53 protein-coding genes (2 of these 53 running past the window's edge) are annotated in these 57,508 nt (G+C 55.6%); 33 read left to right on the forward strand and 20 right to left on the reverse strand.

Annotated elements, in window-relative coordinates:
• Positions 1-854 carry the 5' portion of a trypsin-like peptidase domain-containing protein gene (locus tag RIB44_10635; GenBank protein MEQ8617039.1) on the reverse strand. 94 nt of this gene lie to the left of the window's left edge, so only the first 854 of its 948 coding nucleotides appear in the window; the start codon lies at positions 852-854; the stop codon falls past the left edge of the window.
• Between the two features lie 475 nt (positions 855-1,329).
• On the opposite strand from RIB44_10635, the gene lexA reads away from it, so the two are divergent.
• On the forward strand, positions 1,330-1,932 hold the full coding sequence (gene lexA, locus RIB44_10640; GenBank protein ID MEQ8617040.1) for a transcriptional repressor LexA: 603 nt from the start codon (positions 1,330-1,332) through the stop codon (positions 1,930-1,932).
• 121 nt (positions 1,933-2,053) lie between these two features.
• On the opposite strand, the gene RIB44_10645 is transcribed toward lexA, so the two are convergent.
• From RIB44_10645 to RIB44_10660, 4 genes are all read right to left on the reverse strand, one after another.
• A complete protein-coding gene (locus RIB44_10645) occupies positions 2,054-3,409 on the reverse strand; it encodes a sigma-54 dependent transcriptional regulator (GenBank protein MEQ8617041.1) in 1,356 nt (451 codons plus the stop codon).
• Between the two features lie 22 nt (positions 3,410-3,431).
• On the reverse strand, positions 3,432-5,126 hold the full coding sequence (locus RIB44_10650) for an ATP-binding protein (GenBank protein ID MEQ8617042.1): 1,695 nt from the start codon (positions 5,124-5,126) through the stop codon (positions 3,432-3,434).
• A 200-nt stretch (positions 5,127-5,326) separates the two neighbouring features.
• On the reverse strand, positions 5,327-6,511 hold the full coding sequence (locus RIB44_10655; GenBank protein ID MEQ8617043.1) for an LptF/LptG family permease: 1,185 nt from the start codon (positions 6,509-6,511) through the stop codon (positions 5,327-5,329).
• 38 nt (positions 6,512-6,549) lie between these two features.
• Entirely contained in the window at positions 6,550-7,875 is a 1,326-nt protein-coding gene (locus RIB44_10660; protein MEQ8617044.1) for a protein phosphatase 2C domain-containing protein, read from the reverse strand.
• A gap of 200 nt (positions 7,876-8,075) precedes the next feature.
• On the opposite strand from RIB44_10660, the gene RIB44_10665 reads away from it, so the two are divergent.
• Positions 8,076-8,684, forward strand: a complete 609-nt coding sequence (locus RIB44_10665) for a PEGA domain-containing protein (GenBank protein ID MEQ8617045.1) — start codon at positions 8,076-8,078, stop codon at positions 8,682-8,684.
• Positions 8,685-8,722: 38 nt separating this feature from the next.
• On the opposite strand, the gene RIB44_10670 is transcribed toward RIB44_10665, so the two are convergent.
• The 4 genes from RIB44_10670 to RIB44_10685 form a co-directional block, all read right to left on the reverse strand.
• Positions 8,723-9,892: an MlaD family protein gene (locus RIB44_10670; protein MEQ8617046.1), complete on the reverse strand. Its 1,170-nt coding sequence runs from the start codon at positions 9,890-9,892 to the stop codon at positions 8,723-8,725.
• Positions 9,889-10,734: an ATP-binding cassette domain-containing protein gene (locus RIB44_10675; GenBank protein ID MEQ8617047.1), complete on the reverse strand. Its 846-nt coding sequence runs from the start codon at positions 10,732-10,734 to the stop codon at positions 9,889-9,891. The genes RIB44_10670 and RIB44_10675 overlap by 4 nt, the downstream gene beginning before the upstream one ends.
• A gap of 287 nt (positions 10,735-11,021) precedes the next feature.
• Positions 11,022-11,894, reverse strand: coding sequence for an ABC transporter permease (locus RIB44_10680; GenBank protein ID MEQ8617048.1), 873 nt, complete (start codon positions 11,892-11,894; stop codon positions 11,022-11,024).
• A gap of 576 nt (positions 11,895-12,470) precedes the next feature.
• Complete coding sequence (locus RIB44_10685) at positions 12,471-12,914, reverse strand: hypothetical protein (GenBank protein ID MEQ8617049.1); 444 nt, start codon at positions 12,912-12,914, stop codon at positions 12,471-12,473.
• A 278-nt stretch (positions 12,915-13,192) separates the two neighbouring features.
• Between RIB44_10685 and RIB44_10690 the strand changes: the two genes are divergently transcribed.
• The 4 genes from RIB44_10690 (at position 13,193) to RIB44_10705 (ending at position 15,211) form a co-directional block, all read left to right on the forward strand.
• On the forward strand, positions 13,193-14,107 hold the full coding sequence (locus RIB44_10690) for a tetratricopeptide repeat protein (GenBank protein ID MEQ8617050.1): 915 nt from the start codon (positions 13,193-13,195) through the stop codon (positions 14,105-14,107).
• Between the two features lie 170 nt (positions 14,108-14,277).
• Positions 14,278-14,520 (forward strand): hypothetical protein, encoded by a 243-nt coding sequence (locus tag RIB44_10695; GenBank protein MEQ8617051.1) that lies wholly within the window; start codon positions 14,278-14,280, stop codon positions 14,518-14,520.
• Positions 14,521-14,756: 236 nt separating this feature from the next.
• On the forward strand, positions 14,757-15,011 hold the full coding sequence (locus tag RIB44_10700) for a transposase (protein MEQ8617052.1): 255 nt from the start codon (positions 14,757-14,759) through the stop codon (positions 15,009-15,011).
• 29 nt (positions 15,012-15,040) lie between these two features.
• Positions 15,041-15,211: a hypothetical protein gene (locus tag RIB44_10705; protein MEQ8617053.1), complete on the forward strand. Its 171-nt coding sequence runs from the start codon at positions 15,041-15,043 to the stop codon at positions 15,209-15,211.
• Positions 15,212-15,753: 542 nt separating this feature from the next.
• Here the strand turns inward: RIB44_10705 and RIB44_10710 are convergent.
• The 3 genes from RIB44_10710 to RIB44_10720 form a co-directional block, all read right to left on the reverse strand.
• The gene (locus tag RIB44_10710; GenBank protein ID MEQ8617054.1) at positions 15,754-16,728 is read right to left on the reverse strand and encodes a CNNM domain-containing protein; all 975 of its coding nucleotides are present in this window, start codon (positions 16,726-16,728) and stop codon (positions 15,754-15,756) included.
• Positions 16,725-17,990: a CNNM domain-containing protein gene (locus RIB44_10715; GenBank protein ID MEQ8617055.1), complete on the reverse strand. Its 1,266-nt coding sequence runs from the start codon at positions 17,988-17,990 to the stop codon at positions 16,725-16,727. The genes RIB44_10710 and RIB44_10715 overlap by 4 nt, the downstream gene beginning before the upstream one ends.
• Positions 17,991-18,206: 216 nt before the next feature.
• Entirely contained in the window at positions 18,207-19,982 is a 1,776-nt protein-coding gene (locus tag RIB44_10720; protein ID MEQ8617056.1) for a hypothetical protein, read from the reverse strand.
• A gap of 382 nt (positions 19,983-20,364) precedes the next feature.
• Here RIB44_10720 and RIB44_10725 point away from each other — a divergent pair, with 382 nt between their 5' ends.
• Positions 20,365-21,741, forward strand: coding sequence for a tetratricopeptide repeat protein (locus RIB44_10725; protein ID MEQ8617057.1), 1,377 nt, complete (start codon positions 20,365-20,367; stop codon positions 21,739-21,741).
• Positions 21,742-22,335: 594 nt separating this feature from the next.
• Here RIB44_10725 and RIB44_10730 read toward each other — a convergent pair.
• Positions 22,336-23,160: a hypothetical protein gene (locus RIB44_10730; GenBank protein ID MEQ8617058.1), complete on the reverse strand. Its 825-nt coding sequence runs from the start codon at positions 23,158-23,160 to the stop codon at positions 22,336-22,338.
• A gap of 247 nt (positions 23,161-23,407) precedes the next feature.
• Here RIB44_10730 and RIB44_10735 point away from each other — a divergent pair, with 247 nt between their 5' ends.
• Positions 23,408-24,352, forward strand: coding sequence for a hypothetical protein (locus tag RIB44_10735; protein ID MEQ8617059.1), 945 nt, complete (start codon positions 23,408-23,410; stop codon positions 24,350-24,352).
• Between the two features lie 47 nt (positions 24,353-24,399).
• Here RIB44_10735 and RIB44_10740 read toward each other — a convergent pair whose 3' ends face one another.
• Together RIB44_10740 and RIB44_10745 are read right to left on the reverse strand one after the other, a co-directional pair.
• Complete coding sequence (locus RIB44_10740) at positions 24,400-26,136, reverse strand: DEAD/DEAH box helicase (GenBank protein ID MEQ8617060.1); 1,737 nt, start codon at positions 26,134-26,136, stop codon at positions 24,400-24,402.
• Positions 26,137-26,142: 6 nt separating this feature from the next.
• The gene (locus tag RIB44_10745; GenBank protein ID MEQ8617061.1) at positions 26,143-26,760 is read right to left on the reverse strand and encodes a hypothetical protein; all 618 of its coding nucleotides are present in this window, start codon (positions 26,758-26,760) and stop codon (positions 26,143-26,145) included.
• Between the two features lie 366 nt (positions 26,761-27,126).
• Between RIB44_10745 and RIB44_10750 the strand changes: the two genes are divergently transcribed.
• From RIB44_10750 to RIB44_10830, 17 genes are all read left to right on the forward strand, one after another.
• Entirely contained in the window at positions 27,127-27,582 is a 456-nt protein-coding gene (locus RIB44_10750) for a hypothetical protein (GenBank protein MEQ8617062.1), read from the forward strand.
• Positions 27,583-27,739: 157 nt separating this feature from the next.
• Complete coding sequence (locus tag RIB44_10755; GenBank protein ID MEQ8617063.1) at positions 27,740-28,855, forward strand: hypothetical protein; 1,116 nt, start codon at positions 27,740-27,742, stop codon at positions 28,853-28,855.
• Positions 28,856-28,876: 21 nt separating this feature from the next.
• Complete coding sequence (locus RIB44_10760; GenBank protein MEQ8617064.1) at positions 28,877-30,295, forward strand: aldehyde dehydrogenase family protein; 1,419 nt, start codon at positions 28,877-28,879, stop codon at positions 30,293-30,295.
• 102 nt (positions 30,296-30,397) lie between these two features.
• Positions 30,398-31,540 (forward strand): iron-containing alcohol dehydrogenase, encoded by a 1,143-nt coding sequence (locus RIB44_10765; GenBank protein ID MEQ8617065.1) that lies wholly within the window; start codon positions 30,398-30,400, stop codon positions 31,538-31,540.
• The gene (locus RIB44_10770; protein ID MEQ8617066.1) at positions 31,524-32,657 is read left to right on the forward strand and encodes a PQQ-binding-like beta-propeller repeat protein; all 1,134 of its coding nucleotides are present in this window, start codon (positions 31,524-31,526) and stop codon (positions 32,655-32,657) included. Before RIB44_10765 ends, RIB44_10770 begins: the two co-directional genes overlap by 17 nt.
• Positions 32,647-33,033 carry a GxxExxY protein gene (locus RIB44_10775; protein ID MEQ8617067.1) on the forward strand — a complete coding sequence of 129 codons (387 nt, stop codon included), beginning with the start codon at positions 32,647-32,649 and terminating at the stop codon, positions 33,031-33,033. The genes RIB44_10770 and RIB44_10775 overlap by 11 nt, the downstream gene beginning before the upstream one ends.
• 53 nt (positions 33,034-33,086) lie before the next feature.
• Positions 33,087-34,388, forward strand: coding sequence for a coproporphyrinogen-III oxidase family protein (locus RIB44_10780; GenBank protein ID MEQ8617068.1), 1,302 nt, complete (start codon positions 33,087-33,089; stop codon positions 34,386-34,388).
• A gap of 47 nt (positions 34,389-34,435) precedes the next feature.
• Positions 34,436-34,792, forward strand: a complete 357-nt coding sequence (locus tag RIB44_10785) for a four helix bundle protein (GenBank protein ID MEQ8617069.1) — start codon at positions 34,436-34,438, stop codon at positions 34,790-34,792.
• A gap of 6 nt (positions 34,793-34,798) precedes the next feature.
• Positions 34,799-35,278: a glycine cleavage system protein H gene (locus RIB44_10790; protein MEQ8617070.1), complete on the forward strand. Its 480-nt coding sequence runs from the start codon at positions 34,799-34,801 to the stop codon at positions 35,276-35,278.
• 106 nt (positions 35,279-35,384) lie between these two features.
• Positions 35,385-36,455: a ferredoxin family protein gene (locus RIB44_10795; GenBank protein MEQ8617071.1), complete on the forward strand. Its 1,071-nt coding sequence runs from the start codon at positions 35,385-35,387 to the stop codon at positions 36,453-36,455.
• A gap of 53 nt (positions 36,456-36,508) precedes the next feature.
• Positions 36,509-38,329: an ATP-binding protein gene (locus RIB44_10800; GenBank protein ID MEQ8617072.1), complete on the forward strand. Its 1,821-nt coding sequence runs from the start codon at positions 36,509-36,511 to the stop codon at positions 38,327-38,329.
• 126 nt (positions 38,330-38,455) lie between these two features.
• Entirely contained in the window at positions 38,456-39,415 is a 960-nt protein-coding gene (locus RIB44_10805; GenBank protein MEQ8617073.1) for a PstS family phosphate ABC transporter substrate-binding protein, read from the forward strand.
• Positions 39,416-39,507: 92 nt separating this feature from the next.
• Complete coding sequence (pstC, locus tag RIB44_10810; protein MEQ8617074.1) at positions 39,508-40,461, forward strand: phosphate ABC transporter permease subunit PstC; 954 nt, start codon at positions 39,508-39,510, stop codon at positions 40,459-40,461.
• Positions 40,458-41,363 carry a phosphate ABC transporter permease PstA gene (pstA, locus tag RIB44_10815; protein ID MEQ8617075.1) on the forward strand — a complete coding sequence of 302 codons (906 nt, stop codon included), beginning with the start codon at positions 40,458-40,460 and terminating at the stop codon, positions 41,361-41,363. The genes pstC and pstA overlap by 4 nt, the downstream gene beginning before the upstream one ends.
• Positions 41,364-41,402: 39 nt before the next feature.
• Entirely contained in the window at positions 41,403-42,254 is an 852-nt protein-coding gene (gene pstB / locus RIB44_10820; protein MEQ8617076.1) for a phosphate ABC transporter ATP-binding protein PstB, read from the forward strand.
• Between the two features lie 67 nt (positions 42,255-42,321).
• On the forward strand, positions 42,322-42,987 hold the full coding sequence (phoU, locus tag RIB44_10825) for a phosphate signaling complex protein PhoU (protein MEQ8617077.1): 666 nt from the start codon (positions 42,322-42,324) through the stop codon (positions 42,985-42,987).
• A gap of 35 nt (positions 42,988-43,022) precedes the next feature.
• Positions 43,023-43,727: a response regulator gene (locus RIB44_10830; GenBank protein MEQ8617078.1), complete on the forward strand. Its 705-nt coding sequence runs from the start codon at positions 43,023-43,025 to the stop codon at positions 43,725-43,727.
• Here RIB44_10830 and RIB44_10835 read toward each other — a convergent pair.
• Positions 43,688-44,620 carry a hypothetical protein gene (locus RIB44_10835; protein ID MEQ8617079.1) on the reverse strand — a complete coding sequence of 311 codons (933 nt, stop codon included), beginning with the start codon at positions 44,618-44,620 and terminating at the stop codon, positions 43,688-43,690. The genes RIB44_10830 and RIB44_10835 overlap by 40 nt on opposite strands.
• Before the next feature lie 126 nt (positions 44,621-44,746).
• On the opposite strand from RIB44_10835, the gene RIB44_10840 reads away from it, so the two are divergent.
• Positions 44,747-45,520, forward strand: coding sequence for a DUF2461 domain-containing protein (locus tag RIB44_10840; protein ID MEQ8617080.1), 774 nt, complete (start codon positions 44,747-44,749; stop codon positions 45,518-45,520).
• Between the two features lie 19 nt (positions 45,521-45,539).
• Here RIB44_10840 and RIB44_10845 read toward each other — a convergent pair whose 3' ends face one another.
• Together RIB44_10845 and RIB44_10850 are read right to left on the reverse strand one after the other, a co-directional pair.
• Complete coding sequence (locus RIB44_10845) at positions 45,540-46,439, reverse strand: peptidylprolyl isomerase (GenBank protein ID MEQ8617081.1); 900 nt, start codon at positions 46,437-46,439, stop codon at positions 45,540-45,542.
• Between the two features lie 343 nt (positions 46,440-46,782).
• The gene (locus tag RIB44_10850) at positions 46,783-47,655 is read right to left on the reverse strand and encodes a peptidylprolyl isomerase (protein ID MEQ8617082.1); all 873 of its coding nucleotides are present in this window, start codon (positions 47,653-47,655) and stop codon (positions 46,783-46,785) included.
• Between the two features lie 311 nt (positions 47,656-47,966).
• Between RIB44_10850 and xylA the strand changes: the two genes are divergently transcribed.
• A complete protein-coding gene (xylA, locus tag RIB44_10855; protein ID MEQ8617083.1) occupies positions 47,967-49,277 on the forward strand; it encodes a xylose isomerase in 1,311 nt (436 codons plus the stop codon).
• Positions 49,278-49,391: 114 nt separating this feature from the next.
• Positions 49,392-50,444: a hypothetical protein gene (locus tag RIB44_10860; GenBank protein MEQ8617084.1), complete on the forward strand. Its 1,053-nt coding sequence runs from the start codon at positions 49,392-49,394 to the stop codon at positions 50,442-50,444.
• Position 50,445: 1 nt separating this feature from the next.
• On the opposite strand, the gene RIB44_10865 is transcribed toward RIB44_10860, so the two are convergent.
• On the reverse strand, positions 50,446-51,534 hold the full coding sequence (locus RIB44_10865; GenBank protein ID MEQ8617085.1) for a glycosyltransferase family 9 protein: 1,089 nt from the start codon (positions 51,532-51,534) through the stop codon (positions 50,446-50,448).
• 250 nt (positions 51,535-51,784) lie between these two features.
• Between RIB44_10865 and RIB44_10870 the strand changes: the two genes are divergently transcribed.
• The 3 genes from RIB44_10870 (at position 51,785) to RIB44_10880 (ending at position 54,816) form a co-directional block, all read left to right on the forward strand.
• Positions 51,785-52,933 carry a C45 family peptidase gene (locus tag RIB44_10870; GenBank protein ID MEQ8617086.1) on the forward strand — a complete coding sequence of 383 codons (1,149 nt, stop codon included), beginning with the start codon at positions 51,785-51,787 and terminating at the stop codon, positions 52,931-52,933.
• Between the two features lie 228 nt (positions 52,934-53,161).
• Positions 53,162-53,935 carry a hypothetical protein gene (locus RIB44_10875; GenBank protein MEQ8617087.1) on the forward strand — a complete coding sequence of 258 codons (774 nt, stop codon included), beginning with the start codon at positions 53,162-53,164 and terminating at the stop codon, positions 53,933-53,935.
• A gap of 98 nt (positions 53,936-54,033) precedes the next feature.
• Positions 54,034-54,816 carry a DUF2071 domain-containing protein gene (locus tag RIB44_10880; protein ID MEQ8617088.1) on the forward strand — a complete coding sequence of 261 codons (783 nt, stop codon included), beginning with the start codon at positions 54,034-54,036 and terminating at the stop codon, positions 54,814-54,816.
• 68 nt (positions 54,817-54,884) lie between these two features.
• Here RIB44_10880 and RIB44_10885 read toward each other — a convergent pair whose 3' ends face one another.
• Entirely contained in the window at positions 54,885-55,856 is a 972-nt protein-coding gene (locus tag RIB44_10885) for a methyltransferase domain-containing protein (protein ID MEQ8617089.1), read from the reverse strand.
• 327 nt (positions 55,857-56,183) lie between these two features.
• On the opposite strand from RIB44_10885, the gene RIB44_10890 reads away from it, so the two are divergent.
• Together RIB44_10890 and RIB44_10895 are read left to right on the forward strand one after the other, a co-directional pair.
• Entirely contained in the window at positions 56,184-56,684 is a 501-nt protein-coding gene (locus RIB44_10890; protein ID MEQ8617090.1) for an N-acetyltransferase family protein, read from the forward strand.
• Positions 56,685-56,754: 70 nt separating this feature from the next.
• Positions 56,755-57,508 carry the 5' portion of a DMT family transporter gene (locus RIB44_10895; GenBank protein ID MEQ8617091.1) on the forward strand. 191 nt of this gene lie beyond the right edge of the window, so 754 of the gene's 945 nt are visible here — the first part of the coding sequence; its start codon is at positions 56,755-56,757; its stop codon lies beyond the right edge, outside the window.

Here is a 57,508-nt window from a genome sequence, read left to right on the forward strand (position 1 = left end):
GGCTCTTGAAAGAAAATGGTTCGCGATAATTCCTCGAACGAATCGATCGGTCGACCGTCAATGGCCACGATCACGTCCCCATTCTTCACACCCGCGTTGGCTGCCGGCAGACCGGCAATCGCTCTCGTAATGACACAGCGTCCGTCGATCGTTCTTCCAGAAACGCCAATCACTGGACGATCAGCGACCATTTCTTCGTTGATCTGTCCGCCCCAGACTTCACCGGCAAGTAGTCGATCCCAGGAGCTTTCAAATCCGGTGGTTGCTACATGAAAGTTATGTGTCACCCGTGGGCCAATGCTACTATGAATACCAACTAACTCGCCACGCATGTTGAACAGCGGTCCACCCGAGTCGCCTCCAACCAGCGTGCAGTCGGTGCAAACGACTTCCTCTTCGCGGAAGAGAACACGACCTAGGCGAACCGGAGGCGCCCGGCCTTCTACAAGTCCGCCCGGCTGACCTGTTGTCACAACCCATTCTCCCGGAACCAGTTTCGTACCCTTGGCGATCGGCGTGTAAGGAAGATCACTCGGTGGGTTGTCCATCTGCACCATGCCTGCGTCGATGTCGTGATTCGCTCCGAGACTCTTGCCGGTAAAACGGCGACCATCGGGAAGAATAATGTTCACTTTGCGACTGGAGTCTCCGATGACATGCCCGGCAGTCAGGATGAGACCTTCAGGATTGACAATCACGCCGCTGCCCGCAGAACGCCCCAACTGCAGGGCGACGGTGGCAGGAAGGCTGTGCTTGACGACCCGTTGTAGCTGTCCCTCGATCCGGCGGAGGTCTGCCACGTTACGAGGATAACGCGACTTGAGAGTCTTCTCGGTTTCCGTTGATACGTCCAACGCTGCATCGGAAAACTGAGCCTGGGAGCTTGCAGCGGCCAGCAGAACTGTCAGTAGAGATGCAGTGGCAATCAGTTGTGGGTAGCTAGTGTTTCTAATACCTGAACTCCTAAAACCTGTTCCTCGCGATGCCACTATTTTCGCATTATCACCCCACAACGGCAACAAAAGAGTTTGGCCACCCCCGTTTGTAGTTCCGCCTTTAGGCGGCTTTCTACGGATTATGAGAGACCATCCAAGCTTCTAAACCGCCCAAAGGCGGAATTACGAACATCGGTGAAATCCGTGTCATCCGTGGCCAAAAACTCTGGATTGCACTCCCTAGCGGCCTAGAATTCTGCTTTACTGTACAAACGCTATTGACGATGTACGCCCGTATATTACGATATTGACAGTGAAAGCACCACAATTTGTGGCCTTTCGGTTCTCCGCAGTATGATTCAACCCGTCCCCTTATCCCAAAGCAAGGACCGCGATGAGCCTCGATCAACTAACCAAACGCCAACGCGAAGTTTACGAGTTCGTTCGCACCAAGATCCAAGGCCGCGGCTACGGGCCCACCGTGCGGGAGATCGGCGAGCAGTTCGGCATCAACTCACCCAACGGCGTGATGTGCCATCTCAAAGCGCTGGAAAAGAAGGGACTCATCACGCGCGAGCCAAACATGTCACGGGCGATTCAACTCACCGACGCGGGGCTCGCGGATCAAGGTATCCCGCTGGTCGGTTCAATTGCCGCGGGCAGTTTGACCGAAGCCATCGAAGACGCCGACCTGCTCGACTTCGAGGCGATGTTCCCCGCTAAGAAAAATCACTTTGCCTTACGCGTGAAAGGCGACTCAATGATCGAAGCGGCCATCGCCGACGGCGACATCGTTATCTGCAAAAAAGCACGCACCGCCCACAAGCACGACATTGTGGTCGCAATGACCGACGAAGGCGAAGCGACGCTCAAGTATTGGATCCCCGAAGGTAACCGGATTCGTTTGCAGCCGGCGAACAGCTCGATGGAGCCGATCTACGTGCGTGACGTGCAGGTGTTGGGGATTGTGACCGGGGTGGTGCGGAAGGTGGGGTAATGTAGCCATATCGCTCCGCGATATGAATTGCGGCGATTGCGTAACATTAACCATCGCATAGCAACTACAACGATCTGACTGGTTTCATTGATCGCTTTCATCTCGCGGAGCGAGATGGCTACTACGCCGACTTCTCTAAACTCGTCGCTTGGTTGAGCTTATTGTAGAGCGTCTTCAAGCTCACGCCCAACTGTTCGGCGGCTTTCGGTTTGCTGCCGTCGTTGCGTTCGAGCGCCTCGTGGATGGCGAGCATTTCCAACTCGCGGAGGGTCATCACGCCGGGGCTTAGTTTTGCAGCGCCGGTTAGTTGGCGACTGTCGAAGCGTTGGGGGAGGTGTTCGGCGCGGATGGGGCCAGAGTCGCACAAGATCGTGGCGTGTTCGACGACGTTGGCCAATTCCCTGACGTTACCGGGCCAGACGTGACCAAGTAAGGCCTGAATCGCATCGTCGGCAATCTCACCGTCACTGCCCTGCCCCGCACCTCGATGTCTCGCGAGCAAATGCTTTGCTAAAGCCGGAACATCTTCCAGACGCTCTCGCAATGGCGGCAGATGAATCTCAAACGAATTGATGCGGTACATCAAGTCCTCGCGGAAGTCACCCGCTTCGACCATCTCGGGCAAGTTGCGATGGGTTGCACAAACAACGCGAACGTCAACGGTGATCGGTTTGTTCTCACCAACACGGCGAATTTCACGGCTTTCCAAGACGCGTAGTAGCTTTGCCTGCATGCTTTTGGGCAGCTCGCCGATTTCATCGAGGAATATCGTTCCGCCAGCGGCGACTTCAAACAGGCCGGTGCGATGATCGTCAGCTCCAGTAAAGGCGCCTTTGCGGTGACCGAAAAGCTCGCTTTCGATGAGCGTTTCAGGCAAAGCACCGCAATTGATGGCAACGAATGGTGCCTCGGCGCGCGGGCTTTGGTTGTGAACAGCGCGGGCGACAAGTTCTTTGCCGGTACCCGTCTCGCCGAGAACGAGAACAGTGGCGTCGCTGGGCGCAACTTTCTCGATAAGGATCTGAACCTTCATCATCGCTGGCGTCTTGCCGATGAGTGTCGAGGAGCCTTCGAGTCGTTTCACTTCGTGCTGTAACGCACGACATTTCTTATCGAGCGCGAGCTTTTCGCTAACGCGATCAAGCAACGCTTTGATTTCAACCAAACGACACGGCTTTGTTAGATAGTCGAACGCACCGTGGCGCAACGCGGCGATGGCGCTTTCGAGGGTACTCTTGCCGGTGAGGATCACCGCTTCGGTTTCTGGTGAGTTCTCTTTGCACTTGGCGATCACCCCGATGCCGTCGAGTCCTGGCATGTCGAGATCGACAATGATGCAGTCGTAGGTGTTCTTCTCCAGCGCAGCAACCGCGGTCGTGCCGTCAGGGCAGACGGTAACTGTGTGGCCCAAGCGTGGCAGCTCTTGCTTCATGAGCTCTTGCAGCGACTGCTCGTCGTCCGCGAAGAGTAAGCTCAAACCTTGCCCGTTGTTTTTATTGTTAGGCTGCTTGGCGGCCATGGCCGTTCTCCTTGCTCGATTGATGAGCCGGTAAAGTCACTACGAAACGTGACCCGCGATCGGGTCCTTCACTGGCGGCTTCGATGGTGCCGCCGTGTTCTTCAACGATGCGATAAGTAATTGAGAGGCCGAGGCCGGTGCCCTGCCCTGTTCTTCTCCGCGTGAAGAATGGTTCGAACAGATGCTTACGGACTTCCTCGGTCATGCCGCAGCCGTTGTCTTCGACAATGATCTGTGTACCAGATCCCTTGCGTTGCACCATCACGCGGACGGTTCCGCCTGCGTCGACACTTTCGAGCGCGTTGGTGACAAGGTTGAGCGCGACTTGCTTGATTTCTTGCGCATTGATTTCCGCGATGACCGGCGGACCGTCAACGAGCTCAAGGTTTTTATCCTGATACTTGCCTAGGTGCTGCACCATTTCGATCACGCTGGCAGTCAGTTCGCGAAGGTCCGCGCCGTGATACTGCGAGTCACCCATGCGGGCGAAGTCGAGAAGTTTTTCGGTGATTTGTTTACAGCGGAACGCTTCCCGCTGGATCATCTGCAAGTAGTTACGGGCGACTTGAACGTCTTCTGAGTGGGACTCATCAACACTCTCAAGCAAGTCATCTAGTCGGCCTTCGAGCGATTCGCTACAGAGGGCAATCGAAGCCAAAGGGTTGTTGATCTCGTGCGAAACCCCGGCGGCCAAGAAGCCAACGCTGGCGAGCTGTTCACTGCGGACGACTTGGTTAGTGCGTTGGCGAACCTGATCATCAAGGTCTTCTTTGATCTCGCGGAAACGCGAAGTCATGTGATTCATCGAGGCGGCAAGCTCACCCATCTCGTCTTCGGTAGTGAGCTGGATCGTGTGATCGAACTGACCTGCTGCGACCTTGCGAGATCCGCTGACGAGTTGTCCGAAAGGCTTGGCAAACGACTGATAGAAGACTCGGAAGAATAATCCGAGTAGCCCAATCGCCAACACCGCGTTCACCCAGGCAATCACGATTGCCGTGCGATAGCGGGCTCGCACGTCGTTCACTAGGACGGCGAAACGGCGATGCAAGTGGCTGGGGAGTTCAACAACGAGCGAAGAAAGTTGATCCACCTCGTCGCGAAGTTTACCGATTTGTAGCTCGTCGAGCAGCCAGTCTTCCTTGAGTTCCTCGTCAAGATCGTTACCACTGAGGCGCTGAATCACTTCGTCGATACGTGCCAATGTTTCGCGTTCGTGACGATCGTCACCGAGGCGCGTTTCCGTGAATTGGCTATTACGATCGAGTTGGCGGCGATAGCGAGCTAACGATTCGGTCAACAATTCAAACTGATTGCGATACTGCTCACGCAGCCACTGGGCGTCCCAGGGGCAGTCGATGGCGTCTTTGATTTGTTCGGCGAGAACTTCGGCTTCTTCTTCATCAGGCAGAGAATACTCGTCGAGCAACGTGGCCACACCGCCCGGGAGTTCAAGCCGTTCCTTCGCTTGGCTAAGCGTAATGCGCAAATCACCAACGTGTTGGCGGACTTGGCTGGCCAGCGGCAACTCAGCCGAACGGGCGCGAATACTCCGCACCAGACCGCGGTAGGAGTACAGTCCGTAATACGCGCTGCCGAACAACGAGAGCACAGTCACGAGCAAGAGCGCGAGACCGAGTTTCAGCTTCGTGCGAATGGGCCAATGCGAGGGCACTTGCGACCTCCGTGTCGCTTGGTGAATCGTCGCTTGCTAGGAATTTACGGGGCGGGGAGTGTAGCAAGCGGTTTGAAAATATTGCAAGGACAGTTTTCGAATCGCTGAGGACACCGCTCATAACCCGAAGCGTAAGCGAGGGAGGGTCGTGACGAGTACTCTCCCTCGCTTACGCTTCGGGTTACGCAAGAAAGCGAAGCCTAGAATCGTATCACACGACGGATCAGCCAGACGCCCCACAATGCTAGCACGACGTTTCCGACCCAGACGACAACCGGCGGGACGTCACCCGATTTTGCTTCGCCAACGCTCCACATTAGCATCGGGTAGTAGATGAGCAGGATCGGCAAGAAGCAGGCGAAGAAGCTCCCCCAGAATTCACCGTGGCGACGGCGAATGGCCATGGGAGCACCGATCAGTGCGAAGCAAAGGCAACTAAATCCCGTTGACCAACGGCGATAGGGTTCCAAGTTGAAACGGTTCAGCCGCCGCTCGGCATCCGCGACGCGATGCTTATTGCGACCCGTTTGACGTGCGGTGAGATTCTCGAAGTTGCCCGACAGCAAGGCGTAGCTGGTGACCGCCGCAAACTCTTCTTGAAACTGCTCGATTTGCACGACCTGGTGATCTTTGGCGGGTCCGATTTCGCTCAGTGCATGGTCTGAGGGGCTCTTGCTGGCACGATCGACGCCCGTGAATTGGCTAATCGGAAACGATTGCGTGAACCTTCCGGGGAGATCGACTTGCCAGTCATCACCAAACTCACCTTCGACGTTCCAGCCGGTAAAGCTAACGGTATCGTTTTCGATATCGACACTGAATTCACCCTCGTCGGCCATTGTCGTTTTCGTTGGACCATTGGATTGATGGATTTGTATCGTAGGGCCTATGAGTCGTTTTCCATCCACGAGTCGGACGTTGATCTCAAAGTTATCGCGGCGGAACTGCCGCGTTGTGCGGAGACGACCGTAGGCGATTTCTTCCAGTGATTCGATCACCACCCGACTGGTTCCTTCTCGCCCCCAAGAGACCGCAAGGTCAATCGTTTTCACTGCCGCAAAGCTAGCAACCACGGCCATGCAGAGAACGGGCCAGATGAACTTCAGCGGTGAGATACCTAGCGCTTTCGCGGCGATGAGCTCGTTTGATCCGGCTACGCGTCCGTAGACGCTGGTGGCCGCCATGAGCATCGAACCGGGAATCGTGTACTGCATCGCTTGAGGCAGCATGTACGGGAGAATGCGAAGGATGGGTGCTAGCCCGAGCCCCTCTTCGACCGCTTGCTTAACGATCAGCACTAAGAAAATAAACAGCGTCATGCTCACAAAAGTGACCATGAACACTTTAAGAAGTTCTTGCAGAAGGTACCGCGTAATCAGCCGCATGGGGCGGACTTTAGCAAGGTGCGGGCGAGAGGGCTACTTTAATCCACCCCAAGATTGATGCTCGAATCGCTGGGCGGTTCGGGACCGCTATCACGGACTGCTTGCATCAGCCGGCGGACAGCACGAGAGTACGCAACGACCGCCCCTCGTGGGTTCCCTTGGGCGATTGCTTGATGGGCCTCGCCGCGGTCGGCATGGATGTCGGTCCAATCAAACTCCCAGTCACGCTGAGATTCCAAGTCTTCAAGCTGGCGAACGATATCGGTGAGCGGCTCAATCCCTTCGGCACTCGGCGAGGCTTCATAGCGACGATAAGGAGCCTTGCCTTGCGGCCCAGGAAGCTTCGCAGAGGCGGTAGGCACCGGCTTCGGAAGGAACGCCAACAAGCTAGCGGCAACTACTGCGACGCCTGCGGTAAGCGTTCCAAACAAATGCTTGCCGGCGATCATCAGTCCCCCTGCTGCCAGAGCGCCGACGAGCCCCACAGTGATGGCCATGCTTTTTCGCTTGGCAGAGGGAACGCCGCTTGTCGTGGGCGGGTTACACTCGGGACCTTCGGAAGAGGCTTCGCCGAGTTGCGAGACGTTTTTTACCTCCGCAACGATGACCGTAATGTTGTCGGGACCACCGAGCAAGTTGGCGAGATCGACGAGCGTCTGCGCTGCTTCTTCTGCTGGGAGCGATCCAAGAATCAAGCCGATTAACTGAGAATTCAACGGGCCGGTCAGACCATCACTACACAAGAGAAAACGGTCGCCAGACTCCAGCGGAAAAGGACCTTCGAGATCAACTTTCACTTCGGAGTTTGGGCCAAGCGATCGTGTAATAACATTCTTAGGCACGTAAGCCGGGACTTCCTCTTCGGTGGCTTGTCCGGCAGCAGCCATTTCCCAGACCAAGCTGTGGTCGAAAGTGAGTTGCTCGAAGTACTCACCTCGTAGACGGTAGACGCGGCTATCCCCCACGTGGGCGGCGATTGCTCCGCCGGGAAGGATTGCCAGCGAGCTGCACGTGGTGCCCATCCCCTGAAAGTCGACGCTGTTCTGACCCTTGGTGTTGATCCGTGTGTTGGCGTCTCGTACGGCTTCGACAAGTGACTCGCACGGGGATAGGTCTCGCCGCTTTTGATAGGTCAAAGGGATGCTATCGGTGGCGATCTGGCTGGCGAGTTCGCCAGCAGCGTGGGCACCCATGCCGTCGGCGACAACAAAGAGGTGTCCGCGGCTCGCCCAAAGCTCAGCATCTTCAGCGACGGCAACTGCTAGCGAATCTTGATTGTTCGCACGCCGCATTCCCACATCACTCACGGCAGCACAGTGAAGTCCCCCGACCGACTTCACGATCTTCGTCTGAGCTTGGGACACGCGGGGGCCTTGGTTCGGGTGACGTCAACTGCGGCAAAGCAAGCATCATAACTGGTGATAGCAGCGAATCGAAGGGGAAAGGGGGAAATGACCAATGCCGATACCCGAATGACAAGTCGCAGGGAAACTCGATCTGGTCACATTTCACGGCAGTTCCTACACTCCCTCGCGATTCTCGCCCTGACATCGGCCCGAAGTTCATGACTGCAGACAGTTGGAAAGCCCGAATCTTCCTAGCAGCATCACTGCTCTCGTTGGTGGTCCTGCCTGGTTGTGTGCGCCGTCGGTTGCTTGTGAAAAGCAATCCGCCGGGTGCGACGGTTTATGTGGACAACCAACCGATTGGGCAGACCCCGTGTGCGACCAACTTCATCTATTACGGCACGCGTGAGATACGACTGGTGAAGCCGGGTTACGAAACGCTGACGATCAATCAACCGATTCCGGCACCTTGGTACGAGATTCCGCCGTTGGATTTTATTAGCGAGAACTTGGTTCCGCGTGAGATTCAAGATTACCGCACGCTCTCCTACAACTTGCAACCACAGGTCGTCGTGCCGACCGATCAACTGTTGGGTCGCGCGCAACAACTTCGTGCGAGTACGCAGATTGGTTCGGTGGCACCAGCGGGGGCATTGGTTCCTGGAGCGACGCCAGGGCTGACGCCTCTGGGCTCGCCAGTACTTCAACCAACGCTTGCGCCAGAGCTTGGTGTTCCACAGCCTGGAGTCTTGGGAACTCCGATTCCGCAAGGTGGCGTGTTGCCTCCTGGCGGACGTACTGTTGAGCCTTTGCCGCCGGCGCGGTAGCCATAGTCGCGACTCGCGTAGCGAATCACGACGATTCTTTATTGCAGCAGTGTTGGCCGATTTGCAATCGGCGTCTCTCGATCAATCACGCCACGCAGAACTCTCGCTGGGTCGCGGGCAAGCTTATTCGTGAAGACGTGGATCTCGTCGATGATCTGACGGATACGGATGTTGATGGTCCGATCGTTGATCAGCGAACGCACGTCGCTCACGGCCCCGTTGCCGTTGTCGATCGTTGCGCTGAGTTTCACCATCACGTTACGCAACTCCTTGACGGCAGCTTCCGCATCGTCGGAGAGCGTACGGTCTTTGAGCAAGCGTCCTAGCGAGCCTTCGCTGTTATTGATGTTGGCGGCCAACTCCGCGGCGTTGGCGAGCAACTCTTCCAGGTTGCCCGCGCTATCTTCGAGGATTCCGACAATCTTCTCGCCGCGTTCGCCCAGCGGTCCAGTGAAACCTTGCAGGTTGTCGAGATTCTCCTCAGCCGAGGTTGCTACGCCTTCCAAGGCAGTGAGGATTGCTCGCGCGTCGGCGACGACGGTGGGTAGTTGAGCGATGCCTTTGCGCAGGTCTTCTTTGACGGTTTCGTCACCGATCACGTCGTCGACGTCGTCCATTACGCGACCGAAGCGCTGCATCGCGATCTCCATGGAATCGACGAGCCGCGTAATCCTTTCCATGTCGTTGCCGCCCATGACGTTGTTGAGCCGTTCGGCGAGCATGGCAACTTCATCGCCTGCACGGCCAAGTGACTGCACCGTTTCGCGTAGATCGCCCTGCATCGTGGCGAGCATATCGACAGGGTTCGGGTTGTAACCTCCTTGGACGATTGCGCCTGGAGCGATGGCTTGGGCTCCTTCCGAGGAACGGACCGGTACGAATTCGATAATGGCGTCACCCATAATCGAAGACTGGATGCGCGGTTTTTCGTTGGTTTTAACGACCTTTCCTTCGTTGATGTCGATCGTGATGAGCGCCCCTTCGTCGGTCGCCTCAACATCTGCCACGCGGCCGATCAGCAGCCCCCGCCGACGCACGGGCGTTTGTGGAGCGACGCCCGGCGCTTGGTCAACAAGCATTTGCAGTTGATACTTGTCGCCGAAGGGGAGCGCTGAGAAGTCGCTGTTCCACAGGATGAGAATGCTCGCCACGAAGAACGTGGCAATGCCGAGGACGCCCAATTGAAACGCGCGTTTGCGATCGTTCATTCTGAATCTCCGCCTTCAAACGGTTCGTCAAAAAAATCTCCCTCAGCTCCAACAGCGGCATGCATCTCTTCGAGCCGGTCTCCCGCTTCGCCACGGACGAACTGCCGCACTCGCTTGTCAGACGAGTGATCGATTTCTTCGGGCGAGCCGTCGTAGAGGATCTGGGATTCGCCCGCCCGCAGACGTGATTGCGGGTAAAGCATCACGATGCGGTCAGCTACCTTACGAGCAGAAGTCATATCGTGCGTGACGATGATGCTGGTGACGCCGTAAGCTTCGCGCGACCGGATCATCAATTCGTTAATCACGTCGCTCATGATGGGGTCGAGCCCCGTGGTCGGCTCGTCATAGAGTAGGACTTCCGGCTTCATCACCAGTGCACGGGCCAAGCCGACTCGCTTACGCATGCCACCCGAAAGCTCAGCAGGGAATTTCGTTAGGACGTTTTCTGGCAAGCCAACTTCGCTGAGCAGTTGCAACATCAGTTCACGGCTACCGCGCTCGCGAGGGCGATGTTGCTTGAGCGGGAAGAGGATGTTGTCGGCGATGGTCATGCTGTCAAATAGTGCCGCGTTCTGAAAAACGAATCCGAACCGCGTTCGTTCTTTTGCAAGAGCGCGGTCATCCAACTCAACAAGTGACTGACCATCGAACTCCACGCGACCGCGGGTCGGTTCAATCAGGCCGATGATGGTCTTCAACAGCACGGTCTTGCCGCAACCGCTTTCCCCAATGATGGCCAGCGATTGGCCCCGCGGGACTTCTAACGAAATATCGCGCAGCACCGTCTGGCGTCCGAAGCGGACGGTTAGTTGGTCGACGGTGATGAGGGCTTCGGACATTGGGCTTTTCTATGCTTCTATTTATTGACCACAGAGAACACGGAGATCACGGAGTGTTTCTATCCAAGTAATGGAACGCGGATAAACGCTGATTAAGCGGATTAGCGCAGATTTAGGAAGTCGATACTGTGATGTATTCCATTTTTTCAAGGCAGACATATCACTTTATTTTTAAGGCTTCGTCTTCGTTTTTGAATCCGCGGCCATCTGCTTAATTAGCGTTTATCCGCGTCCTATTTTCTTCCTCCGTGTTCTCCGTGCCCTGTGTGGTAAAAAGGTCTTCGTTCTTAGGCTCCGAATAAAGTTGGCGCTGCGGGCCAAATCGACAGGTAAATTTGGTCGAGCACGATGCTCACCAGCAAGTCGAGCACGATGATCATCATGAAGGAATAAACAAACGCCGTTGTCGCGGCACGACCGACACCTTCGGCACCGGGCTCGCAATGGAAGCCACGGTAACAACTGATAATGCCGATGGTTGCTCCGAAGCACATGCTCTTGATGATGCCGTAGAACAGATCCCAGTTTTCGACGAACTTCTTCGCGTTAGCAGAGTAATGGTGGTAATCGATGCCTAAGAACGAAATGCAATAGAGCGCGCCCCCCACGACTCCCATGAAGATGGCCATGATCGTGAGTGAAGGGATCAAGAGAATGCAACTAAGGAATCGTGGAACCACGAGGTAATGAACAGGATTAGCGCCCATGCTGCTGAGCGCGTCGATCTGTTCAGTGACACGCATTGTGCCGAGTTCCGCCGCCATCGAACTTCCCACTCGACCGGCAAGCATCACTGCGGCAAGCACGGGGCCAAGTTCGCGAAACATGCTCTTGTTAATCACGCTACCAAGTTGCGTTTCCAGGCCGAAGGTGCGGAATTGCGTGTACGATTGGACGGCCAGAACCATTCCGGTGAAGCCGCCGATCATCATCACCACCGGCAGGCTTTGCACGCCGATGCGATACATATTTTCGAACATCGTGTCGCGTCGCGGCAAACGGGTGAGCAGCCACGTCATCGTCCGCCAAGCGAAGAGCATCAGGTCGCCGACCGATTCAATGATGCCTACGCCGGTTTCGCCGACGTCCGCCACTGATTCTGCCAGCCCAGCAATGAGCCCACGACGCGGCGGACCTGTTGTCACGCTATCGGTAGACATTTCGATATGCCGAGAGATGAGTTGATGAGAAAAGACGCAGCCTCCGCGCATGACGGCGGCTTATCTTTCATCGGCACATCAAAGCCAGATAGTGAACCGAACCATGGATCAAATCTGGACGGTCTCCATCAAGAAAAAAGGGCCCGGTTGGCCCTGCGAGGGATGCCAACCGGGCCCTTACGAAAAGGAGGAAACGGAGGTTCGGCTCGCAACTGCCCGTGGTGGGATTCGTGAACGCCATACGCCGGCGTGCTGTGCGAGCGTGAAGGCACGCCTGGGTCTCTCAGCCAGGGGTCGCTCAGTTAAAGAGCGACTAGCGCGGGGGCGAAAAGTGCGTCTGGCGTGAGTAGCGTACCACTCGGTCGGAATGAGTTAACGCACGCGGCGTGCCAAAACTAAGTTGTTCACGTTTCAGGCACGAATAGAAGGTAACAACGCCGAAAGTTACGTGGCGGCTCGTTGCTAGCTTGGAAAGAATGGGCGTGGCCGGTTTGTAGAAGTTACAAAATCAGATAATGACCGATGACCAAATCCAAATGCCCAAAAAGACTTGATGGGTCGCTTGCGATTGGTCATTTAGGCTTGGTCATTGGTCACTCTGTTTCGAAACAGACTCGTCAGCATCGCCTGAAACACCGGCTCGGTCCGTGCCATCTCGCGATCTTCTGCCTGACAGATCAACAAGTAAACGGCTTCAGGCGTTTGGAAGCCTCGTAGGCGGCAGGTGTTGGTGAAGTCGAGGCAGTAGAAGTTCACTTCGTAGCCGGTAAGGGTGATGCCGTCAAAGGTTTCCGGTTCTGCCGGGTGGGCTTCGATTTCCTTGTATTCTGCCCTAAGGGCCGCCATTGCCTCGTCAAACAGCGATTCCAATTCGGTGCCAGACGGGTGGCGAGAGATCTGCCAGAAGGCGGTCTCCGGGCTGGCGACGACGGCGATCGAGTCCCCCTCAGCAGGCTCATCGAATTGCCAGTTGTCTGGGTAGTCGAAGGTAAGGCCAAGAGTTTCGCAGGTGGCAGGCATGGATTTGTAGTGGGCAGTTGTGACGGGTAATTGTTCAACTGCTCAGTGTATCACAGTGCTTTGTGATGTTGATAGCACCGATGTTTAACTGCGTGTGCTTGCACGGCGCTGGCAGGGGGCGTCGCAAACAATCGCGGTGCAAGCACACGCGGCGAAACGGAGGTGCGAGCTTCTTGCTAGCACCAACAATGCTACTGCTCGAACCGCAGGAGATTGCTACTGTTCCAACGCTTCTCTCGACGCCCAAGTCTTGATGACTCCGTGCCGAAGTATCTTTCATGGCTTTTACTTCCCACAAGACGAACCGCCTGCTGATAGCAAGCTTACTGCTAGTCGTTTGTGCGACCAGCGGTTGTGCTTCGTTGCGGAAGTACAAGGTGGTGCCGGATTCGGTCGCGAAGTGCCGTCGGTTGTCGCGTGAAGGGGTGACGGCGATGGAGCGTGGCCAGTGTGAGCAAGCCCGTACCTTGCTCGACAAAGCCGTTGAGGTAAGCCCGACCGACATTGACGCACGGCGTCAGTTGGCCGAAGTGTTGTGGAACGAAGGCGCTTATCGTGAAGCCGCCGACCAAATGGAAGCCGCGGTGCGACTCGACCCAGAACACGGCCCGACGCTTGTTCGCGCCGGGGAAATGCTCCTGGCCGCCGGTTCGCCTGGTCGCGCTTTGGAACGTGCGACGGAAGCGATTTCGTTGGATCCGACATTGGCCGGCGCGTGGGCGTTACGCGGACGCGTTCATCGACGCTTGGAAAACCCCAAGCAGGCACTCGCTGATATGCAACACGCCCTCCGATACGGACCGCATGCAACCGACGTACTGCTGGATGTCTCGGAGCTGCAGTACGAACTGGGTCGCTCGCATCGCGCGCTGACCACGTTGCATCATGTTCTCGATTCCTATGCCGTGGGTGAAGAGCCCCGTCGCGCTTTGTGGCTCGAGGGACTGGCTTACACGGCTGTGGAGCGGCACGCGGACGCGATCACCAGTTTGCAGGCGGCACACCAACGTGGCGAGCCGAACGCCGATTTGTTGTTGCAATTGGCGAAGGCGCAAGCCTCAGCGGGCCGTCCCACCGACGCCGCACAGACGGCTCAGTTGGCTCTGGCGACCGACGGCGGTCACGAGGCGAGTCGGGTGTTCTTGGCGCAGCTTCAAGTAACCGGAAGCCCTGACGGAACGATCCTGCGGTGACGTGATCAGACGAGCCCGTCATAACCGGCACAGCCTGTATTCCTAAACAAAGTCATGCGACTATGCCGCGTTGGTCGAATTCGTGAGCTATGTTTCCGATGGAGTGCCTATCGCTCCTCCCACCCCCTCAAGCCTTCCTGCTCGAGTGAATTCTAAATAGGAGAATCCCCATGCCAGCTACGCTTACTCCGTTTGTTGATCGCCGTAATGCCGGTGCTACGAATCCTGATGCTGGGGCTTCTCCAACGGGTCGCGAACGCCGCCAGTTCACCAACAGCCACGACGATCTTTCGCCCGAAGCAAGCGAGTTGGCCGCCGCTATCGACAATTACAAACTGCAACATCGTCGCCGTTTCATCAACTTCGAAGAGATGCTCTCGGTGATGAAGTCGATCGGCTACAGCAAGAATTAGTTCTTAAGAAAACAGAATCGCCACGGCCTGATGCTGAGCCCGTGGCGCAAGCCCAAGGGAGAACCCACGGCTTGCGCCGCGGGCTTTTTTATTGGGGAGCTGGAGTAATTTGCGAACTTACTACGGCGAAGCCGTTACGCCCTATAGCCCAGGGTTGAAGCGGCGCCAGCCGCGACTACCCTGGGTGCTAGATCGCCCACACCAAAATCATCTACGCCGAAGGCGTTACGCCTACCATGCCGCAATCCCTCGCCAACGTCGCCATGCATTTGGTCTTCTCCACCAAAGACCGCCAATCATTCCTGGCCGACGATCAAATCCGCGAGGAAATGCACCGACAATTGGGCGGAGCTTCGAAAACTCTTTCTTGTTCGCCGATGATCGTCGGTGGCGTCGAGGACCATGTCCACTTGCTAGCACGGCTCGATCGCACGATCACAATTGCCGAGTGGGTGAAGGAGTTAAAACGTGTGACGTCACTGTGGATCTAACAAAGCTATCCACAGTACACAGATTTCCAATGGCAATCTGGCTAGGCGCGTTCTCGGTAAGCCAGTCAGAAACCCCACGCGTGAAACGATACATCGAGAACCAAGAGGAGCATCACCTTGAGCGCGATTTCAAAACCGAATTTCGTTTGTTGCTTGAGCGTCATGAGGTGCCGTATGATGAACGCTACGTTTGGGACTGACGTAACGCCGTTGGCGTATGATTCACCATGGGTTGTTTTCCCAGGGTAGCCCCGGCTGGCGCCGGGACAACCCTGGGCTGAAAGACGCAACGGCTTCGCCGTATTCAGAGAGGCTGCACGTGCCCCAGGATGCGTTACGCGATCCTGGGCCTAGGGGGTGGAATCGCTTAGCGATAGGGTGCGAGGGAATTACAAATCTCAGGCACCACATCAGAATTTCCCCAAGAGCTTCAGAATTGCCCATGTGCCGACACCCACAACAACGAATGGAAGTTGCAAACCATGGGCTATGTCGATGTACTTATTCAGTCGGCGCGAGAGAAAACGGTGGCACAACGGGCGAATAGTCACGGCCGAAAAGGAAAGATAAAGCCCTGTAACCCAGCCGTGCATGATCAAAACCTCCAAGGCAAGGTGAAGGTTTTTTACCCGAGGCGCAGTCGAGAGCACCGCCAACGTCAAGAGCATACAGAATATGGATGTGGTTATCGTTGCGACTGCAAGCTTCTTGCGATTTAGTAACTCCTCTGGCTCGTTCAACCTCAAACCCCTTCCTCAGCCCGAAATAGCGCCATCCGCAGTTCGCGCCCGGTGACAAATCCAACCGTCGTCCCATCATCATCAACAACATGCCCCAGGACATCTTCTTCCTGGCTGAACTTGTGCATCGCCGAGAGGTACGTTTCGTCGGCTTCCAGCTGAAGCATCGGCAGCGGCTCGGGGAGGCGGGCGTCTTCAGAGACGAAAAGGTCGGCCACGCGGATGTAGCCCACCAGCTTGCGCTTGGGATTCACCTCTTCAACCGGCAGCAGCGTACGGCGGTGGCGTTGGGCGAGGCGGAGGGCATCGCTCTTTTTCATGTCGGTGGTCAAGCGAACGCTACGCGTGGCGGCGGTGGCGAAGCTGGAGATCGGTCGCGCGGCGACGCCGAGCATTGATTGAGCGAGTGTTCGTTGCACGGGACGCAAGAGGCCCGCCTCGTGACCCTCTTCAACGAGCTGGCTGATCTCGCGGCGGGCGAGACGCAGCGAGAGTTCTTGCGGCGTTGCTTTGGAAAAGAACTTCAGAACCTGGCTGAGCGCCCACAGCAGAATGGTGGCCGGCAAGAAAATGATGCAGCAGGCCACGAGTGCCGGTGCGCAACGTCTGAGCAAGCGATTGGGGGCATCGTAGAATAAGTTCTTGGGCATCAATTCGCCAAGAACGAAGATCACCGGGGCGATCACAATTGGGGCGAGCAAGTCAGTAAGCGTTCCGCCGCCAGGGATCAATCGTTGCGTTCCCATCACCACGGCCAGCGACGTGAGGTAATTGGCCAAGTTGTTGCCGACTAGAGCGGTAGCGATGAACAGCGACGGCTGATTGGCAAGCCAGAGCATCACCTTCGAGGCCCAATCGCCGGCCAGGCCATCAATGACCAAACGTAAACGCGTCATGCGGTAGAAACCGGTCTCGGTGCCGCTGAAGAAGGCACTAAGCATCAAGCCGATCGTAAAAAGGACCAGGGCGACGATCACGGCAGCACTCCTCCATCAGGAGCAAGCCAAAGTTCGGCCGTCAGTGGGACGTGATCTTCGGCGGCGATCACTTTGAAAGCGAAGGGCCCCCACACAACTTCGTCACCCTCTTCCGGCAAGCGTTGCAATTGTTCTTGCAAGACACCCGCCACGGTGACGCTCTTTACCGCAGGAAGTTCGACGCTAAAGTGCCGCGACAGACGGCGCAGACTTGTAATCCCGGTCACCTGCCAGAGCACGTCACTGATCGGATGAATTGAGGAGGTCGCCATCAGCCGTGCGCTGCGGCTGGAGTCGCTTTGAAAGATCGTTTCGAGAATGTCTTCCAAGGTGACAATGCCAATCGTCTCGCCATTCTCGTTGATGATGGCGGCAACCTCGCGCTGCTGATGTTCAAGCTGTTCCAGCACCGAAGCGACGTTCGTACACCACGGAACGTAAACCACCGGTCGCGCGAATTCTTCGAGGTGCCGCTTGGGGATGTTCGGCAAGTGCTTCAGCGGAATGGCGGCGGCGATTTCATCGGAGTCATACTCAGTCACTAACAAGTAACCGCTCCGCGTCAGCTTGCCGCCAAGTTGTTCGAGGTGAACCGGCGGGCTAAACGACTGGTACTGTTTGCGAGGCCGCATCAGTTCTTCGGCCGTGAGTGTGGAGAGCAGGACGATGTTTTCCAGCGCGGATTGTTCCTGGGCGGCGAGGTCTTCATCCTGCGTGCTGAGGGTGATCGCCCGTTCGAGGTCGTTGATTTCGAGGTAAGACTCGCGCTGGAACGAGGGGAAGATCAAACGAAATAGCGTCCGGTTGATTCCGCTGAATAGGGGCATCACGGGGTCGAGAACGCGGACTGCCGTGGCGAGAGGAACGCTCAGAAGCTTGGAGATTCCCACGGCGTGCTGCACCCCAAACGTCTTGGGGAGCATTTCACTGCAAACGATCAAGCCGAGGAGCGAGGCAATCGCAACGGCGGCTCCTTCAGCGGTGCGACTTTGTTTGTCGAGTTGGATCCCCACCACCGACGCAAGCGCGAAGTAGACGATGTTGATGATCAGGTTCCAAAACAGAATGGCCGTCAACAGTCGGTCGGGCTTGGCGAGCAAATCAATCGCCAATCGCCCTGCCCCGCCACTCTTGCCGAGACGGCGACGGTCGTCGGCTTGTAAGGAGAAGAGCGCGGCTTCGCTACAGGAAAAGAACGCGGAACTTGCCGCCAAGAGCGCCATGGCAAGAAAGAACGGAGCAAAGTCGCTCAGCACGGCCACGGGGTTCAAGCCTTTGTTGGAGTTTGGCGGTTAGTTTTGGCCACGGATTTCACGGATGATTTTCACATTTTCGTTTCATCAATCGTAACCCGAAGCGTAAGCGAGGGAGAACGCCGGTTGAGGCTCTCCCTCGCTTACGCTTCGGGTTATGATTTCGACCACATCCGTGTCATCCGTGAAATCCGTGGCCCAATATAAACGTTGCTAGATTGATTGCTACAAGTCCTGTGAGGTAGTCCGTCCCGTGGCGACGTCGAATTCGTGGATCGCGGGGATGAGCATTGCCGCGGTTGCGAAGCCATAAGTTGTGAGGGTTACCAACATGGCGGCGCCGAAGTTCGCTTGCAGGAAGCTGGTCATCACAAAGAAGGTCGCGAAGGGTGCCGTGAGGCACGCGATGGCTAGGGCCTTCGATTCGTTGCGATAGGCCAGCGTCGAGTAGAGTCCCACCGCCCCGCCGAACATGAAAGCCATGAAGGCGACGAACTGCGAGCCGAACGATGTTTGGAACGCGAGCATCATCCGCATGCAGACGGCAATGCCCATGAGTAAGAAGAGCACCGTGCCAAGGCTCGCTCCAACGGCGGTGCGTGAGTTCGGATAGCTCATCCCCAGATGCACGCCGAGCATGGCTGTAAACATCGTCAGGGTCGCGAGTCCTGCCATGAGGAATAGCAGATTCTCCGTGCCCAGCCGGCCTGTGTACCAGAGGACGAAACACAACAGCGCGGGAAGTAGGATCATTTCCTTCGCGTTGAAGAAGATACCAACCAGTTTTCCGAAGATGATTTCTTTCGGCGAAAGATCGGTGACGAGCAACAAGTCGAGCGCTTTCAAATCGCGCTCGTTGGTGATCGAAGTGACGGCCAGCGCGTTCACCAGTAGCAAGCCAAGCACCATCAGAGGGGCGAGTGGGCGGGCTTCAATCGGGAAATTGCCGCTGGTGCGTCCGTCCTCGCCAAGAATTGTCCACAGCCCTGCCGCGCACAGTGCGAAGACAATCAAGTAGGCGACGCGCACAAGGATGATCTTCTTGCCGTAGGCCCAGGTGCAGATTTCCCGCCAGAGGATCGGGTTATCCCAGACTTCGCGTGTTTTGTTCGAGTAGGCATGGACATCGACGCCCTCAGCCACTTCGGTCCGTTCTTCAGTAGTGCGTGGACGAGCTTCTTGCGAAGGGTTCCAAACACGCACTCTAGCGATGGCGATGAGGTTGAGAGTCAGGGCGAGTGCCGTTCCGAATAGCAAAAACAGATTCACGCCATCGGTGAGAAACGTCTCTGACAGACTCTCCCCGAGAAGTGGTTCTTGGATCGGTTGCACTGCCGCCAAGACGGCGCGCATAGGACTGAAGCCGGCTGCCAGTTGCTCTGCTGCTATGCCTCGCAAACTGGTTCCGAAAACACCACTGGCGATTGCTTCGCCCAACAGTAGCCACAGGCCAAGTACGAGCGCCGTCATCGCTAGTGTTTGAAATGTTTTCTCTCGCCACAGAGCAAGCATCGAACCGAGGCTGCCTCCGGCGACGGCTGCCACGAAGGTCACGGCAACGACTCGCACGACTTGGGTCATGCTCACACCGCCCAGGAGGGTAAGCAACATCAGTAGGGGCAAGCTGGAAAGCACGAGCATGAGAACGCCCAGCATGCTGGCCAACAAACGGCCAAGGACCAGCTCGGAGTTGGTCATGCTGGTCATCAACAGCAAGTCGAGCGTGCGGCGGTCTTTTTCTTGGGCGACCGCGGCGGCGGTTAGTAGCGCCGAAAAGGCAAGCGAAAGCGACAATTGCACCGGGGCGATCAGCGAGAAGACCGTGGCACCGAAGCGGGAAAGGTCCCCAAGTCCGCGGACCGGTTGCGAGCCGGAGAGGATCAGCCAGGCCGTGATCGCCAGACTGAATAACGCGGCGACATAGAGAGCCCGCAGCCCGTAGAGCCGCCAATTGCGGGGGGTCGTCGCGACTTCACGAGCGAAAGTGGGTCCGACGAGCAACGCGATTGAACTCCAGGGGAAGGTGAATCGGGCCCATCTAAGAGCATGACCCGAAGAGAACTTCACTATAAACTGACGGTCCGAGAGCGTCGACTGGGCACCAACTAACTTTCATGATCGTCACAGACCAACCTCAAGGGCGTCTGACAGTAGTCTTCTTTTTCCTGCTAGAGAACCAGGTAAGTGTACTCTGCTCGAAAAGTCGGATAGGATGAAGTCCTGTGGCTCGCGGCTTTTTGAACAATGCACCGCGAAGGTCCGTACGAGACCATTAGGTGCTGAGAGGCCGAGTTCACTTCCTAGTCTTCACCAAAGCACGTTCGTTTCACACGGTTGCCCGTAGGCGGCCTGTTGAACAACGCGAACATCCCCGAGGTTATCGATGCTCCAAGAGATCATGCTCGTCCCATCACGTACGGTTCGAAAGCTTTTCGGATCACTCATTCTCTGCCTGTTGGCTGCTTACTCAAGTACGACGGCCCAGGCCCAATTGACAACCGAGAATCTGATCGGTGATGCCGTTTCGCTTTCGAATCGTTCCTATCCGGAAGTCGAAGACGCGATCCAGCGCTTTCGCAATAAAGATGTCGAAGCGGCTCAGGCATTTCTTGAGCGAGCCAAAGAAAAGTATCCCAAGCTGCCGCCAACCAATGTGACCATGGCCAAGATGTTTATCGTTGGTCGCAATGGGAAAGCCGCACGGCTTCTGTTGGAGAAGGCAACCGTCGAAAGCCCGAATGATCCCGAAGCGTATTTGTTGTTAGCGGACGATGCGTTTACTTCGGGGAGAACCACCGAAGCGGCCGTGTTGTTTGAAAAAGCTGGTGAGTTAAACGAAGCGTTTGATGAAAACGCGAAGCGCAAAGGGAAATTTGAAGTCCGGGTGATTGCTGGTAAGGCGGGGGTCGCTGAACGTCGACAGCAATGGGAGACGGCCGAAAAACTTCTTCGACAATGGATCGAGATGGACCCCGACAGTGCTCCTGGTCATCAACGTCTGGGAGTCACACTCTACCGTCTGGATAAGTTCGATGAGGCACGCTCTGAATTCAAAGAAGCACGCGAGTTGCGAGACGATTTTAACCACCCCGAGATCGTCATGGGCCGTCTGTTCGCTCGCGACGACAAGGACAAGGAAGCAAAACAAGCCTACGAAAAGGCCTACGCGGCTGATGGTGACAATGAAGACACCGGGCGTGCCTACGCTGAGTACCTTCTCAAGGAAAACAACCTCGATGAAGCGACCAAGGTTTCCGCCAAGCTCGTCAAGCAAAACCCTGAATCGATTCCAGCTCTTCTGCTGGATAGTGTGATTGCGAAGTTGAAAGGGAGTAGCGACCTGGCGAAGAAGAACCTGACGAAGATTCTCGACATCGATCCGTCGAACGCTGACGCCACGAATCTACTGGCGATTATTCTTGTTGATAGCGAGAAACAGTCCGACAAGGACAAAGCACTGAGCTACGCCCAAGTGAATGCCCAGCGATTCGCCAAGAGCCCCCAAGCACGCGTGACGTATTCCTGGGTGCTTCATAAACTAGGCAAAAGCCGCGAAGCACAAGCGTCGCTCAAGGACATTTCTGGAAGCAACCTCACGTCCGATTCAGGCTACTTGGTTTCGCAAATGATCGCCGACTTAGGCCAGAAGGAACAAGCTCGCAAGATGCTTGCGCAAGTGCTGAAGCGTTCCGAAACGATGCTGTTGTTCGAGGCGAAAGCGCGCGATCTGCTGGCGAAGCTTGAGGCTGAGGAGAAGTAGCGTCTCTTTGCGTTTGACCCGAGAGCTGACGCTTCTCGGCTCTTGGGGACGTGACGCTTCTTGGCTCGATTACGTGAGCGCATAAAAAGGTCGTAGCAAGTCGATCCGTCGTCTTGCTACGACCTTTATCCTGAAGCGAAACACAACTTTTGTGTTTCGCCCTCCCGTTTGCTTTGTACTAGGAGTATCGGGCGGAAGGTGTGCATCGCTCCAGTCGGTTTTTAGGATAAAAAGCTTTCAGCTCTCAGCCGTCAGCTATCAGCCTATGGTCCAGTCATTATCAGGGCGACTAATCGGATTAAGAAAAGCATGCGGGGATGGCTCTGCTAAGCAGGAATGCCCCTCAATTGCTGATAGCTGACGGCTGAAAGCTGATGGCTATAAAAACGAAGCAGGCAGGTGTCACGGGGGACACCTGCCTGCTTCCACATTCGGCCCCATGGCTCGAGAAACACCTCACTCCCCAGTAAGCGTTCTCGGCACGAAGCCCTTGGATTGTTGGTTTGGTTTTCTTGATTGGCTAAACTTTGACGATGGGGCAGTGCCCGCGGGCTGACGCCCGATGTATCGGGACGGCTCTTTTCGATTGGCAGCTCAGAACGTGTTTGGATTGTCTTTCGAAATCTTGTCGAGCTGTTGTTGCTGTTGCTGTCGCCACTCGCTGAAAGACGGTACCAGACTTTGCCCTGTTGTGCCGCGAGGGACTACTGGAACAGGAAGCTGTAGATTCTCTTGGCGTGGTTGTGGTCTTGGAGGGGCTAGTTGGTCGCCCTCAAGGACGGATCCCGTTCCGATACTGCCAAGCGAAGCGAGTTCGATAGGCTCGACATTCGGCAGGTAGTGGCGGGACTTATGGGCGGGCACGGAGCAATGTGTTTCAGCGATGAAATCGGGGGCAGCTTGGTGGGCTAGTCCCTTGGTGCAGCCACCGAGACTGCCCAAGCAGCAGAAGCCCCCTGTGCAGGATCCATCTTTGCAGGAGCCGTGCTTGCGTGCGTGCCAGCGGTGGCAAGGTGGCATGCAGCAATCGGCGTAGGAGTTCCGCCAGGGGCCGTGATAACAGGCCAACGGCGTGCAGCCGCAGTGGGACTTGTACACGTGGTCTCGCCAGCGGTAGCGGCACGCACCGTAAGTGGTGCAGTAGGCCTTTCCACAGGCACTCTTGTAGATGGGGTGGGCAAAACGGCAAGCGGGCGAAGTCGTGTGGCCGTGTTTGCAGGCACTGAACAGCCCGTAGCGGGCCGAATCGCAATAGCGAGGTACGAAGAAATCCTGGTTCTGGTTCCAAACACAACCGCCGTCGGCTGTCGGGACGGTTGCCCCGAAAGTCTGACGAAACAGTCGTGCCTGCGCCTGAGCGGCGAGCAGCGTGAGAATCGTCAACGCCAGAAGGACGCGGGCAAAGTGGCTGAATTTCATTCGATTGAACTCGCTACATTGGGGAGTGGCGTGAAACCCAAAAGGGGCATCACAGGCGGGTAGCGTAGCTGGTACGCTAGGGGTCGGAGGAAGCGACCGCGAGGTGCTTGCTCCAACCCTGAAAGATTGGTCACGCCGGGGTGTTGAGCAAATGCCACACGCACGGTTTTCCCAGCGGGTTGCCTTTAGCTAGCCGTTACGACCGGACGGCATGAAGTCCCCAGGAGTCTAGCGAAGCAATCGAGTGATGAATGTGACGGTGGTGTCGAATATGCTGCTCTTGGGAGCACCAGCGCTTAATGAGATCGATCCCTTTCGGCTTTGCGCCGCTGGGATGGCCGGGGCGTTCATCCTGATAGGTCTCAGGCAGGTCTGGGAGACCACTCTGCGTGCACCGTTGCTCTGGAGCTTGCTGGCATGTTTTCTGTTAGCGTATGCTGAAGGGAACCTAACGACTTCAGGCGAGGAAACGCTGCAGCGAATCCCTACATACCGCTATTTCTACTACGTCTCGATCTTTTGCCCATTGATGGCTGTGCTGGGGGCGAAGCGCCCACAGAATCGCGGCTGGCAATGGATTGTACTATCGCTCTGGGTCACTTTGACCATCCCAGCTATTCAGTCGCTGCTGGACGATCCAACGGCACGGCTTGTACTTCCGGGAATGTGGAAAGGTTTCTTGTGGCTCTTGATAATGATGGGGCTTCTAAACTACTTGCCAACTCGCCATTGGCTGGCAGCGTTACCGTTTGCAATCGGGCAGGTATTCCTCTTTTGGGAGTACATATTCCCAGTGCGTCCTTCTTCCTTGGAGCTTTTGGGTGGTGAGAAACTGATTTCCTGGGGTTACTATCTGATGGCCGGCGCAGTTGGAATCGTGTGGTTGCAAAGCTTGACAAAGCGATCAGTAAACCTTGAGAAAGGTCAGCACGTCGAGCGACTTGTTCCGCAACTCGGACGCTGGCTGCGCTTCCGCGATGGTTGGGGAGCCTTCTGGACGGCGCGTTTAATGGCTCGTGTCAACCAAACGGCTGAATTACAGAAGTGGCCGATTCGCTTGTGGCCTTCGGGCTTCAAAGCGGTGGATGAGAGCGCAGACGTGGAAATCACTGAGGAGCTGGCGGCGTCGGTGGAGAAGACGCTCGACGCACTGTTGTGGCGGTTTGAGCGGGTGGACGAGCGTGACGGCTAAGCGGCGAGCCGCGGCTTGCCGCTTAGCCGCTGCGTCATTGACTAATTTTACGCAGCCTTTGGAAAGTTCAGTGGGAAGAGCCCGAAGATCTCGTCGCGTGACAAACCGTGCCGCCCTGCACGGCTTGGTGTTGAATCGTGCTCGTCGTTCAAAACTTGGGCGCTGAAGACTTGGGCGAACAGCTCCCGCTTTTCCTCAAGCACGGCATCAATGCGTTCTTCGATGGTGCCGGTCGCTAGGAACCTTGTTACCGTGACTGGGCCTGCGGCGCCAATGCGGTGGGCTCGGTTGATCGCTTGATCTTCCACGGCAGGGTTCCACCAACGGTCAAAGAGAAAAACATACTGCGAGAATTGCAGATTCAGGCCGACGCTGCCAGCGCCGTAGCTCATCAGCAGAACGCTACAGTCGGCATCATCGCGAAAGCGTTCGATAACCGCGTCACGCTTCTGGCTGGGAACCTTTCCGTGATATTCCAGTGGGCCAAACCGTTGAAGTTTCTCGGAGAGTTTCTCGATCGTCTTCACCCATTGGCTAAAGACGATCGCCTTGCGTCCGCTGGCGGCGCACTCTTCGAGATCGGCTTCGAGGCGATCAAGTTTTGTGCTAGCGCCGGATACAGGATCGAAGTTGCAGATTTGTTTGAGACGCAGGACCAACTCGAACACGTGCTGAATGGTGAGTTGGGCACCTAGGTCGTTGAGCCCTACGATGCCGTCCTCCTCGGCGGCTCGATAGGCTTCGTATTGCTCGGGTGACAAGGCGACTTTGGCATCGCGAACCAACTTGGGCGGAAGCTCTGTAAGAACTTGGTCCTTCGTGCGGCGGATAATGTGATCGCTCACGGCCGAGCGGACGGCATTGGTTTTCATCTGCGGACGTAGTCTGTCGGGCGAGACGAACTCGAAGATACCAACAAGGTCCTCGACGCTATTCTCGATGGGAGTTCCCGTGAGCGCCCAACTGCGTTTTCTGGGGATCGAACAGATGGCGTTATTCGTTGCCCCGTTGCGATTTTTGATGCGTTGCGACTCGTCGATGACCATCACATCGTAAGGCGCAGTCGTTGCGACAGATTCGGTAATGATCTGTCGATCACGGACGACAAGTTCGTAGTTCGCAAGAATCACTCCCGAAGAGACATTCTTCCACAGCCAGTGCCGTTGGTCAGTCTTGCCTTCGATCACCGTGACCGGCATCTCCGGGGCCCATTGGGCGAATTCGCGTCGCCAGTTGGTTACAAGCGGCTTAGGGCAAACGAGCAGCGTGCGTTGCATCAGTCCTTGGTGGGCGAGCAGTCGCAAGGCCACGACCGCCTGCATGGTTTTGCCAAGCCCCATCTCGTCGGCGAGGACCGCTTCGTGTCGCGGATACAGGTAAGCGATGCCGTCCAACTGGTAGGGAAACGGAGTGAAAGGAAACTCAAGCGAACGCGCCTCAAGAAGATTCTCCAACGGCGGTTGGAGCAGATAGCTGAGACGGTCCGACCATTTGACAACGTCACGCGGTGGGCGAATGTGTACAGGCTTTCTAGCTTTCTCTTGTTGTTCTCGACTATGTGGTCTCCGCGCTCGTTTTGCTGGAGCCATCGCTTCTTCCGCATCTTGCACGGCGAGTTGTCGAGCCATGTCAACACCGTCGGCGAACAGTTGGCCTTTTAACTTCACTCCCAGCGGTTCGATAGGGAGTGCAACGCACTCGATGGGCTGAAAATCCAGCGTAGTGGAAGTCGTTTTTACTTCTTTGAAGCGCAGCTCGTATTGGAAAGGGACAAGTGTGTGCACGATTGGTTAGGCAGCCGCCTGATTTCGATGTGTTTCGTTGTCGTCGACTTCTTCCTCAGCAGCTTGTTGGGCCTCGGCAAGGGCCGCCTCAATGCGTGAGAAGGGTTCGTTTAGCTCGACGTAACTTGAAAGACGATCGAGCAGTTCTCGAATGTTAGGCTCTAACTGAGTTTCCTCTGGAAATTGAACCTGACAATTGCCCCAAGTGTTGATGCTTGTAAGACTTGGTTGACGGCTAAGCGACAAGTCGCCTGTTTTCTCAATAAAGCGGTCCGCGTCGCTTGCGGCTTCGCCGTCAATCGGACTCACGACTCCCACTGGTAGGTCACAAAGCAGCGAGAGCCCCAGCATTTCGTTTTGGTTGGTAACCACCAATTCTGGACGTAGCTGGGCCTGCGAAATCAAAGGGTGTCCAAGAAGTTCGCATAGCAAATAGGGTCGCAAAGTTTTGCCGTAGAGGATTTCCTGAGCGCGGGTCGGCTTGACCGGGGTGGTACAGCGAAACTCCAGCGGACGACCCTGCAATGACAGCACCAAGTAGCCGCCGAAGAGTCCGTGCTGCGGACTCTCAACTGCTGTTAGGAAGCCGATAGCTGGCAAGGGTTTACCGTCGACGGTGGTCATGATTTTCAGTGGTGTCGATCAGAGAGGAGACGCTCAGAGCGAGCCCGGAGAACCGGCAGAATGAGTACCAGTTGGCCAAGTCGTCCCAGGTGTCATCGGGAGGCGGCTCAGGTGGACTTTAGTTCGGCAGAATCTTCCCAAATGGTTGCCCAAAGCTAGAAAAATCTTCAAGTTTGATTAAACTAACGAAATCGAAGGCATGAAAACGCTTGCTCTGAACATGCGGCGTTTGGACAGCTTTGCTAGCAGTCTTCGCGACCCAGCCAGAATCCATTCGCATTCAACCTATTCACATTCGCGGCGAAGCACTCTCCACATTGATGAGAACTTGCCTCGCGATGCATAGAGGAAGGAAAAGTAACCTCAATGTCTCAGGCCCAGCCCGCAATTTTCTCCCAAGTTGATGTCACCGCAACGGGTCTTCCTGCCCACCATGATGTGGAGGACCTTGATCAAACGGACCTCTTGCGAGAAGTGTTGGCTGCCCAGGATCGGACGAACGAGATCCTTGAGGAATTGGTTTCCGTGATGTCTACGCAACAGCGTCAGCGGAACCAAGAGTTGCACAATTGGAAGAAAGCGAACCCAGAGCTTTCACGCTCTTGTCACGAAGCAGCCGAAAGCCTCGGCAAGGTGCAGCGCGATTATCTGGAGACACTCACCGACGAGGTCAACTATTCTGCGGAAGAGATGATCGACGGTGAATTCTTCCTTAACGAATTCGTGGATCGCTTCGGCCCACGATTGGCACATCTGAATGGCGTCATCCAAGTGCTCGCCCAACTCGGTACCGAGGGAAAGACCCTCAACGGGCAGTCATAGTCTGTCTGTACCACCACGTTCCACGTGGTAGAGCCTTCTCCAAGACTAACCACGCGGAGTGTGGTGTTACTGTGGTGCGTTGTTTCTCGTCACCGCTTGCGGTAATCTACTAGCTTAGTAATTATCCGCCTTTCCCGAGTGATCCACCCCTTCGCCCATGACCTCTCTTGCCTCCGACGCGGCAATTGCCGCGGCGCGTGAGCAGCTTGATGCTCACACTGTCGAAACTGTTGCCTGGCACTTTCACGAGTCCACCGGATGCCCTTTCTGGCTTGAAAAGAAGAGTGAGCTAAACTTCGATCCGCTTACGGAGGTGAAATGCTACGACGACCTCAAAAAGTTCCCCACTTTTGAGGACGAATGGCTACGTGGCGGGCCGGTTCGTCGTTGGGTGCCGAAAGGTCTAGCCGACAAGCCGGTTTATGTATTCGAAACAGGTGGCACGACGGGCGTTCCCAAAAGTCGTATTGCGGTCGACGATTTTCGAACGGACTATTCGCTCTTCAGCGACACGCTACCGAATGAGTATTTCCCCAAGGGGGCGAACTGGTTGATGCTCGGTCCCAGCGGGCCGCGCCGACTGCGTTTGGCGGTCGAACATTTAGCGCAGCATCGCGAAGGAATCTGCTTCTGCATTGATCTCGATCCCCGTTGGGTGGTGAAGCTCATCAAGAAGGGGTGGATGGATCATCTGGAAGAATACAAAAAGCACTGCATCGATCAGGCGATCACCGTTCTTACTGCCGGCCACGACGTGAAGTGCATGTTTGGCACGCCGAAGCTAATCGAGTCGCTCTGTCTGGAACTAGAAGAACGTGGCACCAGCCTCGCGGAGCAAGGCATCACGGGGATCTTCTCAGGCGGCACGGAGTTCACACCGCAGTGGACGAAGTTCTGTGTTGAAGAACTCTTCGGCGGCCCGCCTGAGGAGAGCGGCATCTATATGACGCCCACCTACGGCAACACGCTGATGGGCTTGGCGTGCAGCGAGCCGGTCACAGCGGAGAACAAATACAAGATCACCTACCACGCCCCGCAGCCTCGAGCTGTTTTGGAAGTGGTCGACTTTGACAACACGGACGAACTGGTCGGTTACGGTGAAACGGGCCGTTCGAAACTGACGACACTCACGAAAGAGTTCTTCGTCCCTGGATTTCTGGAACGCGATGAAGGGGAGCGTGAGAAGCCTTACGAGAAGTACCCATGGGATGGGATCAGCGGAGTTCGGCCGTTCAGCCGGTTGGCCGGCGGGACAACTGTTGGGGTCTACTAATAACTCAATCATCATTCAATCATGATCGAACTACCAGCTATTCGTTGGGGCGAGCCCTACGAGTCTCTTGAAATTGACGAAGTGAATCACTTTTACACCGGCGAGCCGGTGGCGAAGGTGCATACCGTGGGGAGCGGGATCATTCGTCGCGATGCGAAGAAGGCGAAGAATGCGCGGCGTGCGTTGCAGGAAATGATGCCGGCGGAGTTGATTGCCAAATGCAAGAAGGCGGGCGAGCTGTTTGAAAGCGGCACGCTCACCGTTGGCGATTCGACTCAATCGCCGGCAGACTTTATCGCCCAACAATCGGCCACGACGGGGATGCCGATTTCGATGTGCGAGGCGAACGTTACGAAGAATGCCTTCGTATTGAAGAATCTTGAACAGATTCTCGACTGCCTGACGCGGGGACTCGATTTGAACATTCTCGCCCGCGGCTATGGCGAAGAGGGGCGCGGCGTGACGGTCAGTTATCAGGCCCAGTGCGATGCGTTGGGCGCGGTGTTGCCTTCGAACTCGCCCGGCGTGCATACGCTGTGGCTACCGGTGATTGCGTTGCAGATGGGGCTCGTGCTCAAGCCAGGTAGCAGCGAGCCGTGGACGCCCTATCGCGTGTTTTCCGCGATGGTCGAAGCGGGCATACCAAAGGAAGCGTTCTGTTTGTACCCGGGTGCCGGGGCGGATATTGGCGGGGCGATTCTTGCCAGTTGTCGTCGTTCAATGATCTTTGGCGGACCGCAGACGGTCGAGCAATACTCAGGCAATCCTAAGGTGCAGGTTCATGGCCCTGGCTTTAGCAAAGTAATCTTTGGCGACGATTGTGTGGACGATTGGGAGCGCCACATCGACCTGCTCGCCGACAGCGTTTATCGCAACGGCGGGCGGAGCTGTATCAACACGTCGAGCATCTATGCTTCCCGCCACACGAAAGAAATCGCTCAGGCCCTTGCGGAGAAGCTCGGTCCCATCGAAGTGCTACCGCCGGACGATCCGAATTCGGGACTAGCGGCGTTCACGATTGAAGGCTCCGCTAAAGCGATTTGGGGTGCGCTAGAAAACGACATTGAAGATTCTCAAGTCACTGAAATGACGGCCAAGTATGGTGAGCGGCTGGTTGAGAAGCCCCCCGTTGCTTACTTGCGTCCGGTGGTGCTACATCACGCTTCGCACGATTCTACTTCGCGCAATAAGGAGTACATGTTCCCGATGGTCAACGTCGTCGAGTGCCCTCAAGCGAAGATGCTCGACGCGATGGAGTATTCGCTCGTTTGCACGGCAATCACCGAGGATGAAGATTTCCGACGCGATCTGATGGCCAGCACGGAGATTGATCGTCTGAATTTAGGGCCTATTCCGACACCAAAACTTGATTGGCTGCAGCCGCATGAGGGGAATCTGATAGAGTTTCTGTATAATAATCGAGCGCTGCAGATTGCTTAAGATTCTTAGTCCACAGACGTTCGTAGTTCCGCCTTTAGGCGGCTTTTGAGTCAACGATCAATACAAACCATAGCGTCGCCTAAAGGCGGAGCTACGAACTTGATGAACGGATTTGATTTTCATTGCCCGACACGGATTGTCTTCGGCCCAGGGCGATTCTCGGAGCTCGGTGAGCTGACGGCTTCGGTTGGGATCAAGCGGGTTCTCGTCGTTTCTGACCCTGGTATTGAAGAAGTCGGACACACGCAGAACGGCGTCGAGTCGCTTCAAGCGGCGGGGCTCGAAACACTCATCTTTGACGGGCTGGCCGAGAACCCGACGACTGATCATGTGGATGCGGGCGTTGCCCTGGCGAAGGAGTTTCAGCCGGAGGGAATCGTTGCCATTGGTGGCGGCAGCAGTATGGACTGCGCGAAGGGGATCAACTTCGTCTATTCCTGCGGCGGACGAATGCAGGACTATTGGGGCGTGGGCAAGGCGACCGCGGAAATGTTACCGATGGTTGCCGTGCCAACGACCGCGGGTACCGGAAGCGAGGCTCAATCGTTCGCGCTGATTTCGGATGCGGAGACGCATGTGAAGATGGCCTGTGGTGACAAGCGTGCCGCGTTTCGCGTGGCGATTCTTGATCCCGAGTTGACGCTCACGCAGCCGCCGCGAGTAACAGCACTGACTGGGATGGACGCGATTAGTCACGCCGTTGAGACGCGCGTCACGAAGAAGCGGAGTGCGGTCTCGATTGGCTTTAGCCGCACAGCTTGGCAACTCCTCTCGTCAGGAATGGAATTACTGCTGGACGATCCCGAGAGAGTCGAGTTGCGTGGAGAGGTGCAGCAAGGGGCATGCTTTGCGGGCTTGGCGATTGAAAGCTCCATGCTCGGTAGTGCTCACGCACTGGCGAATCCCCTGACGGCGACTTACGGAATTGCCCATGGCGAAGCCGTTAGTCTGATGTTGCCGCATGTCGTACGTCGCAATGGCAAGGACCGAGCGATTGCGGAAGCGTATGCTGAAATGGTGCAGACGCTTGGCGAGCCACCAAGTGATCCGGTTTCGCAGCTTGCGGATTACCTCGCGAGTCTAGCCCAGCGTTTTGGGTTGGCTGGGAAGCTTTCCGATTGTGGTGTCGCCCGCGAAGAACTTCCTCGACTTTCCGCCGCTGCCGCTGAACAATGGGTGGGGACATTTAATCCCATCGAAATGACCGCGAACGATTATCTGAAGCTCTATGAACAAGCGTACTAAGACTTTGCGACTGCTTGTCACGATCATTGCGGCAACGGCAAGCTCGGCTCTTTACGCAGACTGGCCCTTGGTGCGGGGTGACGCACAGGCTACTGGCGCTGTGAGCACGAAGCTCAAGGGCGAACTCGAGGAGCTCTGGACTTATCAGGCTGAAGATAGCGCCTTCGAGGCAACCGCGGTCATCAAGGGCGGGTTCGCTTATGTCGGCGATGTCGACGGAACCTTCCATGCTGTCGGTGTGGCCACCAAACGCGTCAAGTGGACGAAGAAGTTTGAAGAGACTGGCTTTCTGGCTGCGGCGACAATTGACGGCGAGCATCTCTATGTCGGCGACTACAACGGCGTGGTCCGCTGCCTGTCGATCAAAGACGGCACACAGGTTTGGAAGTACGACACGCTGAGCGAAATCAATGCGGCGGTCAATGTCCACGGCGATGCGGTGTTGGTCACCACTGAAGGCGGTTCGTTATTCTCGCTTAACAAAGAGAACGGCAAGAAAAATTGGGAGTTCACGATCGAGTCGCCCCTACGCTGCTGGCCGACGGTAGTGAAGGATCGAGTCCTCTTGGCGGGCTGTGATGGCATCCTCCATGCCGTGGACGTAAAAAAAGGCGAACGAGTTGATAAGGTGAGCATTGAAGGACCAACCGGATGCACGCCTGCCGTCTTGGCAGATCATGCCTACTTTGGGACCGAGGACGGAAATTTTTTCGCTATCAAACTTGAACCTCTGAAAGTCGCTTGGAAGTACCGCGATCCCAAGCGTGTCTCGGGCCTCCGGACGGCTGCGGCGGTCAACAAGAAGTTCGTCATCTACGGTAGCCAAGGAAAGAAAGTGTATGCCGTTGACCGTGAAAGCGGCGAACTCGCGTGGGAGTTCCCAACCCGCACGCGTGTCGAGTGTTCGCCATTGATCGTTGGCGAGCATGTTTTCTTCGGAACCGTGCGGGGAAGACTGTATCTGGTTGACTTGAAGACCGGCGAGGATGTCTGGGACTTCAACGCGGGCGGAGGGTTCATTGCATCACCGGCGATCAGCGACGGGCGTATCATCATTGGGAACACTGATGGGACGCTGTACTGTTTCGGAGCGGGTGGAACCACAGATGAACACTGATAAACGCAGATGGGACGAGAATGAGATCACTGAGAAAATAATTGGTTCTGCATTCACTGTTTCAAATACACTAGGAATAGGATTTCTTGAAAAGGTTTATGAGAATGCACTTCGCCATGAAATAACGAAACAAGGCTTGTTAGTTCAGCAGCAAGTTCCTATTAAAATCGGATACGATGGTGTTGTCGTTGGAGACTATATTGCCGACCTGTTGGTCGAGAGCCATGTCCTAGTTGAGTTAAAAGTTGCGAAAGCGCTGGACGATATTCACCTAGCACAGTGCTTGAACTATTTGAAAGGGACAGGCCTCAAACTCGCCCTTTTGATTAATTTCGGAAACACGCGAGTTGAAGTCAAACGAGTAAGAAACGATTAGCACCCGATAATCTGAGTTCATCCGTGTTTATCTGTGGTTCCTAATTCTTAGCCATGCCTGAATCGACCAAAACTGAAGTCGGTAGCTACTTCATTAGCAATTATCCGCCGTTCTCGCAGTGGAAGACGGAGAACGTCGGTGAGGTGCGTGATAAGTTGGACTCGCCGCCTGCTGAGGTTCCGCTAGGACTGTACTTGCATATTCCTTTTTGCCGCAAACGGTGCAAGTTTTGTTACTTCAAAGTCTTCACGGACAAGAATGCGGAGAATATCGAGCGGTATCTGGCGGCACTCTCCAAAGAGATCGAACTGGTCAGCCAAGTCCCCGCGATGGGCGGCAGGCCGTTTCGGTTTGTCTACTTTGGCGGCGGGACGCCTTCTTACTTGGCCGAGAAGCAACTCCGACGGCTTGTTGATCGTTTGGAAGCGAACATCAGTTGGGACAAGGCAGAAGAGGTCACCTTTGAGTGCGAGCCAGGCACGCTGAGCGAGCCGAAGGTTCATGCGTTGCGCGAGCTTGGCATCACGCGTCTGAGTCTCGGCGTCGAGCATTTCGACGACGCCATCCTCCGAGACAACGGCCGTGCTCACGAGTCCGAAGAGATTCGCCGTGCGTGGCCGTGGATCAAGGCGGCCGATTTCCCCAACGTAAACATTGATCTGATTGCCGGCATGGTTGGCGAGACGGACAAGAAGTGGAAGGAGACGGTCGCGAAAGCGCTTGAGCTAGAGCCCGATAGCGTGACGATCTACCAGATGGAGTTGCCCTTCAACACGGTCTACTCGAAGGACATTCTTGGAAACGAGATCGAAACCCCGGTTGCTGATTGGCCACAGAAGCGTGCGTGGGTGGACTACGCATTCGATCAGTTTGCTGCGGCTGGCTATTCTGTTTCAAGCGCGTACACGATGGTTCGTGATGCGAGTGCCGTGAACTTCAGCTATCGGGATAATCTCTGGCAAGGGAGCGATTTGCTCGCCACGGGAATCGCCAGCTTCGGGCACATCAGCGGCGTGCATTATCAGAACTTGCCAGAGTGGGAGGACTACTGCGGCTCGCTGGAAGCAGGCAAGCTTCCCCTTTCACGCGCTTTAAGAATCACACCGCATCAGGCGCTGGTGCGAGAGATGATCCTGCAGTTGAAGAAGGGCTATCTCGAACCGGCTTATTTCCGCAAGAAGTTCGACGTGGATATCGTCGATCATTGGCAAGCGGAGTGGAAACAACACGAGAGCGATGGCTATGTGAAGCTGGATGGCGACCGAATCGAGCTGACTCGTGAGGGTTTGCTGCGAGTTGATGGATTGTTACCCGCTTTCTTCGAGGCGGAGCATCAAGGGGTGAGGTACACGTAGCTATAGGCTGTTAGCTCTTGGCTTTTGGCTGTTGGGGGAAGACGAGGATGCAAGACTATCGAAATTTGGACGTGTGGAGGTATTCACATCAGGTCACTCTTCTTGTTTACAAGGCAACAGGTTTTTTTCCCAAGGACGAACGGTTTGGCTTGGTATCCCAATTACGTCGCGCAGCTTCTTCAGTTGGATCGAATATCGCCGAAGGTTGCGGGCGAGGCAGTGATGCTGATTTCGCGAGATTTCTCCAGATGGCGCAAGGATCGGCCAGCGAGGTAGATTATCAATTACTGCTGGCAAAAGACTTGGGGTTTCTCTCGGATGAGGAGTACGAATCGATCGTAGAGAAGCTTAGTAGTGTCAGAAAGATGCTAAACGCTCTTCTATCACGCTTACGAAGGAACTAGGTATCCGTGGCCAATAGCCAACAGCCAAGAGCCAACAGCCTCTTTTTTATGATGGGCGAATTCCAGGCGGAGTTTCCCACGGATCGTCTTTACGCGAAGAACCACATGTGGGCTCGAGAGGTTGAGGGCGGCAGCTTTCGATTCGGTTTCTCAGCCTATGCGGTTCGTTTGCTCCAGGATGTTTACTTTCTTGATTGGGAAATTGAAGCAGGCATGTCTGTCAGTGAGCGGCAGGAGATTGGGCAGATCGAAAGCAAGAAGGCGGAGGCGTCTCTCTACGCTCCTGTCGCAGGGAGAGTCAGCACGATGAACGAGGCGTTGCTTCGCGACCCTTCGACGATCAATGTGGATACCTACGGCGAAGGCTGGCTTTTTAATATGGAGGCCGATGATGCTTCGCTCCTCTCCCCCGAAGACTATCTCGACCATCTGGAAGCTGTCTGGGAAGTAACGCAGCGGACAATCAAGGGGCAGATGAACGAATAGAAGTGGGCAATAGGCAGGGGGCAGTCGGCAGTCTCCGATGCTTCACTCACGCAGTTGCATACGCTAAGCTGAAAGCTGACCGCTGATAGCTGAAAGCACTTAAACTATGCCCGCCCGTCTTAACGTCGTCGTCTCGCAGAGCCGTTCTCAGAACCCGAAGAAACGGGCGATTGAGGAGCGGATTGTTGGGGAACTGCTCGGCTCCCCGGGCATCGATGTCGCTGTGGTGCCGCATCTCTACGATTTGAAATCCGACGGGCCGGGGATACTGAGTCTCTCCGGTATGACTGGCAATATCGTTCTCTGCAGTTGGCTCTATCCGAGGGCCGCCCGATGGACGCTCGATCGAAATGGAATATGTGGTCAAGAAGGCACCACGCTTCTGAAATCGTTGGGAGAGGATGAGGAAACAGATGAAGAGCAACCAGAAGAGGACGAAAAGCAGCGGGTGATCGAGTCGCGTGAGGTGCCACAACGCAAGATCTATTGCCTCGATTTGCGGGCCTACGATACAGCGGATGAGTACCTCACGGAAATCCGTCGCATCGCGAGTGAAGCGAGCACGCAGACGGTGGATCTCATGGGCTGGATTAATGGGTCACCCAAGCAGGAGCAGCTTGATCGTTACCTTGCCAACGGCTCCGCTAGCGAGGGCGGAGAGGGGAAGGAGGAAGGCGGAAGCATCGAAGCGACCATTGTCGATGAGGATGCCGCGCGGCGATGGTATCCGGTGATTGACTTCAGTCGCTGCACGAATTGTTTGGAGTGCATCGATTTTTGCCTGTTTGGAGTTTACGGACTCGATGGACAGGAGACGATTCTTGTTGAGCAGCCGGACAATTGCCGCAAGGGTTGCCCCGCTTGTAGTCGGGTTTGCCCTGAGAATGCGATCATCTTCCCCGAGCATAAGACGCCGACGATTGCTGGCAGCCCCGAAGTTGGTGGGCCGTTAAAGATTGATCTTTCGCAATTGTTTGGCGCCCCTGATCCTGGAGCCCCCGGTGCTGAGAAGGCGCACGAAGTTGCCGCGCGCGAACGGGATGAGCAACTTTTGGCCGTCGGAAGGGAAGCGGTTGGGATGGAGGTCGGCATGCCGAAACGTCAAACGCAAATCGCAAGTCAACCAGCAGATGATCTTGATCGGTTGATGGATTCGCTTGATGAACTTGATCTCTAGTAGCAATCTCTCAATTACCTAGCTCCGTTTTTTCGAGTGGGACGAACTCGTTGATGAATCAGTGGAGCATCTTCTTTCGACGACTTTTCTTTTTTGAAGTCGTCCTGCTGTTGGCCACCTTGATTCTAGCGGCAGCCGCGGAGCGCTGGGTCTATGAGCAGTCGCTTGAGCAGTCTCTCGCTCGACTTCGCGGTGGGGCTGAACTTCTTGCCGAGATCTATAGGGAGGATTTCCCTCAGGACGTCGAGCCTGAGGTTGTTGAAGAGGTCAATCGCCTATCGGATCGCACGGGGTTGAGGCTGACGCTTGTTGACGATGAGGGGATTGTTCTCGCGGATTCGAGTTTCGAAACGGCTGACGGTGTTCAGGCGATGGAGAATCATCTGGAACGCCTGGAAATTGTCAGGTCGAAAAGCAGCGGAAGTGGAAACGCCGTCCGAGCAAGCCCAACGATGCAAGCCAACTATATCTATTACGCAGTTGCCTTGGCTGCGGAGGGTGATGGGAACGAGGCGGAGCCTGAACAGGATAAGCAGCCGTTGGGCTATGTCCGTTGTTCATTGCCGGAAGCCCCGTTAGTTGCAAAAGCCGCTCAAGTGAGGCGTGGCGTTTGGCTCTTGGGGTTCTTGATCGGTCTGGTGGGGATTCCTGTCGTCGCTCTCCGAACGAATCGCCTGGTGACGCCAATTAGCTCGCTTTCCGGAGCGATGTTGGAAGTGAAGGAGGGCCATCCGGCAGTCAAGGTTGAGGCCCCCAACAGTAAGGAGCTCACGGCACTCTTCAATCGCTTCCATGAAATGCAACGAGCAATTGATTCTCGGGAGCAGCAGCTTAGCGAAAATTTGGCCCGGCATAGTACCGTGCTGACGGGTATGGCCGAGGGCGTGATTGCCGTGGACAACCAGGAGCGAATTCTGTTCGCCAACGAAGCAGCCGGTCAGGTGCTCGATTTCTCTTTACACGACGTCAGGAATCAGACGCTGCTGGAGGTCGTACGCGATCATCAACTCCGTCAAGTGGTTCAGCAGGTAATCCACTCAGAGAAACCCTACCGTGTGGACATCCAGTGGCGAGGTCCTCAAGAACGAGATCTTGAGATCCACGGCACGCCGTTGCCTGGCGAACCCTGCCCTGGCGTCGTTCTTGTCATCGACGATGTGACGGCCATGAAAAAGTTGGAAGGATTGCGTCAGCAATTCGTTTCCAACGTTTCGCACGAGTTGAAAACGCCGCTGAGCTCGATCAAGGCATATACGGAGACGTTGCTCAATGGGGCGATCGAAGATGAAGAGAACCGCGTTCGGTTTCTTGAACGCATTGACGAGCAGGCGGATCGGCTCAATCAACTGATTCACGACATGTTGTCGTTGGCCAGAATCGAGGCCGGGCGAGATATTCTTGATGTGAAGAGTCTTCCACTTGCGCCACTCATTTCGCAGTGCGTTGCTGATCACGAGTCGCTGGCGGCGAGCAAGCCGGTTCGGCTGGTCAACGAGGCAGCAGAGACTTCATTGAAGGTTGCTGCAGATGAGGAGAGTTTGCGGCAGGTCCTTAGTAATCTGATCGACAATGCCCTTAAGTACACCCCCCCCGACGGAGAGGTGCGGGTCCGAGTGCAGCAAGACGAAGAGCTGGTGACCATCGAAGTTGCCGACACGGGGATTGGCATTGCCCCACAGCACCAAGATCGACTTTTCGAGCGGTTCTACCGTGTCGATAAGGCCCGTTCTCGCGAGCTGGGGGGCACTGGATTGGGCCTTTCGATTGTGAAGCACCTTTGCCAAGCAATGAACGGAGAAGTCACCGTAAGCAGCGAAATTGGCAAGGGTTCGCAATTCCGTGTAAAGCTACCGGCGGCGGTTCAGTCCGCCTGAGGTTTCATGTTATCTTAACACTTTCTTAATTTTCCAGTGATAGCTTGTCCGGTTCTTGAAGGCGGAGAAACGACTGACCCCGCTTATCCAAACCCTCTAATCACTGGAAGCAAGGAACCGGATTTGATGCGTAATAACATGAGATATTTGCGAAGCACGCTCGTACTCGCTTGCCTGGTTATCTCCACTTTCGGATGCAGCGGAGGATCAGGAGAGGGTGGTGCTCAATCGAAGAATATCCGCATTGATGGCTCGAGTACGGTATTCCCGGTCTCTGAAAAGGCTTCTGAAGAGTACCGCAAAGAGAACCCAGACATTCGAATCTCCGTGAGTCAGTCTGGCACGAGTGCTGGATTCAGCAAGTTTGTCAAAGGGGAAACCGACATCTCCGATGCTTCACGGCCAATCAAAGATAGTGAAGTTGAAGAAGCGAAAGGTAACGGGATTGAGATCATCGAGTTTGTTGTCGCTCAAGATGGTTTGGCCGTTGTCGCGAATCCGGGCAATGACTGGTGTGATTCGCTAACCGTGGAGCAACTAAAGTCGATCTGGCGTCCTGAAGCTAAAGGCACTGTGATGACTTGGAAGGACGTGAACCCAGAGTGGCCTGAAGAACCACTGAAGCTTTACGGTCCTGGTACCGCGTCGGGAACCTTCGAATACTTCACAAAAGTGATTAACGGTGAAAAGAAGGCAAGTCGCCCTGACTATACGCCTAGCGAAAACGACAATATTCTCGTTGAAGGTGTGAAGAACGAAAAAGGTGGCCTCGGGTACTTTGGATACGCCTACTACGCCGAGAATCAAGAGAGCCTGAAGCTGATTGGTGTGGATGCGGGTGAGGGACCCGTGAAGCCGACCGAAGCTTCCGTGAAAGATGGGAGCTATAAGCCGTTGGCTCGCCCGATTTATATCTACGTGAGCAAGAAGTCGCTAGAGCGTCCTGAAGTGGCGAAGTTTGTGAAGTTCTACGTTGAGAACACGGCAGATTTTGCTGTTGCGAAACAGTACGTTGCCCCTTCGCAGGAATCGTTGGCGAAGAATGCGGAACTTCTGAAGACGGAAGTTGAACCTAACATCAAATAACTCGCCTTCGGGCAAGTTGAAATTGGGATAGCCCGCATCCGTTGTGGCTCTTCGAGCCGCAGCGGTTGCATGCTTCTTATCGAGTTTTTTGCATGGCGCCACTCGCAACTTCGAATTCTGACGGCACGGTGGGCGGGAGCAAGATTTCTGCCGGATCGAGCCCGTCGTACCGCAAGTACTTCGAGAAGGGTATCTCGGGTTTACTCGCTGTTTGCGCTGCCGTTTCGATCCTCACAACGGTTGGCATCGTGGTCATCTTGTTGACGCAGTCGCTGCCGTTTTTCGGTGAAGTTTCGATTGTCGAGTTCCTAACCGGCACGGAATGGACACCTCTATTCAAGCCGCAGCATTTTGGGATTCTCCCCTTGGTCTGTGGCACCACACTCGTAGCAGGCGGGGCGGCTCTGATTGCGATTCCTTTGGGCTTAGGAACGGCGATCTATCTAAGCGAGTACGCGAGGCCAGCGGTCCGCAACACAGTAAAGCCGGCCTTGGAGATCTTGGCCGGTATCCCTTCGGTCGTGTTTGGCTACGTTGCTCTTGTGTTTATCTCTCCGCTGCTGAGGGGATGGTTTCCTTCAGCGGAATACTTCAACGCAGCAAGCGCGTGCATCGTGGTGGGGGTGATGATCCTTCCGATGGTTGTCTCGCTCAGCGAAGAGGTGCTGCGTTCGGTCCCGCGATCGTTGAGAGAGGCCTCCTATGCATTAGGAGCAACCAAGTTTGATGTGACCTGCGGAGTAGTCGTTCCCGCTGCACTGTCAGGTATCGTCGCCTCCTTCTTGCTAGCGATTGCCCGTGCGATCGGTGAGACGATGGCGGTGACGATGGCGGCAGGGGCAACCGCGCAGCTGACGCTTAACCCGTTGAAAAGTATCCAGACCATGACGGCCTACATCGTGGAAGTGAGTTCTGGTGATATTCCAATGGGTTCCATTGAATACTCAACCGTCTTCGCGGTCGGCTTGACGCTGTTTGCCTTTACGCTTTGCTTGAACGTTCTTGCCCAGTGGATTCTCTCACGCATGCGGGAGAAGTACGAATGAGCAGCCAGTATTCTCAACCGCGTCAAAACTCTCTGGCGGAACATACCAGCGGTCGCCCCTACGCGAAGCTACTCTCGAAGGCTTTTGCCCTGCTCTGCGCGGCATGCACGTTCGTGTGCGTTGCTACGTTGGTCATGCTGCTTTGGAAGATTATCGAGTATGGCTGGGGTCGTGTGAGTATGGATCTCATCACCGAGTATCCCTCTTCCACCCCAGAGAAGGCGGGTATCAAGTCGGCCTTGGTCGGAAGTTTGTACCTGATTGGGCTCACGGCGTTGTTCTCGGTGCCCATTGGTGTTGGTGCAGCGATTTTCTTGGAAGAATACTGCAAGCCGAGCCGCTGGCGCACGATGGTGCAGACCAATATTGCTAACTTGGCGGGCGTTCCTTCGATTGTGTACGGAATCCTCGGCCTGGGACTCTTCGTCCGCTACATGAACCTCAACCGCAGCGTGTTGGCCGGGGCAATGACCCTGACGCTTGTGGTTTTGCCGATCGTCATTCTGACTGCTCAGGAGGCGCTTCGGGCTGTCCCCGGATCGATCCGTCAGGCCTCCTATGCACTGGGTGCGACGCGATGGCAGACCGTCTGGGGGCAACTTCTTCCCGCCTCGCTGCCGAGCATCTTAACAGGCGTCATCCTGGCGCTGTCGCGGGCCTTGGGGGAAGCCGCTCCGCTTCTGGCAATCGGCGCTGCAACGTATACGACATTCCTGCCAGAGAGCATTTACGACGATTTTAGTGTCATGCCACTGCAGATTTATTACTGGGCCGGCCTGCCACAAGAGGAGTTCAAGCAAGCCGCCGCGGCCGCCATTGTGGTGCTGTTGACCGTCCTGATTTGTATGAATGCTCTCGCGGTTTTTCTTCGCTATCGCTTCAGTAAGCGAATTCAATGGTAGAATGAGTTCCCAGTTGACTAACCGAAAAGTTCCGCAGCCATGACTGAAATGACTTCTGAAAGACCGACCAAGCCGCTGGCTGCCCCGATTGTCGAGACGAAAGGGGACGCGCCCTCAGCCGACGATCTGTTGAGCCGTCCCAAGAAAGTCTGTACGAAGAATGTTGACTTCTTTTACGGGCCTCATCAGGCACTGCATGGTATCTCGCTTGATATGCCAGAGAACATGGTGACCGCATTGATTGGTCCCTCAGGATGTGGAAAAAGCACATTCCTGCGTTGCTTGAATCGCATGAACGACATGATCGAGAACACGATCGTACGCGGTGATATCCTGCTGGATGGGCAGGACATCTACAAATCGCGAACTGATGTGGTCGAACTTCGCAAACGGGTTGGGATGGTCTTTCAAAAGTCGAATCCCTTTCCCAAGTCAATCTACGACAATATCGCCTATGGGCCGCGGGTCGCTGGTGTTAAGAAACGATCCGTGCTGGATGAGATCGTCGAGAAGTGTCTCCAGCAATCGGCTTTGTGGGACGAGGTGAAGGACCGGCTTACGGATTCGGCCTTGCAGCTATCCGGTGGGCAGCAGCAACGGCTCTGCATCGCGCGTGCTTTAGCCACGGACCCAGACGTCCTGCTGATGGACGAGCCCGCTTCGGCGCTCGATCCCAAGAGTACGGCACGCATCGAAGATTTGATCTTTGAATTGAAGGATACCTACACGATCGTCATCGTGACTCACAATATGCAGCAAGCAGCGCGAGTTTCGGATCAGACCGCGTTTTTCTACGAGGGGAATCTCATTGAGGTAGGTGCGACGACGGAACTCTTCACGCGACCTACTCAGCAACAAACTGAAGAGTACATCACCGGTCGGTTCGGCTAGTCGGATTTTTGGCTCCGAGCCTTGGAGCGAATGCGGCTGCCGCAACGGATAAGGAAAGAAGTGAGTTATGTCGAAGCACCTACAACGCGACCTCAAGAATTTGGAACAGCGCCTGCTCGATCAATCCTCGATGGTTGAGCATATGGTCTATCAAGCGTGTCAATCACTCCGTGAAATGAGCACAGAACTCCTCGCAGAAGTGCTCCGCGACGAAGAAGTTGTGAACAATCACGAAGTGGAGATTGAGGAAGAATGCCTGAAAATCTTGGCCCTGCACCAACCGGTCGCGGTAGATTTGAGAAGAGTGGCGACAGTCCTGAAAATCAACAACGATCTTGAGCGAATTGCCGATCTAGCGGTGAACATCGGTGAGCGAACTCGCAATCTCGTGATGTTTCCAGATTTCAATGCGCCTGAAAACCTTGATGACATGGCCGAAGTAACCATCAGTATGGTGCGCGATGCATTGGATGCCTTTGTGCGCCTTGATGTTGAGGTGGCGCGGGATGTCTGTCTGCGCGACGACGTCGTGGACAATCTGAATCGCGAAGTCATCGACATGTTGCATGAGATGGTCCATCAGCACCCGAGTGTCGTTGAGCCCGCGATCTGCTTCTTTTCCGCGTCACGACATGTCGAGCGGATTGGTGACCACGCAACGAATATCGCTGAGGATGTCATTTACTTGGTTGACGGCGAAATTACGCGTCACCGTCATGAAGCGTCTGTTTAGTAGTTCTAGTTGGTGTCATCGTACACCGCAGAAACATGGCTAAAGCACGAGTTTTGATCGTTGAGGATGATGCCTCCTTGGGTGAGGTGTTGGAGTACAATCTCAACCAAGAGGGTTACGAGACGCAACTTGCCACAGACGGCCAGCAAGGCTTGAAAGAGATTCGCTTGCGTGTGCCCGACCTGGTGATCCTTGATCTCATGCTTCCCCTGATCGACGGCTTGGAAGTCTGTCGCCTGCTTCGCGCGGATCCCACGACACAAGATGTGCTAGTGATGATGCTAACGGCACGGAGTGAAGAGTCAGACCAGTTGGTCGGATTCTCGATGGGGGCGGACGATTATGTGACGAAGCCTTTTAGCGTGAAGGTCTTGCTGCAGCGGATCAATGCCCTGCTCCGCCGTAAGGATAAGGGGACCACAGATCGTGAGATTCTCGTTAGCCAAGGCATCATGATTGATCGGCGTCGGCATCGCGCGACCGTCGGAGATCTAGCTCTTGATCTCACGCCGAGCGAGTTCGGGTTACTTGCCGCCCTTGTCCGCCAACCCGGTCGAGCATTTAGTCGTGCCGAGCTAATCGATGTCGCTTTAGGCGATGATGCGATTGTGCTGGAACGCACCATCGACGTCCATGTTCGAGCTCTGCGTAAAAAACTCGCCGGGCACGCAGATCTCATCCAGACGGTGCGTGGCGTCGGCTACCGTTTCCGCGACCCTTCGGATGTTGCTCTCGTCTGAGCGACTCTCTTCACAGGAAGTGCCTCGATGACTTCATGGGTGACCAAGCTGTTGGTAGGCTCAGGTAGATCGTCTTCGATCCCTGCTTGCTCCTGACAGGGTTGTCGGCCGCAGAAGTGCCTGAGTTGGCTACATTGGAAGCCGTATTTCATGCTTGGGCAACGAATTGTGTCGTAGTACCAGTACATCACGTGGACGTGGTTCGAACGGCTCAGGTCGGGAAGCCCTCGCATCGGTGTTGGGCCTTTTACACAGTAGTTTCTCACGCCGCGGTATTTGGCGGGGGCACCGTAGCCACTAATCTCGGGTGCCCAGTAGTTCTCAACACAGCGAGCGTGACGTGTTGCACCTAGCTTGCAGAAGATCTCCTCATGGAAGTCCTCCGGCGGGTCCAGCAGGGTCAACTGAGCCATCGGCCCTTGATCGCACAGACAGGCCGCCGCCTGTGCAGCGGCGATGGTTCCTAAGCTGTGGGCGATAATCTGCGTCTGCCCAGGTACGACTCCACGGGCGCGGAGTGCGGACGCCATCATCCGGCCCTGGCACCGCCCAATGCGTTGCGGCTCGTCATTGAAGGGGCTCACGCTTACGCCGTTCCAGTCCCAGGAAAGCAGGTTGTAGCTATCCCCGCAACGACAGCGTAGTTGCCGTGCGGACGACTGTGCGAAAATACAGCGGATGAACCTAGGCGCCGGGTTCCAGCCGTGAGTGATGACGATCGTGGGCTTTGACGGATCAATCGGATCGCAAGGGTGTGCACCGCACGAGTAGTTGAGCAACACCCCCATCCGACCATTTCCACCCTTCTGCATAATGGCCGTGTCGAGCTTGCAGCCGCTTGCGAACAAGCAAGCTACCAACACGAAAAAAGTGAGGATGGGCGAGGCTTTCATGATTGTCGCCTAGCGAAAGTTTGAGGATTGGAGCATCGCTGCCGGGCCGGTTATAACTGTCACAGAAACCTTCGGGGCGAAGTTGGGGCCTGGTCGGTTTTGCGTCTACTCGTGTATCGGTTAGCGATGCGAAGGACTGGAGTGATTAGCACAGTCGTTACGCGGTTGGGCGTACCCTACGACACTAATCTGGAGTTGATTCGCATGGCCAAGCAAAAGTTCCCAGGCTTCCCGCTGGAGATGCTGCATTTCTTCGATCGTTTGGGGAAAAACAACAACCGGGAATGGTTTGCCAAGAACAAGCCGAAATACGAGGAGCACGTACTGGGGCCGGCCTTGTCGTTCGTCGAGGCGATGCAGGCGCCGCTGAAGAAACTCTCACCGCACTTTCTGGCGATACCGAAGCGACAAGGTGGTTCGGTGATGCGGATCTACCGTGACGTTCGCTTCAGTAAAGATAAGCGACCATACAAAACCAATTTGGGAATCCACTTTCGTCATGAGAAGGGCAAAGACGTTCACGCCCCGGGATTCTATTTTCACGTCGACAACGATGAGGCATTTCTCGGAGCTGGGATTTGGCATCCCGACGGCCCGACGCTTCGCAGAATCCGCAAAGCGATCGACAAACGCTCTGCGGATTGGAAAAAAGCGAAAGGCGGAGCCGCCTTCAAAAAGCGTTTTGAACTCGGCGGTGACTCGCTAGTCCGCCCACCGAAAGGTTACGACGCGGAGCATCCTTTGATCGAAGACTTGAAAAGGAAAGATCACATCGCGATGACAAAGCTCGATTACGATATCTTGCTTTCACCAGAAATAGTGAAAGAGACGACCGCAGCGTTTCGCGCTGCAAAGAACTACGTCGCGTTTCTCTGCGAGGCAATCGGCGTGAAGTTCTAACCGCTGGGCCGCTCGCGGCTTAGCCGATTGCGTTTTTTCGGCGACGCGACAATCCTAGTGCGGCTAAGCCGCAAGCGGCAAGCGCTAGAGCGCCGGGCTCAGGGACGCTGTTGGCCGCGGGAAGGCTGGCAGCAGTGGCGGCACGTTGCCAGCCGAGGATGTCATCGCCGTCGACATCACCATCCATGTCGAGATCGCCATCATCCCAAAAGGCTCCGGTAGCGAGTCCAAAGTTATCTTCGATAATGGCCAAGTCAGCTTCGTTGACTTGGCCGTTGAAGTTGACGTCTCCGAACTTGGGATTGATGACCGAAGCCCGAGTAATCTTCACAAAGTTCTCGTCCTGGACAAAGTTGCCTGGAGTGTAGTCTTGTAAAGGTAGACTCGTCCAAGCGGGGTGTAAGCTCGAGCCATTGAATGTTGGCAGAGCATTGATCGAATCGGCCACATTCATACCGCCAAAGAGTACCGCTCCGAACGCAGAGAACCCCCCATCGGGCCTGGTTGGGTCATCCAAACTTGAGTTGTCGTTCAGGTTGATAAACCATTGGCTGGTTACGGTGTCAGGGCCGCTCTTAGCAAAAGCAATTGTGCCGCGAGTATTCGAAGGGCCAGCAACTCCGCCGCCAGGCTCATCATCAATCGCGGCGTCGAGTGTGATAGTTCCGGCACCAGTCGTTTCGCTATAGGTAAACCCGCCACCTTGGATGACGAAAGGTTGCCCGCCGGAGAAAGCATTACGATGAACAATCGTGTCGTCGTAGCGAGCGGAATTCACATAGCTGAGGAAGTTGTCCACGCTGCGGGGCATTTCCTCGTCGAAGAGTTGGAACACGATGGTGCCTTCGGTCGTGATGAAGCGAACGAAGGTGCCAGCCTCTGCCTTCGAGCCGAGCGAAGCGCCGAAGCAGGCGATCATGACCAGGCAACTCTTTAGGATGTACCGTCTACTTGTCTGCATTGTGGGACCGTAAGCTGTGTCGAGAGCATTTGGTTACTATCCATGAAGTCCAAAGCTCGTAAGAAATTTTCCGTGTAGAGGCCTCTTCCCAACTGAGGCCGTCAATTCCCGCGACTGCCACGCCCTTTTTGCGGGTTACGTTCCGTGCGGAAAGTCTCTAATTCAAGGTAATTCGCTAAAGAAAGGCTGTCCACAATCGTGTGATTAGGTTCGCCCTAAGCTTTAATATACGCGAAGGATTAAACTCAGTTTTCATACAGCCCTTATAACCCTCAGCAAAGATGAGTGGCTAGGTAGACAGTTAATGTCGGCGCCGTCTGACAGCCAGCGGCAAGCCGATTGTCAGTGCAGCAAGGAGCAGGGTCGTCGGCTCGGGAACTGCCGTTGCCGCATGGAGGGCTCCACTCGTGACAAGTTGCTGTTGCCAAATCAGAAAGTCACTCCCATCAACAACGCCACTGCCATTTCCATCCGCTTCGACGTCGAGTGCGGAACCGAAGTCGGTTTCCCAAACGACGAGATCAGCATTGCTGACAACGCCATTGAAAGTGTAGTCGGCATCGGGGTTGGTAAGTATCGAAATGTCGTTGAAGAGGGCTAGGTTTTCGCGGAAAATTGTGCCGCCTTGAAAGTCGATGACCGGCAAGGTCGTAAAGGCACCCCCAGCATTGACCCGAGGTAGATTAGCTATCGCATCAGCGACCGCCATACCGTTCCCGACAACTCTGCCGAAAACAGTGAAGCCGCCGTTTTGATTGTCGAGGTTTGATGCGTTGTCTGCGAGATTAAAGAAAAAACCGCTGGTAGCACTATTGATGGTAGTGGGATTGGGCGGCTGTCCCTCAGGTGGTCCTACTTTGGCATAGGCAATCGTGCCGCGAATATTCGTAATTCCAAATTCGTTGAGAATCGGGGGATCAGTCGGAACATTCTGGACGCCCACGCCTTCGGGAAAATTGAATCCGCCCGCTTGAATGATGAACCCAGGAACACTCCGATGGACGAAGTTATCTTCGTAATCACCATCGTTGATGTAGTTGATGATGTTTTGGGTCGAGATCGGTGTGGCGGCATCAAATAGCCGAACATCGATCGCCCCTAAAACTGAGTCGAACCGCACAACGGTTGCCCGCGCCTGGCAAGCAGCGAAAGTTGCCAGGATTGAGAACGTCATCAAGAAAGATGCAAGGATTCGGGCGCGTACCGCTAAACTCATAGGTCGTATCTACTTACTGTTCGAAGTCTGTTCCGCTGGCGAGTCTCAACAGGTGAGACCCTCGAATCCTCGACATTGCTTACCAGAGAAGCAAGAGCGTGCATGTCGAGAGTATCTATCTGATAGCCTACTTGTCCGAGGCGGAACTGTCCACAAATGGGACGGCCCCCTGCCCAAACTAAGGAGGGTTCTGTTAAAATCCGCATTCGGCATTGCTACACAACGAACAACCCTCCGTCAGCATCTTCAGGATGTTGCCCAATCTCAACATGACCGCATTTCCAGAAATCGAAAAGATCCCCTTTGAAGGCCCGGAAAGCCGCAACCCTTTGGCGTTTCGCTACTACGATGCAGACGAGTTGGTTGAAGGCAAAACGATGCGTGACCGTTTGCGGTTTAGCGTCGTCTACTGGCACACGTTCCGTGGGCAAGGCTCCGACCCGTTTGGTCCTGGGACAGCCGTGCGACCTTGGGAGGACGGGAGCGACTCGGTTGAGAACGCCCAGAATCGGGTGCGCGTCGCCTTCGAGTTTATTGAGAAGTTGGGCGCGCCGTTCTATGCGTTTCATGATCGTGATGTGGCACCCGAGGGAGCAACTCTCGCGGAGTCGAATGCCAACCTGGACGCGGTCGTCAAGGTCTTGAAGGAGGAGCAGGAGCGCACCGGCATCGAACTGCTCTGGGGCACGGCCAATCTGTTTAGCAACCCCCGCTTCATGCACGGTGCCGCTACGAGCCCCAACAGCGAGGCGTTCGCCTTTGCCGCGGCTCAGGTCAAACATGCGTTGGAAGCAACGCATGAGCTGGGTGGGCATGGGTACGTGTTCTGGGGTGGGCGTGAAGGTTATCAGAACCTCTGGAACACGGACATGAGCCGTGAGTTGGACCACCTGGCGAAGTTCCTGCACATGGCGGTCGAGCACGCGAAGAAGATTGGTTTCAAGGGCCAGTTTTACATCGAACCCAAGCCGAAAGAGCCGACGAAGCACCAGTACGATTCCGACGCGGCTGCCTGTCTCAACTTCTTGCGACAGTACGATCTGCTCGACCATTTGAAGCTCAATTTGGAGACCAATCATGCGACACTCGCGGGGCATACCATGCACCACGAGTTGGAAACCGCCGGAGCAGCCGGAGCGTTGGGATCGATCGATGCCAACACCGGCGACTTGCTGCTGGGTTGGGATACGGATCAGTTCCCAACGGACATCTACCTCACCTCGCAGTGCATGTACGCAATTCTCAAGTACGGCGGGCTGACTACTGGCGGCGTGAACTTCGACGCCAAAGTCCGTCGCGAGAGCTTCGAACCAATCGACTTGTTCTATGCTCACATCGGTGGAATGGATGCATTCGCCCGTGGTTTGAAAATTGCCGCTGCGATGCGTGCTGATGGCAAGCTGGAAGGACTTCTCAAAGAACGGTACTCCAGTTGGGATAGCGGCACAGGAGCAGAGATCGAAGCCGGCAATCACAGCTTGGAATCGCTCTCGAAGATCATGCTCGAAAAAGGCGAGATCAGCGGCAACGCTAGCGGTCGCCAAGAGATGATCGAGAATCTGATCAATACTTATCTCTAACGAGTTGCTTGCGTGCTTGTCAGCGGAGGGAAGTCTCTTGGCTTGAGTTGCTAAATAGTGATTCGGGCTCTCAGCTTTCAGCCATCAGCTCTCAGCTTTTTTGAACCAGGATTTATGCTCGACTGGTTGGTTATTGGCGCTGACGCGAAACCAGCCGGTCGTGGCGTGCGGGGGATGGCGCTCGTCTGGTTCCTGCGGACTTACTTTGGTCGCCAAGCCGTGCAGTATCTTGAGCCAGGTCAGTGGCACAGTGATAGGCCCTCCGCAGAGACGATTTTTTTGGGGCTGCCGACGACGCTCACGCCTGAGGAAATCGAGGGCTTGCGGGAGAGCAGCGGCTGCCGGCGCGTCGTTGCCTTCAACTACTTCGATGAGCATGAACTGGCTTGGAGTGAAGACCAAGCGGCGGCGTTTCGCAAAGCGGGCGAGGTTTATCTCAAGCCCTGGAAGGAACCCGTGTGGGCGACGTTGCCGGAGTATGCCGAACTGAAAATGGGGACCCTGCCGATTCGCCGCTACGGTCGGTTCACCTGGGCAAGGCGGATTGATCGTTGGAAAGGTTGGTTCACAAAACGTCCTGAGCCGAAGTACGACGTGGCCTTTCTGGGACGACCGAATCACACGCGATACCTCATCGACGGCGAAATCACCAGCATTGACCAGCGTGTTGAGTGGATGCTTGACCTGAAACGCAACGCGCCTGAGCTGAAAGTTTGGGGCGGCCTCGTTGAAGTCAACGAAAAGCAGCGTCAATCTCTGACAGAGCGTCACGGCAACATTGATGATTTGCTGTATCAAGGCAACAAAGTGAATTTCGCCAAGTACTGGCAGAACATCCGGCGTAGCCGAGTGCTTTTGGCGCCCGGCGGGAATGTGCCTTGGACGTACCGTCATTACGAATGTCTTTATGCCGGCGCCGCGGTCGCGACGCTAGATTTTCGTGAGCGGGAGATGCTCGTGCCCATGCCGACACACAACATGACGCATGTGCCGGATGGCGAGTCTTGCCTGCCGGCGGTTCGCGAGGCGCTGGAGATGTACCAAACACGCCCTAGACTGGGTGCCGAGAACATTGAGTTTCTCGAAACGTATCTCAAGGATGCGGCCTATTCGCAGTCACGGGCGGCGCTGATTGTGCGGTTTCAGGAGCAGTTGGGGATTCGATAGGTCACGCGGCGACCTTTCTCTGGCTCTTCTTTTGGAGCGAATCAAGAACCGCGGTATGCACCCGATCCACACTCAGGTCTTGCATGCACCGATGATGCTTCAGCGGGCAAGTTCGCTGCATGCAGGGGGCACAATCGAGATTGAGTGAGAGTGGCGTCTCGCAGTTTGAGTAAGTGCGCGTCCACAACGTGCTCGTAGGGCCGAAGAGGGAAACGGTTGGCACGCCAAAGGCGATACCGAAAAAGCGCGGGCCACTGTCGGTGCTCACGAGTAGTCGGCTGCGACGGATAATGGCTTTGCTGAGGCCGATCGGTAGATCGGAAATCGGTGCCAGACTTGTCACCCGCGAGTCGGACGCTTCGTCGACGATTGCCTGGGCGACTTCGCGTTCGCTCGGGCCGCAGTTGATCAGCACATGTAAGTCTTGCTCGCGGGCGATGCGTCGGGCCAGATCCGTGAAGTGTTCCGCAGGCCAATCCTTCGCGGCTCCAAAGGCACCGCCGGTGTTGAACACGACGACTCGATCCGGGCTAGGCAGATCGAGCTTGTTCCAGGCTTCGTCGGCAGCTTGCTCATCCGCTGCGGTGGTTGCTAGTTCTAAAGTTGGCGGTTCTGGAGGGCACCCGGCAGCAGTTGCGACTTGAAGGTAGCCATCAGTCGCCGGGAGTTGAAGTTTTTCTTGGCGATTCCGACCATAATTCCCGAAGGAGCGTCCTCGCTTCGGTTCGTAAACGCGCGTTGTCAGGAGTAGTCCACGCAGGTCACGAGCGGTACCGATTCGCTCGGGGGCACCCGATTGGCGAGCCATCCAAGCCGTGCGGAGTGAATTGGTGAGTAGCACGATCCGGTCGAGCTTAGCTGCGCGAAGGAGAGCTTTCACCTGTGACCATTGAAGTTCTGGCTTGTCCGACTTTTTCGCCCAAAAGATCCGATCGTCGAACCAAGGGAGCCCGTCCAGCACTTGGCCGACGTAAGGTCGCATGATGCCAACGAACTGTCCCTGGGGATCGAGTTTCCTGAGTGCGCGTATCGCTGGCGTCGCCATGACGACGTCGCCAATCCAGTTGGGAAGAAAAACGCCTGTACGCATGGGGCAGCCGTAGGAGTTGGGGGGAAAACAGGGAGACTACGAGATTTCTCGCTAGCGGACAACAGAAGACGAGTTGGGTTGAGGGTGCTAGCTTTATTCGAGAACCAGCGCTCCGTTTTGAACACGGATCGCACGGATTTCACGGATCAATAATCAACGATCATCCGTGAAATCCGTGTCATCCGTGGCCTAAATATTTGCTATGTTGTTCTTTCAAGTTTCTTCCTGATACCCGGCCCCCAGTGCTTCTATGTCACGTCAACGTTTTTTTCTGTGTTTGTTTCTTCTCGTATCGCTGACTTCGATCGCGACATCTGCTGAGCGTGTTTTCGATGAGAAGGAAATCGACAACGCGCGGCTCTACTACCAGGGCGAAATCCCAATCGCAATCTTTTCTGGCACGCCGGAGCAGATGGGGCGGCAGCAGGCGGAGTTGCTCGCTAAGTCGAGCCAGCCCGTGATGGTTTTCCCGAAGCAGTTCATGGCGGAGTACGGCATGGACCATTTTTGGCCGTTAGCGACCGCCGCTGCTAAGACGTTGATGCTCAACGCGCCTGAGCACCATCAGCGCGAGTTAAAAGCAGCATCGGAACATGCCAACTTCGATGCTTCGATTCTTGATGTGGCTAATACCTTGCTCGAGTTGCGTCGCCTTGGCTGTTCGACAGTGGTGGTCGATTCGCAGATCACAGCCGGCGGCAAGCCCTTGTTCGGAAGGAACTTCGACTTCCCGACCTTGGGGATTCTTAACAAATACAGCTTGCTGGCAGTCTACCGCCCAGAGGAAGGGCACGCGTTTGCTTCAGTTGGCTTTCCCGGACTAAGTGGCGTCTTCTCGGGGATGAACGATGCGGGGCTCGCCGTGGCGACGCTCGATGTTTACCGTGCTGGGGACGGTTCGAAAAAGTACGCGCCTGATGGCGTGCCGCTGGGATTCGTCTTTCGAAGGATCTTGGAGGAATGCAGCACCGTTGATGAGGCCGAAGCGTTGCTTGCCAAAGTTAAAGCAACGACGTGGATGAACCTGACGGTCTGTGATACACAAAGCGGGGCCGTCTTCGAAATCTCGCCAAAGCAGATCGTCCGTCGCGATGCCAACCCAGCCGAGATGGTCTTGCCGGCGACGAATCATTTTCGCACCGAAGAGCTTTCCGTCGGCGAACGCTGCTGGCGAATTCCTCGTTTGATGAAGTTAGGAGAGCAGCAAGGCGTGACGGTTGCTGATGTCCACAGCTATCTCCAACGGGTGAGCTTTAAGGACATGACCCTTCAGACGATGGTCTTTGAGCCTGAGTCGCAGGTAATTCATCTCTCGATCGGGGACGTTCCGAGTGCTAGCGGCGAGTTGACGCGGATTGACTTGAAGCCGTTGTTTAGTAGCCCTATCGCTCCGCGATAGGAAAGCAGCATCACTTAATAGCGCTAGCTCACTTTCGAGGGATCGCCTCCTCAGATTCAGCATTTCCTGCCGCGGAGCGTCAGGGCTACATTGTTCGTGTCAATCTGGGCGATTTGGCAACGACAGCACGGGCACTTCGAGATTCTGTGAGGCCGTCGTCGAGGTTAGGGCGAAGAGAAATACATCTGCCCTGCCCTTTTGCCTTGCCCAAATCGCGAGTTGATTGCCGTGTCTAGCGATTTCTCGAAGCTTACCGCGCTTGTTACCACCAGCAGCCCCAAAGCCACAACGCGACTGCTGCGTAGCTTGGACCGCTACTGCGTTGGAGTGAATTCCTTGGTCGCCACCGATGAGCAGTTGGACGGTGACTCCGCAACGGCGGTCGGAGTGCCCGACACGCGGGATGTGAATACGAGCCGCAATGCGTTACTCGCCCGCGTGCGTACGCCTTACGTGCTGTTGCTGGACGATTCGATGGAGCTGACCAAAAAGTCACAGGTCGGACAGATGCTCGAAAGTGCGGTGACTGCCAAGTTCGATTTACTCGCGGGTGAGTTGCTGAGTTGTACAAAGAGCTGGGGGCTGTTCACCAAGCGAGAACCCAACCCCTCGCACGGAATCATCCAAACGCAAATGCCAGCGACGGGCGAAAAGGTTGAGTTTCAGCCCAAGGAGCTTTCAGGCAAAACCGCCCTGCCCTGCGACTTTACTCAGAGCTTCTTGGTTGCCCGCACCGACAAGCTGCGGGCACTAGGCGGCTGGACTTCGGCGTCCCCGTTTGACGAGCGAGAAGAATTATTTTTGCGAGCGAAACGCTTCGGCTTACAGGTTGGTCTGCTTCCGACGTCGACTGCCTCACGTTGGGTTAGTGATCGTCGTTCGAACGAGGATCAGAAGGTCGCCAAGCTGGCTGCTCTCTCTGAGCTAGGTGTGTCACAGGTGGTTGATTGCGAAGGGAATCAACTACAGGTCTCTTCGACTCAGCTTTCGCAGGCCGCTTAAAAGCAGTGTAGTTGCGAGTTTTAATTCACTCGCTCACGCTTCGTGCTTGTATTGGGTTTGGTTTATCGTTCATGCCGATTCGCGGTATGTTGATAACCATGAGCAACGTTTCAGCCGAGCCTCGTTCTCTCCCTTCCAACCAGTTGCCCAAACCGGACGGCAAGCCCGTGTTGCGAGCCGAGTGGCGGCACTTGGCGATGATCAACTACGAGATCGATCCGAAGGTCGTCGAGCCACTTGCCCCGGCGGGGACCGAGATCGACTTCTGGGAGGGTAAGACCTATGTCTCGATGGTCGGTTTCCTGTTCCTCAACACGCGCATCTTTGGAATGCCGATCCCCTGGCACATCAACTTTGAGGAAGTGAATCTTCGTTTCTACGTTCGACGAAAAGGTCCCGAGGGTTGGCGGCGAGGTGTTGTTTTCGTGCGCGAACTGGTTCCTCGCTGGGCGATTGCCTTCGTCGCACGTAAGCTTTACGCAGAAAAGTACTGGTCGACGAAGATGAGCTACGCAATCAGCCCGAGTAAAGAAAGCTCACCTCCCGAGAAGGCAACGTACCGTTGGGACTGGCGTGGAAAGCCCTACTTAATGACCCTGCAATCGAGCGACGAACCGATCGTGCCGGAAGAAGGATCGCAGCCCCAGTTTATCGCCGAGCATTATTGGGGCTACTCCGCTCAGCCGAATGGTACGACGAAAGAGTACCGTGTGGATCACCCCACGTGGCGCGTTTCGCCGGCTAGTTTTGCGAAGTTTGAGGGAGACTACGCTCACCTCTATGGCGATGAGTTTGCTGAAGCCCTAAGCGAGCAGCCTGCGTCTGCGTTTTGGGCTAAGGGGTCGGAGGTGTCGGTTTATCAGGGAATCCGACTTGGCTAGTAACGTATACTCATCTGGCGGACTACCCGTGGGCTGACGCCTCACGGCTCAAAGTTAGGTGGTAGACGCTACTTGCGTGCTAGGGTGATCGACATTGCGAACCCACGACACAGCAAGTGAGCGAGTTTTACAGGTAGCTTTTCGATCATCGGTTCGAGAAGCTGCTTGGCAAGTCGCCCTCCTCCGCCACAGGTGATCAGTCGTCCAGGAATCGAAACTAACGGCGTGCCGATGCTGCGGAAGCCGGCTTGCTTGAGTAGCATGACGACCTCCGCGAGGCGATATTCTTTCAAGTGCAAGCCGCGGGCTTCGGTTCTCAGCGGGCAGAAATCGCCGGTGACATCCGAAGGACGCAGCAGCCAGTTGGGGGTAATCGTGACCAGCGTGCCGCCGGGGGCGAGCAGCTCGTAGAGTTTGTTGAGATAATCACTGATTTCGTCAGGAGCGATGTGCTCGAAGACATCGTTCCAATAGATGGCCGTTGGTCGAATCTTGAGTGACTCTTCATCGACTTGTAAGAGATCACCCAGCAGAAGATTCTCCTCTTGCCGTTGCCCGAGGACCTCGACGGCTTGATCGCGCATCGTCGAAGAGACTTCGATGCCGCTGATGTTGTAGCCCTGACCGCGGACCTCTTCGAGCAGCTTGCCGCAGCCATAGCCGACTTCAAACAACGAAGGCCTAGCGATGCCTCGTTGGTATTGGCGTTCCAAGAGATTGAGGACCAAGCGAATATAGCGCTGGTCCATGCCCATCTCGAGCGGCTCTTCCCCCTCCTGCATTGCCGCTAAGATTGAGCAGACCGTGTTGTAGGCTTGGCCGGTAACGAGGGCTCGCTCGTTGGAGCCTTTGGGATAGGCAAGGATCGCACTGGCGAACTTCTGCTCTTGCTCCCACTGCAGCTCTTTCAGTTGCTCGGGGGCAAGCGGACTCAAATCGCAGAGTTGCCCATTAGCGAGCATCACTTCATTGGGCTCGCTGGCCGCCTCTATCGGGGCAGGCGTTTCGTTTTCAGCAATCGTTGGGGCAAGGGTGGCCATAGTCATTTCGCCGCGGCACTCGTGCCGCGCTGCATCGGGTCGTGATTTCGAGAAAAGATGCCCAACCCGCATGGGAATCGGGCACCCTGAAACTCTACTACGCACAGCTACCTCAGCGAGACTGTCGTGAAAGTATTTGGGTGCGGTCGTTTGCATTGTGACGATTATCTCCACACTATTATCCGCCCTGGACTGCTACCCCGTGAGGCGAACCCCGCTGGCGGTTATGATGTCAGTCGTGCATGACAGGGCAAACCGAGGGTTTACGCCCTGCGGCTCCGAAGCTCTGCAATCAGTTCCGATCGGTTCCGACGTCAGTACAATTCGATGAGTTCTCCCCTGACAATTCGCCTGGCTACGGTTGACGATCTGGCGTCGATTAATGCGATCTACAATGAGTACCCCTCCACTTCGACGACCACCTACGATCTTGAACCCTGGTCGCTGGAGCGCCGCCAGGAGTGGTTCGCAGGTCGAGAAGAGATTCACCCGGTGACGGTGGCTTATCGGAACGGCGAGGTTGTCGGTTGGGGAGCCTTGAGCACCTTCCGTTCACGCCCCGCTTATCGACAGACGGTCGAGAACTCGGTTTACGTGCATCCCGATCATGTCCGACAAGGCATCGGCAGCCAGCTCTTGGCAGACCAGATCGAGCGTGCGCGAAAATTGAATCTGAAAACGATCATCGCGGCGATCGACAGCGAACAGACGGGTAGCCTCGCGCTCCATCAGAAGTTCGGTTTCGTTGAACACGGGCGATTCGTTGATATCGGCTACAAGTTCGACCGCTGGCTAACCTCGGTGTTTATGCAGTTGATGCTGGATTGAACCTTCCCGATTCTGCCGTGTCATTCTGGCAATGCGTGCCATTCGCGTAGACCCTGTGCCAGGACTATTGATGTCGGTTTCTACTTCTGAAGTTGTTACAAGAGCCGATCAAGACGAAGAAATAGCTGGCTCTCAATTCAGCTCAGGCGTCGTGCTTGCCATTATCGGCACTTTTCTGTTTGCTCTAAAGTCGATTTTTATCAAGCTCGCGTTTGCTGCCGGTGCGGGACCGACGCTGTTACTGACGGTGAGGATGCTTTTCTCGTTGCCGTTCTATGCAATCGTGCTGTGGCGTTTGAGGTCTGCTTCGAACTGTCCGACGTTGTCTCGATCTCAGGTGATGAAGGCCCTTGGTCTTGGTTTTTTGGGTTATTACCTAGCCTCGTTCCTCGATCTTTCGGGACTTGAGCTGATCTCGGCGCAGTTAGAACGCCTAACGCTGTTTACTTATCCGGCGATGGTCGCGGTGTTGGCTTGGTTGTTCTTGGGAGAACGAATCGGACCACGGATTATCGCCGCGATTGTGCTCTGCTACGTCGGAGTCTTATTGATGTACGGACAGGAGAAAACGCTCGACGGCGGATCACAGGTCGGCACGGGCGTGCTCTTAGTTCTAGGGTCGGCCCTGAGCTACTCGCTCTACATCCTGTTCGCCAAGCCGGCGATGCAGCGGATCGGCAGCTTGCAATTCACCTGCCTAGCGATGATTGGCTCGACGTTTTTCGTGGTCGTGCACTACCTCGCGACATGCGAAGCCAGCGAACTGTTCGAAGCTCAATCGGTGGTCTACCTGTACGGGCTTGTTCTCGCCTTCGTTTGTACCG

The sequence above is a fragment of the Lacipirellulaceae bacterium genome (genome assembly GCA_040218535.1).
Classification (GTDB): domain Bacteria; phylum Planctomycetota; class Planctomycetia; order Pirellulales; family Lacipirellulaceae; genus Adhaeretor.

What these genes read in the sequence shown, in the direction of transcription:
- RIB44_10685 (MEQ8617049.1), bottom strand. Translation starts at nt 12,914, where the DNA reads ATGCCTGCCACCTGCGAAACTCTTGGCCTTACCTTCGACTACCCAGAC.
- RIB44_10730 (MEQ8617058.1), bottom strand. Translation starts at nt 23,160, where the DNA reads ATGAAATTCAGCCACTTTGCCCGCGTCCTTCTGGCGTTGACGATTCTC.
- RIB44_10845 (MEQ8617081.1), bottom strand. Translation starts at nt 46,439, where the DNA reads ATGATCGCCTGCTTCGGCGCTTCGCTCGGCTCGAAGGCAGAGGCTGGC.
- RIB44_10865 (MEQ8617085.1), bottom strand. Translation starts at nt 51,534, where the DNA reads ATGCGTACAGGCGTTTTTCTTCCCAACTGGATTGGCGACGTCGTCATG.
- RIB44_10690 (MEQ8617050.1), top strand. Translation starts at nt 13,193, where the DNA reads ATGGCTTTTACTTCCCACAAGACGAACCGCCTGCTGATAGCAAGCTTA.
- RIB44_10665 (MEQ8617045.1), top strand. Translation starts at nt 8,076, where the DNA reads ATGACTGCAGACAGTTGGAAAGCCCGAATCTTCCTAGCAGCATCACTG.
- RIB44_10795 (MEQ8617071.1), top strand. Translation starts at nt 35,385, where the DNA reads ATGCCCGCCCGTCTTAACGTCGTCGTCTCGCAGAGCCGTTCTCAGAAC.
- RIB44_10840 (MEQ8617080.1), top strand. Translation starts at nt 44,747, where the DNA reads ATGCGAAGGACTGGAGTGATTAGCACAGTCGTTACGCGGTTGGGCGTA.
- pstB (MEQ8617076.1), top strand. Translation starts at nt 41,403, where the DNA reads ATGACTGAAATGACTTCTGAAAGACCGACCAAGCCGCTGGCTGCCCCG.
- RIB44_10670 (MEQ8617046.1), bottom strand. Translation starts at nt 9,892, where the DNA reads ATGAACGATCGCAAACGCGCGTTTCAATTGGGCGTCCTCGGCATTGCC.
- RIB44_10750 (MEQ8617062.1), top strand. Translation starts at nt 27,127, where the DNA reads ATGTCTCAGGCCCAGCCCGCAATTTTCTCCCAAGTTGATGTCACCGCA.
- RIB44_10870 (MEQ8617086.1), top strand. Translation starts at nt 51,785, where the DNA reads ATGTCACGTCAACGTTTTTTTCTGTGTTTGTTTCTTCTCGTATCGCTG.
- lexA (MEQ8617040.1), top strand. Translation starts at nt 1,330, where the DNA reads ATGAGCCTCGATCAACTAACCAAACGCCAACGCGAAGTTTACGAGTTC.
- RIB44_10675 (MEQ8617047.1), bottom strand. Translation starts at nt 10,734, where the DNA reads ATGTCCGAAGCCCTCATCACCGTCGACCAACTAACCGTCCGCTTCGGA.
- RIB44_10770 (MEQ8617066.1), top strand. Translation starts at nt 31,524, where the DNA reads ATGAACAAGCGTACTAAGACTTTGCGACTGCTTGTCACGATCATTGCG.
- RIB44_10835 (MEQ8617079.1), bottom strand. Translation starts at nt 44,620, where the DNA reads ATGAAAGCCTCGCCCATCCTCACTTTTTTCGTGTTGGTAGCTTGCTTG.
- RIB44_10745 (MEQ8617061.1), bottom strand. Translation starts at nt 26,760, where the DNA reads ATGACCACCGTCGACGGTAAACCCTTGCCAGCTATCGGCTTCCTAACA.
- RIB44_10885 (MEQ8617089.1), bottom strand. Translation starts at nt 55,856, where the DNA reads ATGGCCACCCTTGCCCCAACGATTGCTGAAAACGAAACGCCTGCCCCG.
- RIB44_10735 (MEQ8617059.1), top strand. Translation starts at nt 23,408, where the DNA reads ATGAATGTGACGGTGGTGTCGAATATGCTGCTCTTGGGAGCACCAGCG.
- RIB44_10800 (MEQ8617072.1), top strand. Translation starts at nt 36,509, where the DNA reads ATGAATCAGTGGAGCATCTTCTTTCGACGACTTTTCTTTTTTGAAGTC.
- RIB44_10860 (MEQ8617084.1), top strand. Translation starts at nt 49,392, where the DNA reads ATGCTCGACTGGTTGGTTATTGGCGCTGACGCGAAACCAGCCGGTCGT.
- RIB44_10880 (MEQ8617088.1), top strand. Translation starts at nt 54,034, where the DNA reads ATGAGCAACGTTTCAGCCGAGCCTCGTTCTCTCCCTTCCAACCAGTTG.
- RIB44_10830 (MEQ8617078.1), top strand. Translation starts at nt 43,023, where the DNA reads ATGGCTAAAGCACGAGTTTTGATCGTTGAGGATGATGCCTCCTTGGGT.
- RIB44_10725 (MEQ8617057.1), top strand. Translation starts at nt 20,365, where the DNA reads ATGCTCCAAGAGATCATGCTCGTCCCATCACGTACGGTTCGAAAGCTT.
- RIB44_10890 (MEQ8617090.1), top strand. Translation starts at nt 56,184, where the DNA reads ATGAGTTCTCCCCTGACAATTCGCCTGGCTACGGTTGACGATCTGGCG.
- xylA (MEQ8617083.1), top strand. Translation starts at nt 47,967, where the DNA reads ATGACCGCATTTCCAGAAATCGAAAAGATCCCCTTTGAAGGCCCGGAA.
- RIB44_10780 (MEQ8617068.1), top strand. Translation starts at nt 33,087, where the DNA reads ATGCCTGAATCGACCAAAACTGAAGTCGGTAGCTACTTCATTAGCAAT.
- RIB44_10695 (MEQ8617051.1), top strand. Translation starts at nt 14,278, where the DNA reads ATGCCAGCTACGCTTACTCCGTTTGTTGATCGCCGTAATGCCGGTGCT.
- RIB44_10785 (MEQ8617069.1), top strand. Translation starts at nt 34,436, where the DNA reads ATGCAAGACTATCGAAATTTGGACGTGTGGAGGTATTCACATCAGGTC.
- RIB44_10655 (MEQ8617043.1), bottom strand. Translation starts at nt 6,511, where the DNA reads ATGCGGCTGATTACGCGGTACCTTCTGCAAGAACTTCTTAAAGTGTTC.
- RIB44_10805 (MEQ8617073.1), top strand. Translation starts at nt 38,456, where the DNA reads ATGCGTAATAACATGAGATATTTGCGAAGCACGCTCGTACTCGCTTGC.
- RIB44_10755 (MEQ8617063.1), top strand. Translation starts at nt 27,740, where the DNA reads ATGACCTCTCTTGCCTCCGACGCGGCAATTGCCGCGGCGCGTGAGCAG.
- pstA (MEQ8617075.1), top strand. Translation starts at nt 40,458, where the DNA reads ATGAGCAGCCAGTATTCTCAACCGCGTCAAAACTCTCTGGCGGAACAT.
- pstC (MEQ8617074.1), top strand. Translation starts at nt 39,508, where the DNA reads ATGGCGCCACTCGCAACTTCGAATTCTGACGGCACGGTGGGCGGGAGC.
- RIB44_10760 (MEQ8617064.1), top strand. Translation starts at nt 28,877, where the DNA reads ATGATCGAACTACCAGCTATTCGTTGGGGCGAGCCCTACGAGTCTCTT.
- RIB44_10775 (MEQ8617067.1), top strand. Translation starts at nt 32,647, where the DNA reads ATGAACACTGATAAACGCAGATGGGACGAGAATGAGATCACTGAGAAA.
- RIB44_10765 (MEQ8617065.1), top strand. Translation starts at nt 30,398, where the DNA reads ATGAACGGATTTGATTTTCATTGCCCGACACGGATTGTCTTCGGCCCA.
- RIB44_10705 (MEQ8617053.1), top strand. Translation starts at nt 15,041, where the DNA reads ATGGCAATCTGGCTAGGCGCGTTCTCGGTAAGCCAGTCAGAAACCCCA.
- RIB44_10680 (MEQ8617048.1), bottom strand. Translation starts at nt 11,894, where the DNA reads ATGTCTACCGATAGCGTGACAACAGGTCCGCCGCGTCGTGGGCTCATT.
- phoU (MEQ8617077.1), top strand. Translation starts at nt 42,322, where the DNA reads ATGTCGAAGCACCTACAACGCGACCTCAAGAATTTGGAACAGCGCCTG.
- RIB44_10700 (MEQ8617052.1), top strand. Translation starts at nt 14,757, where the DNA reads ATGCCGCAATCCCTCGCCAACGTCGCCATGCATTTGGTCTTCTCCACC.
- RIB44_10850 (MEQ8617082.1), bottom strand. Translation starts at nt 47,655, where the DNA reads ATGACGTTCTCAATCCTGGCAACTTTCGCTGCTTGCCAGGCGCGGGCA.